The organism is Psychrobacillus sp. NPDC096623 (assembly GCF_044762655.1).
In the GTDB taxonomy this organism is placed as follows: Bacteria; Bacillota; Bacilli; order Bacillales_A; family Planococcaceae; genus Psychrobacillus.
On the sequence record NZ_JBIWER010000006.1, the window covers coordinates 57,672 to 115,342 of the forward strand.

Below are 57,671 nucleotides of genomic sequence, written 5' to 3' on the forward strand. Positions count from 1 at the left end.
GCTTACCAGCATTATGTAAAATACGAGAAAATACAAGTTAATGATAAAAAGTTTAATGTAATAGATACCCTCTATGATTCTCCTTCAGGTCTAGATGCAGTAACCGTTCAAAATTTTGAAACAAAAGAAATTTCCGTTGTATTCGTCGGAAGTCAGCAATTAGACAAAGACTGGCTCGGTACTAATACAAAGCTAATTGGCACAGTTCCACCACAGCAAATTTTAGATGCCAAAGTATATTTTCAACAAATGAATAATAAATATGGAGAAATTTCTACTGTCACAGGAAATTCACTTGCTGGTGCTTTAACAAATGCAGTTGCGATCGATAATCCTCAAGTAAAAGCAGTGACGCTTAATCCTGCTATTCTTCCTCATGGGATGGTTGATCCTACTAAAGAGTATGCTAATATTACAAATTACTATAGTCAGTATGATTTCCTCACAGGGACGGAGGAATCGCTTGGTTTAGGCGCAAGAATTCCTGGAAACAAGTATGGTATAAATAATGGCGTTCCTCTATTTTCGATGCTTGGTTCTAATCACACGGGCTATGTAGAAGCGGATGAGAATGGTGAATTTAAAATTGAAGTAGGGATAAAAGGTCAACCTGGGCATGGATTTATCTATATTGGTGCAGATGATCATATCGTCACGAGCCTTTGGACTGGTTCCCCTTTATATGCTGGTCAAACAGAAAAAATTGTTTTAAACAAAGAAAATTTACTATTGCTATCAAACGGGATTCAAGATCAGGTAAAAGGTAGAATTACGAATGTACAAAACTATCTAAACAACTCCGTAAGTATTGTCTTAGATGAAAGTATGCAGTTTAGAACTCGCGTAACAGTCTTACAGCAAACCTTTCAAATGATGTTTGATGAAACTGCGGGAGATTCTTTATTCCACGGGATATCCAACACTGGTACGCTTATCAAAGGATGTATCGACCACTTAATTGCTCTATTAGATGCCGCTGAAGCTAAATGCAGAATACTAAACTCTATCTTAAACTCAAAGCCTGCAGAAATAATTGAATTTATCGCTTCCATAAATATTGATGTAGAAAGCCTATTTGCTCCTGCAAGAGACTATTTAAACCAGTTAAAAAATGACGTGGATAACTTAGTGAATGGTGCACAAAACATTATCCAAACATACATACCCGAGCTTTTTAAAGGTGGCAAGGACATGTTTGTAGATGCCGTTGTTGGTGAACTAAATGCGCATTACTCCATCGTTCACAAAAACAAAGAAGCAGTTTATAACCAATTAACCAACTATGAAAAACAAGTTAAAGATATAGCTACTTCCATGTTTAACAAGGACCAAAATCTGGGAAGCTCTATTCATTCTGGGACCTCTCTTGCAGACGGTGTAGATGCTATACAAAAGACGGAGATCATGAATATTGAAGATTCCCCATACTTAACAATAGGAATGAAAATAAAAGAACTACAAGTTAATCTAGCTCATCAACAATTCACCTCGTTAGTAACTACAATATTACAGCCAATCGTTGATAGAATTTTCCAGGTCGCTCTGTTTGTTGAAGCAGCATTATCTTCTATTATTATTAGAGTTAAAGCTGCCTTAAATGTAGGGTTATATGGTAATCCAGTTGGTTTATTAATTAGTCTATTTACAGATTACGAGCAAAAAATAAAAGCAACAGTTAATAGTGCTTTAGTCCCTTTAGAGGAGAGTAAAACAATTGCAGAAACTGTACGTATTGGAGCCGGTAGTATGTCAGGCAATATTCCTGAGATGCTTCAAAACTTTAAGCCTTATATAGATACAGCCATTTTCGAGCCTGGTAAGTTTGATGATGTAAGGCTCTATAATATTTCCACTTTAGCTATTTTAGACGAAATGGAATTGCTATTTAATGATATTATCTTTCAGTTATCGGATGAAAAAGCCAATGCTATCGAAGCAACACTAGAAGTATCCAAGAATGTATTAAGCAATCTACAGCTATTAAAGGAACAGGTTAATCGAGGTACACTTTAAGAAAAAAGGTGAGCTCCAATTGATCTCACCTTCCCTATACTAATTATTTTTTCGTTTGTTAGAGGGATTTTTATTAATATGATTCGTTACTTTATTTTTCGATATCTCCACAAACTCTTCTGAAAATTCCTCGTCAGGATTATTCGTAGGATTTTTGTATAGCTCATAACTATTGTGCGTTCGGACATTGATTGTCTTTTTATTGTTTTTACTCATGACTATTCACCTCCTAGAGTCTAATTTGCTCTAGCTAGAAGGTTTTATGCCTACTGTGTAAGTGTAATTCATAATCACTTACTCTCTTTCTATTCATCCGCTCTCTTTTTAATTTCCTTAGCTATTTTTCTTAAAGCTTTTTTGGACCCTCTTTCCATGTCATGGGTGAATTTCCTTTCCTCATAGCTTACAAACAATGTAGATAGATCATATCCTTCTGGGTATAAATCGGCTGCTTTTCCCTCTAACACTATTCTTTTAACATTCTGCTTTATTACTTCATTTTTGAAGAAAACAGACACATTATTCTGTTGATCCTTTTTCTCATACACGATACCAAAATCATCATATTCAAGTAATTTTACTCTGTCTCCTCTTTCGAAGCTGTACGTTTCTATTTGTGATTCCCTATGAGCAGTTGGTTTTTTAATCTTATTTTCTTTCACACGTTCTAAATCATATGTTTTGTTTTCCATATAATTTTGCGCTTTTTGCAGAACTTTCTCTTGAATATTCATTTTTTTAGAAATCCATAATGCATTGCTTTCCCCTGACTTTCCAATGAGAAGCTTATACATCGGCTCTAATGCATCACTATCAAACTGCATCGCTGCATTCATAAAGTCACTATGAATTTCTGAGTAGCGCTTTATCTCCCCATAGTGGGTTGTTGCGACAGTAATACAACCCATTTGATAAAACTCCTCCAGGATGGCAATAGCTAAAGCTGCTCCTTCATTTGGTTCTGTTCCACTTCCAATTTCATCAAAGAGAAGCAAAGTATTATTCGTCGATGCACCCATAATTTCCGAAATATTTTTCATATGGGATGAAAAAGTACTAAGAGAATTTTCGATGCTTTGATTGTCTCCGATATCGACAAATAGATTATCGAACACCGCTATTTCCGTTCCAACATCGGCAGCTATATGAAATCCGGACATAACAGCAAGCGTTAAAATGCCAATCGTCTTCAGCACTACTGTTTTTCCGCCCGCATTTGGTCCAGTAATGATCAAACTGCGATAATCCTTTCCAATTTCAAAATCTAGAGGTACGATATTGCCAGACAAAAGTGGATGCTTGCAATTTTTTAAATAGATATACCCATAATTGTTTAACTTCGGTTCAATACCATCTATGCTTTTACTAAATTTTGCCTTTGCAAAGATCATGTCATATTGAGCAATCAATTCAATATTAATATGAATTTGTCTAATTTCCTCTTGGATCATACCAGAAATAGTAGCTAAAATTTGATACTCTTCGATTGATTCTTCCGATTTAAGAATGGCAAGCTCTCCGTTAAATTTTGTGATTGTTGCTGGTTCGATAAATACCGTAGAACCTTTAGAGGATGCTTCAATAATAGTGCCCTGTACTTGATTTTTGTAAGAAGCTTTAATCGGGATAGTAAATCGATCATCTTTTTTACTAATAAAAAATTCCTGTATATATTCTTTGTTTGCGCTGCTTTTAAGAAATTTATTCAACCGTTCCTCAATCTTTTCTTCCGTTTTACCGATTTGATTTCGTATACGTTTTAACTCTCTGCTCGCTTCAGAATCCACCATATTTCCTCTAATAGAAGCATTAATCGTTTCTTCAATTGTCGTAAACTCCATCATAGAATAAGCATAAGAATGAAGAATAGGAGCAAAAAATTCTTTCCCTAACATGAATTTCTTAATTATCCTGCATCCTCTTAAAAAATCCGATATTGCTACTAACTCAGAGGGACCCAAAATCATCCCTTTTTCAAGTTTTTCCATTAAATGTCCAATATTAGTGATACCCTTTAACGGAAGATGGTTTTCTGCATCTAACAGTTTTCTTGCTTCGGTCGTCTCGTTTAGTCTATTTCCCACTACTTTACTGTTGGGACTTGGGTAAAGATTATCCAATAATTTCTTTCCTAAGCTGCTAACGCAGTAGGATTTTACTATCTCTTTTAGTTCGTCATATTGTAATTTTTCATAAGTCATCGTATTCATTTACTAACCTCCATTAAGAATAATAAAAAAATGCCCGCAAAGAAGTCTCCTACCACTCCATTTTTAAAAATGGATAGAAAGCTCCTGCGGGCATCTGCCATGTATTTTAGACATGGCATACAATCGTTCACAAAAAGAGGCGAAGAAAAAGAGCGTAGCAGGACAAATCCCACCACGCTCTTCGTCTTAACATTCATCATGTTAAACGAACTATGGAAAAGGAAGCAGTCTTCAGGTAGGTATCCACATTGAAAAACAATATGGAACAAGGCGTACGAAATAAGCTGGTTTAAAACCAGATTTTACACACCTTATTAAACTAATGAAAATTAGCTCATACCTACTTCAGACATACTTCACCACACCTTTTATTAGAATATTTACACTATAGCATCATTCATAATGAGAGTCAATTGTGAATTGTGCCAGGAAACTTCTAGATGCATAGAACTCGCATCCAAATATCTATTCACCCCCTTTTCCATATACTTCTTCTGCCGTATGAAACCCGTCCTTCATAACAGTGCTTTCGAGATTATCTATATTTACTGCAATTGGAGGTAACAACACCGAGGGCACTTCCTTTTTACCGTTATTGACATGCTCATTGGCTGTTACGATTTCTCCTTTTGCTAATGCTACTGCGATTTCTGCTACCTTTTGGGTAAGCATGTGTATAGGCTTATAGACCGTCATTGTTTGTGATCCCGCTACAATTCTTTGAACACCCGCAAGATCTGCATCCTGCCCTGCTACGGGTATTTGACTAGCTAAGCCATGATTCTTAAGTGCTTGAATTGCGCCACCTGCTGTAGCATCATTGGCAGCAATTACAGCATCAATCTGTCCATTTGTCGTACGAATAGCCTCGTCCATATTGGCCTGTGCATTTGCTGGAGTCCAATCTTTCGTCCACTGGTCATACACAACATGTATATCCCCACGCTCAATATATGGCTGCAACACCTTAAATACACCCTCCTTCAATAGATGGGCATTGTTGTCGGTGATGGCGCCTCCTATAAAAACATAATTCCCCTTCGGAACAAGAGCTGTAATTGCTTCTGCCTGCAGTTTACCAACCTGCTCATTATCAAAGGAAATATACATATCGAGCTCCGCATTTTTGACAAGTCGATCATAAGCAACAACTTGAATACCTGCAAGATGTGCTTTATGGACAATGGCTGCTGTAGCCGCAGCATTATGAGGAACAATTACCAACAGATCGATACCACTTTGGATGAGCGTTTCTGCTTGCGAAATCTGTAATGCATCATCTCCATTTGCAGCCACAATTTCTACTTCTGCTCCAAGGTCTTCTACAGCTTTTTTAAATAATTCACGGTCTTTTAACCAGCGCTCCTCCTGCAATGTATCCATCGAAAATCCAATCCGCACTGGCTCCTCCTCTTTGACAACAACTGGACTTTCCTCTGGCTTTACAGTTTCAGGTGTAGATGTGTCCGTACAAGCTAAAAGAACAAGGATTACTCCAAGTAGCCAAACGATTATGAGCTTCCTTTTCATCTGACCCCTCCTCTACACTTTTGCTTGTTTGCTCCATAACGTTTTCCGATAATCCTTCGGAGACACTCCACACATTTTCTTAAATACCTTACTAAAGTAATTAGGTTCATGGTACCCAATCTCAAAGGTAATTTCCTTTAAACTTTTCTCTGGGTCATTCAATAGCTTCTTTGCTTTATCAATGCGACATTCGGTTAAATAATCTATATAGTTTACGCCAAGCTTTTCCTTAAACATTTTACTAATATAAATAGGACTTAAGCTCACACGTTGAGCCAACGTATCCAACGAAATATCTTCATGCGAATGTTCTCGAATATACTGTTGAACTTGGTGTATTTTATCGGCTTCTATTTGATCGTAATGGGCATTATAGACAGAATTCATCTGGTCTAGCAATAACAGCGTCTCTGTTCGTAGCTGTCGATAATCATTTGCTTGGAAGGAGAAAAATAGAGTACTTACTTCCATACCCATTTCATCCATCACACGGTTTGCTACCCAAAGTAACTCAAGTATTCGCTGCTGCGTATAGATTAATGAATTTCCGACATTTTCATACTGCTGAATAATATCCAACAAACGTGTACGGATTGCCACCCAGTCTCCGAGCCGAATATGTTCAAAGAAATCCTTCTGTTGTTGCTTAATAAGCAGATTATCCGTTTCTATAGTAAGCGCTGGAACATCCATATAAAATCGGTATTTAACAGCTAAAGATGTATCCATCGTCGCAATAAGTGCTTCCTGATAAGACTGGCGTATGTCATCTAGTGTTTGACACACCTGACCAATCCCCACAAACCATTTAGATTCCTGCCCCTCTTTATTTAAAGATAAAATGGCTGTAGCTAAAGCTATCGCTTGGGAACGAAAGCTCCTCTTCGAATCTCGAAAAATAATAAGTGGTAGCTGTCTCCCGTTTAAAGCACCAACCCAAGCATCTCCAGTTGCCCTGACCCTCTCTTTAATTGGCAAATAATAATTTAGTGCACTTTCTGGCAAAACTACTACCATTACAAACTTTTCAAGTGTCGAACGAATATCTAGCATTTCGACGAGCATATCAATATGAACCTCATGCACATGGTCAAATAATAGCTGCGTGACTATATCAGTTTCTACTAGAGTATGTGCCTGCTCCCATTTTTCGCTTTGCAGCGTTCTAGATTTAGCTGCTTTTCGCTCCTTCTGGCATTCCTCTAGTACTTTACCAACAGTTAAAGCAATTTCACTAGCTTTACTTGGCTTCAATACATAATCCTTCACACCCAACTTGATGGCCTGCCTTGCATAATCAAACATGTCAAAGGCTGTTACCATAACAAATTTGATTGTAGGATGAGTTGCCTGAATTATTTCAATGGCCTCTAAACCAGTCATCCCGGGCATCATGATATCCATTAAAACTAAATCTGGCTGAAAACTATCTGCTAGGTCGATTGCCATCCGTCCATTTTTTGCTTGAGCAATTAAAACATGAGGAAATGCCTTTTGCAAAATGGCCTCCATTCCTTCACGTTCTATTGGTTCATCATCTACGATCAATAGTCTCATCACTTACCTCCTCCCTAGTTTCTGGGATTTGTATGATTACCTTCGTTCCAATACCCTCTTTACTGTCGATGGATATTAAATGATTTATACCAAAAAATAATTGAAGTCTTTTTACTACATTTTGAAAACCAATGCCAGTGGAGTGCCCTTCATTTGAATCAATCTGTCCGTTTAGTAAAAGCTCTATTTTTTCCTGTGCTATCCCTATTCCACTATCCTCTATCTCTACAACAATCCAACAACCATCTCTATAAATTCTAACTGAAATAGTACCTCCATTTTCTTCTGGTTCAATTGCATGAATAACAGCATTTTCGATAATCGGCTGAAGCGTAAGTCCCGGAATATTAACATGTAAGCAAGATTCATCTATGTTTGCTTTAAAATGTAACCGATCTGCAAATCGCGCTTTTTGTATTTCCATATATTGATACAGCACAAGTACTTCCTCATACAAAGTGACGGAACGATCAATTCGCTTTAAGTTATACCGTAGTAATCCAGCAACACTTACTAACAGATCACTTGTTTCCTCTGCACCATCTAAATAAGCCTTCTTGGATAAAGTATTCAATGTATTAAATAAAAAATGGGGATTAATCTGACTCTGTAAGCTCTTTAACTGGCTATCCTTCAACAATAGCTTACTTTGCTGAAGCTCATGTTCAAGCTGAGCTTTTTGTTGAATCTCCAATATTAAATCATTGATATTGATCCGCATTTCATCAAACGTTTGGGCTAGAAATGCAATCTCATCGTTCGATTCCACTTTAATTTTTTCATTGAAACGTCCCTGTGCTAACACATTGGCAGCCTTCGTTAGCTGATGAACTGGTCTTGTAATACTAAGTGAAAACCAATATGTAGCTAACAGCAATATAGCTGTGACTAAAAGGAGTATCCATATACCAAGCTTTTTTAACTCCACTGACTGTTGAATGATTTCTCGATAAAATCGATTATACGTTTTTAATTCTCGGTCGAGAATGGATAATGTCATTTCAGATATGTACATCGATATGCGATTCGCTTCGTTGAATTCAATTGTAGATCCCTCTAACTCCTGCTCCTCGGAAAACAGAATGGAGCGTTGTGTTGTCTCTACTAAACTATCGATTAAATGTATATAGTTCGTAACTGCAAATGCATTTTCTTCATTGCGGAGCTTTGCTACATCCTGTTGAACTTCTTCTATCGTTTGAATACTTTTCTCAATTTGAACTTTATGAGATTCCGTCGGATCCAGTAAATAATTATTTAAGTCGGTAATCATTTTCTGGCTCGCAATAGTTACTTCATTCATCCGTAAATACCGCTGTAAAATGGTATTCGTTTGTTCTTGGGTTTGCTGATTATAATAGGTCAGCATCATCCAAATAAATCCCATGATGAGTAGCACTACAGAAACGAGCAGCCAAATCTTGCGTTGAATGGTCGTCATTGTGCTTCACCATTCGATGTAAGCATATTCGTTTCGGTTAAATAACCATCCGAATTAAGCGGAACCGTCTTTCCCGAAATCCATTCCATGAGCCACTTCACACTTCCCTGACCCATCTCTTCAGGTTTCTGCTCTAATATACCATCGAGCTTTCCTTGCTCTAAGAGGACAGTTGATTCGACTCCATCATCAAAGGTATAAATATGGTACGGCTCCACCTGTGTTCGTCTGCCTATCTCCTGAATCATAGGTCCAGCATAATTTGCATTGACCGCGATAAACGCAGTGGCTCTAGGAGCTTCGTTCATAAGTTGTTGCGTTGTCGAAATTACCTGCTCGTTCGTACCCTCTGTTCCTCTAATAATTATATTAATCTCTGGATATTTATCGAGAACATTTTGTATTCCTGCTATACGCTCTTTTTGATAATATGCCTGCACTTCATCCCTCAAAATGATCACTTCCCCAGCCACACCCATTTCTTTTATGAGCTGATTGGCGACCATCTTTCCAGCAAAGAACTGATCGGAGCCGACATATGTTTTTCGCAGGCTTTCCTCTACTGGAACGTCGTTAGCGACTGTAATGACTGGTATTCCATAAAAAGCTGCTTTAATTTTTGTCAGTTCTTTAAATTCATCGGTATCTAGGCCTTGAACAATAATTCCATCTACTTTGGAATGAATCGCTATTTCCATCTTCTTTAAAAAATCATCCTCGTTATTTCCGTAGCTTCCCCAAACTTCAAGTTCCACATTTTCTATCTTAGCCTGCTGAATGGCACCTTTTCCGACTTTATTCCAAAAAGGGGTATCTAACTCTTGCGTAATTAGTACGATCCGAACAGAATCCTCCATTTCGGAAAGGGAAGCAGGTAATTCACTTGTAAATCGAAATGCCTTTGTTGCAGAAACGATTGTAAAATAACTCAGAACGATGATGAGCACAACTAGTAGTAGTACCAGTTTTCTCCGCATATACCTTCCCCTTTCCATAGCTTTGTTTCTTCCATCTTAACACCCGTATCGAAATTGACAATGCTATCTTTTGGTGCTTTCTATTGGTTAAATTACGGTTAAAATTATCCGTTTCGCAAGTATTTCACTCACGAGAGCAATTGTAAGCGAGTATTGTTAACTGCTCCGCAAGTAAGTAGACGGCAAGTGAGAGTATATGACAGACTTCCGAGAGTCCAAATAGTTTCCATATATAATACATGGCACCCCTATAAACAGGGTGCCACATATCAAAGCTATAGTATTAAGCGCGTTGCTTACGTGTCATTACATCGAAAATTACTGCTCCAGCCAAAACGCCTCCACGAATCATGTATTGGTAGGAAATACCAACCCCAAGCAGATTCATCCCACTCGATAAGGAAGCCATTACAATCGCACCAATAATTGCACCTGTTACTTTACCAACACCACCAGCTGAGGATACCCCTCCTACATAGGCAGCAGCAATTGCGTCAAGCTCAAATAGTGTACCTGCTGTAGTCGTTGCGGATTGGAGCCTAGAAGTAAATAGAATACCAGATAATGCAGCGAGCATTCCCATCGATCCAAATACGATATATGTAATCTTTTGTACGTTGATGCCACTTAAATGAGCAGCTTCGGGATTACTGCCGACCGCGTAAATGTGGCGACCAAGTACCGTTTTTGTCGATAGGAAATGATAGATAACTACTACTATAATCATAATTATTACTGTCCATGATAAACCGTTGTATCCCGCTAAAATCCATGTGATATATCCAATAATTACAGATATTAATACTAGCTTCGCAGTGAATAATCCATTAGACATAACCTCGAACCCATAAGTCATTTTGTTGCGTCGATTAGAGATTTCATTGTAAATAAATAAAAGAATCCCTACTAAGCCTACTAATAATGTTAATAGATGCAAGCCATTTATTTGCATTATAGAGGGGATAAATCCATTCCCGATCGCATTGAATTGGTCATCCTTAATAATAATTGTTCCTGTCTTCTCTGTAACCTGAAGTAATGCACCACGGAAAATGAGCATTCCTGCAAGAGTTGCTACAAAGGCTGGTATTCCAATTTTAGCAATTAATAAACCATTAACTAACCCTATTAATGCTCCAAAAATTAAAATGACTGGAACAGTAATCCAAACCGATACGCCCATTTGTGTTAAGAATATCGCGGCAATGGCACCAAGAAATCCTGCTAAAAACCCAACAGATAAATCTATATGGCGAATGACAATCACGAGCGTCATCCCTACTGCCAATACAGCGATATAACCTGCAGAATCCAATAAATTACTAATGTTTCGTGAAGACATAAATAAACCGTTCGTCATAATCGTAAACGTTAACATAATCACTATTAGCGCAATATACATTCCATAGTCTCGAATGTTGGCTTTGACGAGTGCTTTTGCTTCTCCAAAAAAGTTCATCATTATCCCCCTTTTATTGCGTCGCAAGTTCCATTATCGTTTCTTGTGTCGCTTCTTCCATGGTTAGCTCTCCTTTAACCGAGCCCTCTGCCATGACATAAACTCGATCGCTCATCCCTAGCACTTCGCCTAGTTCAGAGGAAATCATAATAATACTCATTCCTTCATTGATTAATTCATTCATAATAGAATAAATCTCAAACTTTGCTCCTACGTCAATTCCTCTTGTTGGTTCATCCAATATCAAGATCTTAGGTCCAGTAAACAACCATTTGCCAAGTGATACTTTTTGCTGGTTTCCACCGCTGAGTTTGCCAACTATTTGTTCAAGTGAGCTTGCTTTTATATAGAGTGATTCTTTATATTCAGTTCCTATTTTCACTTCTTCGTTTAAATTTAGAATTCCTTTTGTGGATATTCCTTTGAGATGTGCTGCAGATACATTGCTCTTAATATCCTGTAATAAGAACAAGCCATCTCCTTTACGATCCTCCGTCACATAAGCAATACCGGCTTTAATGGCTTCACCTGTATGCTTTAATACCTTCTTTTCTCCAAACATCTGCATGCTGCCCTGAAGCTTATAGTTTTTAGGATTTCCAAATATACTAAGTGCAAGCTCTGTACGACCCGATCCCATAAGTCCTGCAATCCCAATAATCTCGCCTTTTTTTACCTCAAGCTGAACGTTTTTCACAACGTTTCGACCAAGCTGTGGATCATAAGCCGTCCAATCAGATAATGCAAGAATTGTTTCACCAATTTTCTTGTTGGGGCGTTTTGGATAAATATCTTCAATGTCACGACCTACCATATTTTTAATAATGACGTTTTCGGTTACTTCACTTGCATCTAACGTACAAATTGTCTGACCATCTCGCAAGACGGTTACTTTATCTGCAATTGAAATAACCTCCTTCAGCTTATGCGAAATCATAATGCAGCTAATACCTTGGTTTTTCAACTCTTTTAGAAGTACCAATAAATTCTCACTATCATCTTCATTGAGTGCTGCTGTAGGTTCGTCTAATATAAGCAAATTAACATCCTTACTTAAAGCTTTGGCAATTTCGACTAGCTGTTGTTTCCCTACACCTAATTCCTTGATTAATGTTTCTGGAGTCACTTTTAAGTTCACTTTTTTCAATAACTCCGTTGCTTGAACAATCGTATTATTCCAATCGACGAAAGGACCTTTTTTCAGTTCATTTCCTGCAAATATATTTTCATACACCGTCAAATCTGGAAAAAGAGCTAGTTCTTGATAAATAATACCGATGCCCACTTTAACACTTTCCGTAATTTCGTTGAACTGTTGAACATTCCCTTCAAATACGATATCTCCATCGTATGTGCCAAATGGATAAACCCCACTTAATACTTTCATCAGAGTCGATTTTCCAGCACCATTTTCCCCAACTAAACAATGAATCTCTCCTTTTTTCACTTTGAAATTCACGTTTGAGAGAGCCTTGACCCCTGGGAATTCTTTAGAAATATTATTCATCTCTAAAATATACTCACTCATATGATTGCCTCCCTCCTACTTAAACAAATAAAAATGGAGAAATAGTGATAGATGAATCTATCACTATCTTCCTTTTAATAAGTACTTTAAAATAATACTGTTGATTTTCGGTTCAGGTGGACGCTTTGCAGCGGGCGAGGCCGAGCCTCCTTAAAAAGTGCGAAAGTTGAAACCCCAAAAGAGTCGTATACAAAGGAACAAAGGCTAAGTGCACCACTTCATGTGGCAACGCCTTTGTGACCAACATCCTGTTGGCATCCGCTGGAGTCGCCACCTTCCACTTCAATCAATAAAGTGAGTAGTAACTATTCTTTGATTAGAATTGTGGCTATATTTTAAACACGATAAATATGCAATAACCTTACTCTAAACCTGTGAATTCGCTTGCTTCGTAATACTTAGAATCGATAAGCTCTGCTTTTACATTCTCTTTGTCCACTACGATAACATCCGTTTGTTTCGCTTTTACTTCAACCGATCCATTATCATAAGAGCCAGTTGTTTCTGGCGTTTTACCATCTAACACTTCTACTGCCATACCCATAGCATCTTTTACTAATGTACGAACATCTTTGAAAACAGTCATCGATTGTTGTTCATCAATAATGTATTGAATCGATGCTTTTTCTGCATCCTGGCCAGTTACGTAGTAATTCGTAATTGCGCTATCCGATGCAAATACATCTGCGATTGAACGAGCAGTTCCATCATTTGGAGCTAGAATGGAAACGTCTCCTTTTAGGTCGTCACTAGCAGCAGTTAAATGAGTTTGAGCTTTGTTTTTTGCATCATTTGCATCCCAGTTTGTTGTGATCTGGCCAATAATTTTACCAAGTTGATCACGTGAAAGATCTGCTGAATCCTTTAACGCCTCTGCCTCACTTGAGTTAGCAATTTTAAAGGTTCCATCCGCTATTTTCGGTTGAAGCACCTGCCATGCACCCTCAAAGAATAGGAACGCGTTGTTATCAGACGCTGCACCTGCATACAAGTAAAGTGGAACATCCGAGCCAGAAGCATTGTCTACTAAATACTGTGCTTGTGCAGCACCAACTGCTAAGCTATCAAAAGTTACATAGTAATCTACTGCATCCGTATCCGTGATTAAACGGTCATATGCGATAACTGTTACTCCTTCTTTTTTCGCTGCTTCCACCGCTGAGGCAGCAGCCGCTCCATCGTGAGGAGTGATGATTAATACTTTTATCCCTTTATTTAATAATGCTTCTACATTTTCTTTTTCCTTTGCTGAAGATCCTTGGCTGAACAGAATTTCCGTAGAATAATCCGAATCCGCTAAAGCATCTTTAAAACGTTGCTCATCTTGAACCCAACGTGGCTCATCCTTTGTAGGTAATACGATACCTACATCTACCGAATTGTCTCCGCTATTGTTACATCCTACAGCAACCAATGCGAAAACCATCAAAATAACTAAAAAAGTTAACCCCTTGAACTTCTTCATTCTGCTATCCCTCTCCCTTTTTAGAAAATTCATTACTCCTTAATTATAAATTCATAACACGTTTGTGAAAGCGCTATCATCTGTATTCTTTTATCATTACCTATACTTTTTTAACTTTTCTATTTGTTTTCAAAAAAAAGAAACCTTAAGCATCAAATGAATGCCACAGGCTTCTTATAAAATCTAGTTAACTATTTTTCCAATCCTCTTCCCATGATTCTTGGCTGTCACTACCGATATTTTTCTCTTTCTCTTGTACAAACTGTTCAAAGGATTTCATCAAGCGTTGAAGCAAAATATTTTCTTCCTCATAGGTGTCTATTTGCTTCACATCCACCGATGACACATTAGGTGGAACTCCAGTAAGTTTGTGAACACTAACATCTAAGGCTCGTGCAATAGGTTGATTGTATCGTTCATCCGGGATATATTCTTTGCGTTCCCAATTCGAAATAGTACTGACAGTAACCTTAAGCTCTAGGGCTAATTCCTCCTGCGACATGTTCTGCGCTTTTCGTGCTGAACGTAATACATCTCCTTTGATTTGCATGTATATTCTCCTTTCTAAACATCAGAAATTCAAAACCTACTAATATTTACCCCAATCCTTAAATAATATGTAAATTTTCAGATAATTACTAGAATGTACCTATATAAGAGAATAGTTATTTAGACGGACGAAATACCCCAATCTAATTTTAAAATTTCTTTAAATGTTTCGAGCTTTTCCCTACCTATTTGCTCAGCAATCTTCTTCTCTAAACCAGCCTTGAGAGTTTCATATTTTTCATAGCATTCGTTGCCCAATGCAGTTAACTGGATGCATTTTTCTTTTTTATTGTTCTTTACTGAGCTAATTTCTACTAATCCTTTTGCTTCTAAGCTTTTTATAAATTTATGTGTTGCCTGGCGTGAAATATTTACTTGTTTATTAATATAGGAAATGGTTGGATTCTTTTTATATATTCTCGCGATAATAAACCATTCTGAATTGGATAAATAGATATCATTGCTACTATTCCATAATTCTTCTGTTATTTTTCGAATCATAATATGCCTTTCACTAATTAAATCGATTAAGTCTAAATTATTTACAACGTATTCGTAACTCAAGCATTTTCCCCCGTTCACTTTTTCTCTGTTACTAAATATACAATCACTATCACTCATCGTCAACTAAGTTGACTAATTCGAAAATTAAGCTTACAATTAATTTAGTTAACTAAGTTGACAATATTCTTTAGAGGAGTATGTAATATGTTTAAAGTTGGAGAAATGATTATTTATTCTACACACGGTATTTGCCAAATAGATGATATTTGTGAAAAAACGTATAACGGAATTACTAAGAAATATTATGTTTTACATCCATTAGATAACTTGAAATTGTCGATTAGTACTCCCATAGATAATAAGGCAGTAAACATGCTTGAGCTTCTAGATCGAAACGAGGCGAAAATACTATTAAATTCCTTCCATTCTCCAGGTATTGAGTGGATTGTAAATAACAAAGAACGCACAAAAATCTACTCTGATATTATAAATAGCGGCAATAGAAAAGAGCTTTCGAAAGTCGTGAATACATTATTACGAAAAAAATTTGAATTAGAACTAGATAATAAGAAATTACTTGACCAAGATTTGAAGCTATTGATATCTGTTCAAAACATTCTGTATAGAGAACTGGCAAACGCTTTGAATACTTCATTTGAATCAATAATGGAAGAAATTTTAAACAGTGTACACTCAACGGTTGAAGCTTCTGCAACTGTTTAAATAGACAACTATCCTCCGATCATGAGGCTTATCATTCCATTAGCAAACAAAAAAGACGACCTCTCTTCAAGTTCTTCCTTGAAGAGAGGTCGTCTGTTATTTTTTATAGGTCTGAAATCATACCACCATCAACAACGAATTGAGATCCTGTTGAATAGCTTGAATCCTCAGAAGCTAAATAAACTACTAGGTTTGAAACTTCTTCTACTTCTGCACGACGGCGAAGTGGAATATCTTGCTCCAGTTGTTTCAGATATTCTTCTACGTCCGGTTGGGCAGCCATTGGAGTTTTAATAATACCTGGGTGAACAGAGTTTACACGGATATTGAATTGTCCAAGCTCTGCTGCAGCACCTTTAGTCATTCCAGTAACAGCATGTTTAGAAGCACTGTATGCGATCGCAGTTGGTGCACTAACTAAACCGTCGACTGAAGAAATGTTGACGATAGAACCAACGCCAGCTTTTTTCATCGAAGGAACAACGGTTTTCATCCCTAAGAATACACCCAGCTCGTCTACTTCAAAAGTTAAACGGAAATCTGCTTCTGTTAATTCTTCTAACGGTTTGAATATACCAACACCTGCATTATTTACTAATACGTTAACAGGAGCCCCAAAAGCTTCTTCCGTTTTAGCGACAACTTCAGCCCAGTTATCTGCTTTTGTTACATCTAATTTTAAAGCAATTGCACCTTCACCAATTTCATCTGCTAATGCTTGAGCTGCTTCTAGGTTAATATCAGAAATGGTAACTTTTGCGCCTTCTTCTACAAATTTACGTGCGTGCATAGCACCCATACCTTGAGCTGCACCAGTAATAATAGCGATTTTATTTTGAAGTTTCATAATCTAATCCTCTCCCTTATATGTTTTATAATTATCTCGAAATTGAGATATCTATAGTTTTAATATACTCCCTTTTTTGGATAAAACAAATTTAATGCTCATAAGTTTTGAACAATTAACTTTTATTCTTCACGAACTCTTAAGATATATACCTATAAGCTTTTAAGAATTACTCGCTATAAAGAGAATGTATTAAATTATTTTGGGAGGTTACTTATGGATTAAAGGTAGTATCTGGTCTTTTACCCTATGTCACAGTCTATCAAGTAGGGAGTAGATTTTTTTGCAATAAGTGATATTCAGTTGATGAGTTATTAATTATCATAACGTACTTAGCCGTAGTTCATAAAAATACTGCACAATTGGATGCTTTAACTTCATCTTCACGCTCATGTTTAAAATTCGTTTCTTTCCAACCCGTCTGTCCACCAAAGCTAGAATATTCAATAGAATATCGTTGCTCTCTAGACTTTCCTCTATAGGAGTGGATAAAAAATTATTAGCTACAGCGATAAAATTTGATTTACTTAATGATGACTGTGCTGACATAATCTCTTTTGCATATTGTGATAATTTTCTACCCCTTGCAATCACTTGAAGACGATCCTCAGGAACTATCCCCTTATTTTCTTTTCTTACCGCTTCAATTTCTTCATCGTTAATAGGAATTTGAATACTTGAGTCATTCTTAATTTCCTGTTCCGACTCATACCATTTGATTAAAGTAGTAGTATCACTCATATTGAGTACATTCTTTTTATCTACTGCAATATAACAAGTTCCAGCTTTACCAGGTAAATAACGGTAGCTTGTAGCACGGTATTCAACACTTCCATCTAATGCGGGACAGAGAAAACTCTCCAAATTTTGCTTCAATTTGCTCCAGGCCATGTAATTCTCCTTTATTCTTATATTATAAATATTTACTGGGACAGCCGTTCCATTATCCATAATACAATAAGCAACACATCTATCATACATACAAGGATTAAGCTGACTTGAACTACTAATGTATTGATAAATAGTGAATGATTAAAACCGTAAATAAGAGGTGACCCATCAGGGTCACCTCTTATCAGTTTGGTGTGGTAAACATCACCACAATTTGAAACGCTAACGTGATATATATTTTTCAACAAACCTCATGCCAAACTTAACATCAAAGCTTCAAATACTTCTGTATAAACTTCCCTTTTAGTTTTGACAATCCGTTCGATTTGGTGATCGTCATATCTACCAAATCAGTAGGGAATGTTGTAAGTTCTTCATAGCCATCCCTAGTTACACGGATGGTATCGGAGTGTCGATATCCCCCTACCCCCTCAATGTAAATCCCTGGCTCAATCGTAATCACCATATTTTCCTCTAATATTTCTTTGCTACCTTCCGCAATATACGGACCTTCGTGATTTCGCAAGCCGACTCCATGCCCGGTACGATGTAATAAACGATTAAGTAGCCCGTGTTGATCAAAATAAGCTCGTGCCTCAGCATCAATATCTGCTGCCCTTACACCCGGTCGCACCATACTCAACGCCCGATTTCGAGCGTTTTGCATATGTTGGAACATTTCTACATCGTCATTGGTAGGTTGTCCAAGAAAAAAAGTCCGTTCACACTCTGCTGAATATCCGTTAATTCGATAATAGGCCATCGCGACGTTCGGTCCATCCCCAAATCGGTCTCCTAACTCAGGAATACTATGTGGCATCGCACTTGTCGGTGCATTCCAAACTGCTGTGAGCAATGAAGTTGTGATTGGGTCAAATTGCTTTGTTTTTATAAGGTTGGTTTGTACTTTTTTTGACAAGGTAAATGGTTCTAACACACTAGCACCGCGATAAATCGTATTAAAAATATCCTCCATTGCTTCATCGCACACTTTTGCACTCATGCAAATTTTTTCAAGTTCATAGACGCTTTTCACTTTCCGTTGTGCTTCGACTAATTGCGCTAAAACTAGTTCCTTTGCTTGCATGAGATGATATACGTCTGCACGTACATTACTCTCGATCCCTACTCGTGAATAACCTTGGATCAACTGGTTTAGTTGATCATACCAATTGCTGCCCTCTGAAGATGGAAACTCCCAATAAGAAACAATATCATAATTGATAATACTTTTATGTACGTGGGATTCTTCAAGCTTTGGTACAAGTAATGTAGGTGTTTGTTCGGGGGCAACGATGATGAAAAAGGGGCGTTCCTCTGGTTTGTAAGTAATGTTTGTGTAATACCAAATGTCTTCTTCGGCAGTAATAATATAAGCATCGTAATTGTTTGTTATTAACCTCTTTTGCAATTGCTTCATCCGGTTGGTTAGTTCTTGCTTGAGCAAAACTATCACCTCAACATTTTTTTAAAACTTTCATAGTATTCCTATTGTATGTAGCAATTTAGTGAAAAATTCTTTTAGCTAAATGAATGCAGTTTCTTAAGTATTGTTTTATTAATTATCTATCATTTAACAATATTTGCAATACTTTTTTAGCTCCATGTGGATGAAGATGTAATAAAAGAGTTATACATCACAAAGAAAAAAAGAACTTCATTAATATACGTTTAAATCTACCGTCTAAATCTATACAAGTAATTCATTTTCTTATTATGTGTATACATTAATGGATTTTGCAGAAAATAAGATAGAATGTACGGCTTCTGCCCTCATGTTTAAAATGCTCTTATAATCAATCTATAAGAATAGATTTCAAAGTCAAAGTATTATATAAAGGGGAAAAGTAGATGAAGATTCGGTTCGGCTATGTAGCAACTGCACTAGGCTTATGGGATGCAAGTCCATCAAAAACTATTACTTTTACACGGTACTCAAAACTTCCTAAAAACGAGAGAATAGAAAAGTTGAAATCTATAACAGCTCAAAATTTACAGCACACAAAAAGAATTTTGTATTACAATATAGCGCATGAGATAAAATTATACCGGTTCTCAAGCTCACTTGTCCCTTTAGCAACCCATCCGGAAGTGTTATGGGATTTCTTAACTCCATTCAAAAACGAATGGGAAGAATTAGGGAATATTATCCGACATTTTAAGCTTAGAGTAAGCTTTCACCCAAATCAATTTACACTTTTCACAAGCCCTAGAGAAGAAGTAACAATAAATGCAGTAAAAGATATGGAATATCATTTTAGAATGCTCCAAGCAATGAATGCTCTCGATTCGGGATTAATTAATATTCATATTGGCGGAGCCTATGGGGATAAAAGTAATTCCATAAACCGTTTCCATCACAATCTGAAAAAATTACCAAAGGAAATTAAGAAGCATATGACGCTAGAAAATGATGATAAAACGTATGATGTTAAGGAAACGCTTATTATTTGTGAAAAGGAAAACATTCCAATGGTCCTCGATTATCATCACTATATGGCAAATACTGGGGAGAGTGATCTCCATCCTTATCTACACCGTATATATAACACTTGGAATAACGTTTATAATGTACCGAAAGTCCACATCTCTTCCCCAAAATCTGAGCAAGCGTATCGTTCACACGCTGACTTTGTTTCTTTAGACTTTGTCCTCCCCTTCTTAAAGATGGCAAAGGAGCTTGATCAAGACTTTGACATAATGATAGAAGCAAAACAAAAGAACCTTGCTATGCATAAACTTATAGAGGAAATAGCTGCAATTCGGGGGGTCAAACGAATTTCCGGTTCAGCTGTGGAATGGTAACAGTGGAGAACAAATAAATAAAAAGCTATTTCAATCAATAGATGGAAGGAAATAAAGGAAAGAAGTTAAAATTTTTGAGGCTCTTCTGTCTCCTTAAAGTAAATGAACAGAAGGGCCAAATTAGAAAACATTCATATATGTGGAGTGATTAGTTTGATATATCATCCATTCGCTAATGTAAGTACAAGCTCTAATTTCGCTACGATAAACAATATGAGGTACTTTAAAAATAGTAATGGCGGCACAAAGAACACTTATGAGAGATCATTAAATGTTTCATTTATATTTCAAAGGCAGTAAAACTACCCTCATCATCAAGATCTTTAATCCTAATAACTTTATCGGCAAACTGTTCAACCGCATCTATGCTGTTTCTTCCTATTACAAGGGATAGCACCTTAAAACTCTTTTCCTTTTTCTTTCTATTAAACTCTTCAAGAAATGACGCCGATAATCTATCTTCTCCATCTGTTACAAACACAATATCCGCTTGTTTAAAACGGCTTTCGTTTATTACATTTACTGCTCCTTCAAGAGGAAGTGAAAAATTCGTACCTCCACCTAAGAAAGTTTGGGCTAAATGGATTATATCTGAAGTTTTTATTTTTCCTTTTTCAAATGTTAAAATTTGCGTCGAGGAAGAGAACAAAATTAAACAAAAATCCCTTCCTTGTTTTCTTGCAATGGACATAAGAGCTAGCGAAAAACCTTTGGATTGGGTCTCTAGTATTTGCATACTTCCCGATTGATCCAGACAAAGTATGATTGGTCCCTTCCCTAATATCTTTCGACCTTTTTGCTCATATTGCATCGTCTGCCCTTCTACAAGGCGCCGAAGAAAGTCGTTCTTTGTTATTAGGTGTGTATATAGGCTTAATTCTATTGGCAGTAATCTCTCTACATCGTTGCCTAACGTAATCCCACTTCTTTCTATTGAATCACTTTTCTTACGCTTTTGCTTATTTCCTGCTATCTGTTTCAATCTTCCAGCCCAATCCGCAATTTCTTTCATCTTATTATTAGCTGCAATTTTTTCAGCTAATAAAATTTGATCACGCAAAGGAATCTTTTTCAGTTCTGCATCCCCACTCCCCGCACTGTAGCCTCCAAGCAATGACTTTAGACTATCTTTTACTTGTTCTGTTTCTTCCATGGCATGAGTTAATAATTCGGAAAAGCTGTCACTGTTATTTTGAAGCATCCATTGCAATTTCTCGTTAAACTTAGTTATCGCTTCTGTAAAAATTTCCTCTGACTCCAGAATTCCATTTTCTGTATTTACTTCCCGTTCTTGCATTTGAGATTTCCTTTTGAACGTGTGAAGTTCTTGCATCTGTTTCTGAAATTTTTCATCTTCCTTTTTTTGGTCAGCTAGCCACTGATTCACCCTATCTCCGAATTTCACAGTAGCAATAGCTGACGAAAAATCATCTAATCTGGTGAAGTTCCGGTATTCACCGAAGTATTTATCCTTCATAATTCTTTCCATGAGTGATTTATTGACCATCAGAATGTTATCTACATCTCTTTCCGTAATTTCAGGTTTCATCTTATATAAGGAAGCCCAAATGTCAGCTAGTAATGGTTCGAACATTGGTAACTCACCTTCAGCTCTGATTTTTTGAAGACCGAGTGACATCTCAAAAACTTCTTTGAAACGTCTTTTATCGAATGAGTCCGTGTTCAATACGGAAAGGTTGTCGATGTAACTTTTAGGATACTTCACAGAGGACACCTCTTTTCACATTTTAAAAAAGATACTCGAAGACCAACTTTGTTCATTTAGGTTATCCAAATGACAAGGTTCTAAAATCCTATCTAAAATCTCCTGTTGCATCGAGGTTACTTTATTTAGTAAAACATCGATATCAGCCTGCCGACTTTGATTGTGAATTTTAAGCTTATTTAACTCAGCCATTAGGGCCTTCATTTTTTGAGTTGCTTCCATTCCAGCCTCTGGTGACTGATCGTGGAGAGTGGAATAGAAAATTTCATTTGCTTCATTTTTTAGGGAATATAGGGTTTGCGTAATGACGTCATGTGCATGGTTCCGAATAATGTAGGATACGATATCTTTTTGGTCTACCTTTTCCCAAAGGACATTTTCAAGAATCATCATATCATCCATCTGGACGACTTGCCTTTGACTAATCACTGCTTTAGCTTGCAGAACGCTCAATGACTGCTTGAACCTCCTATCTGATGGACGAATTCCTTCATCCCTCAAACCCACACGAATCTTCGATAGGGCTTTATATACCTCATCCGGAATGATTACGTTATCGGTCAAAAACTGGAGATGCACTAATTCTTCCAATGTCATGAAAGGCATTTGCATAGTTTGTCCAGCAGCTTTTAACATCGAGACAAAATTCGTTTCATCTGCAATAGGGTTAATCTCATATCGCAAAAGGAAACGGTCAAATAATGCATCAAGCCCTTCTTCTTCGTCTGGGTATTCATTCGAAGCACTTATTACAGACATCAAGGGAACTTGAACTGGTGTCCCGTAATTATAGAATAGTCTTTCGTTAATAAGTGTCAGCATGCTATTCAAAATAGCAGAATTTGCTTTAAAGATTTCATCCAAGAAAACTAAATTTGCTTCTGGCATCTTATTTGTAGTAATCCTTTGGTATACACCCTGCTCCAAACCTTTTAACGATAATGGACCAAATACTTCCTCGGGTGTACTGAACTTTGTCAGCAACCATTGAAAATATGTGCACCCCTCTATAATTGTGGATAATTCACTAGACAATGCCGATTTAGCAGTTCCTGCAGGACCGATCATGAGCATAGATTGTCTTGAAAGTAATGCAACTAGAATTCCCTCAACCTCTTTCTCTCGTTCCAAAAACTTTGAATTGAGCGCCTGTCTGATTTGAACTAACTTATTGTAATCAGTGACTATCATGTTTTATTACTCCTTGTTTTGTAATATATACGGAAAATGTAGTGTCTCCATCCCATTTCTTGCGGAAAATATATTCTAGAAATAGTTTTAATTACAGTTTGATTCAAAATTAGCCATTTACTCTTTCCTTTATGATATTAACCAAAAGATACTTTTTTCAGCTTTCATAACAGTAAAAATTGAGCAAATTTAATGAGATGTACTGATATTTCATTTAGTATACCGTGAAAAAAAACCAACTGGAACAGTTCATGATGCTAGGAACATAGTAAAGCTAGGTACGACTGGACTTATCTTTGCTCCATAACCTCCTTGGATTCTAATTAGGTACTATTAGAACAGTTCTAATCATATTCTTAAAAGGATAAAAGGAAGAGGAGTGTAAAGTTAGTTGGAAAAAGTTAAGGTTAGTTTACGTCCTATTTTAAATAAGGTAAATTTACCTACTGTTTTGAAAACAACTATACTTCCAGGTGACTCGATGGAAAGATTATTTGTTGCAACCCAGGTAGGCGAGATCTTTTACATAAGAGATGGTGCTATAAGAACCTTTTTAGATATTCGCTCACGAATTATTAAACTAGGTGGATCTAGTGGTGGATATGATGAACGTGGATTGTTAGGTCTAGCGTTTCATCCCGATTTTTATTTTAACGGTCTGTTTTACCTTCATTATTCAGTAGCCGAATCACAAGGTCCAGGTGCACTTCCTGAAACTTTTGAGCCTAACCCATGTGATCCTAGAACCTTAAACCTAAAGTGGTTGAACAGAGAAACTCAATATGACCATATTGATACAGTTGAAGAATGGATTTTACAACCCAATGGTCAACCTCAAAAACGACGGACATTACTTAACTTAAGAAGACCATTTTTAAACCACAATGGTGTCAATAGCTTAAACTTCTCACCTGAAACAAGAAAACTTATTTTAACTACAGGAGATGGTGGATCTGGCTATGATCCATTTAACTTAAGTCAAAACGATATGGAGATAGCTGGAAAAATAATTGAAATCGATGTAGTTAACTATACATTTGTATATAATCCACCCGTAGTTACACGATTCGATGAGCTTCCATTGCCAATTCAGGAAACACTTTCGGTAATGGCTAAAGGAGTTAGAAATATACCGGGCATTTCATTTCAAAGATTTTATAATCAGTATGTTAAATATGTGGGAAATGTCGGACAAGATTTGGTAGAGTCGATATTTTCATTCGCTCAATATAAAACAATACCTGTTACTCAGCTTACCCAAAATTCTTTAATGACATCTGAACCTGACCAAGACGGTTTTATTAACTTTGGCTGGCGAGGGTGGGAAGGTGCTTTTCCTACTTCTATTATTAGGGCTTGCTCTGCTGATCCGACTTTGGATGAGAAGACAATCGCTTATTACAATGAAGCAGTACAAAATTCAATGAAGCGTCTTCAGCCTTTAACTAGTTATTTTCATAAAGATCCACGACCCGATAAGTTTGAGGGAACTGCACTTACAGGAGTGCAAGCATATATGGGGAATGGAATTCCCGATTTAACAGGATGCGTTGTGTTTACTGATCTTGACAAGGACGAAGAATCTCCACCTCCTGGAAGAGGTGTTTTAGCTTATACTAGGGTAAGATCAGATGGCAAACCAAATGATTTTAGTGTTATTGAAACCGATTATAATTTTGGATCCGGATCAGCTTATTATGTAAGTTTAGGAACGAATATGGATCAAACCAGACTTTACTTAGGGGTCTATGGCTCAACGAAAGTGACCGACTTTAACCAGGGTACAGTTTTTGAAATTGTTCCATGATTTATAACTATATAATTCTATAGATTAAATGAAACGAACAGAAACAAACAAGGGAGTAATTAGGCTCCCTTGTTTGTTTGTTTTTTTGACATTTAAAAGTCAAACACCTTGATTTCATGACCGGAAAACAGAATAAGATTTTTATTACCGCCTTCGCAATATTCAAGCCGCCACGTACAAAAATCAATTCAAATACTCATATTGGAGAGTTACTAAGTTATAAAGGTCTTCAATTTTTGAAAGAAGAATAAAGCCACCTCAACCCATAGCCAGTTATAAAGGAAAGAAAATATAAAAATACCTCCTACTGTAAGGAATGAAAGGGAATCGGATACGGTTGGACCCAGTACTGGAAAGTGGAAAACATATAGTAGACTCATAATACCTATCGTTAAGAGAATGGCACCAATAAAAATAATGCTAAATCTCTTCTTGAAAAAGGAAAAAGCTGCTCCTATACCAATCCCTAAGAACCCTGTTGTAAATGAAAATATGACTAGTTCACTTGGATACAAAATGAATAGTAACAGGGTTGTAAGAAAATAAGACATCATTCCCATCTGAAGGGAAAACATAGCACCAATCAAAATCGGTAAAGTGGCAAATGGACTTACAAAATATCCGATCCCTGGTAAAAGTCCACCAGCTGCCTGAAATACGGCAGCGATACAGGCAAGTAAAGATCCTAAAGTAAGCCTCTTCGCTTTAGAATTTTTACGAAATTCTACTTGAGCAACTCGAATATCATCGGAAATCATTTTTAAAAAATATATCATTCCACCTCATTCAAAAGCCTTTAGAGAGAACCTCTTATAAAATAGTATTCCTAACATTATTACCATATACTACTCCAGCTGAGCTTCACTAATGTAATTGTTTATTGACTTAAATAGACAGAAGGGAATATAGAACCCAAAAAGAAGGGAAATGAATATTATTCATTCCCCTACCTCTTTTTAATTCAGTTCAAAGCCATTACATATTGGTTTGGATAGTGAGTTCCTATTTTAGAAAGCTCATAAAGCTAGAGAATGAAGCTACCAGGTCTTGATAGTATCCCACCAGTTTATCCTTTAAAGAGATTTTGTCGGATTCCGTTTGTTCTGTTTCAGGAGACAAACTTACTTCTTCATTTTCTGATTGTACTGGTTCTGTTACTGTATCTTCCACTGATTCTACAGTTTCTTGCGCTGATTCCTCAAGGTCTGTTACTGTATCTTCCACTGATTCTACAGTGTCTTGCGCTGGTTCCTCAAGGTCTGTTACTGTATCTTCCACTGATTCTACAGTGTCTTGCGCTGGATCTTCAAGGTCTGTTACTGTATTTTCCACTGATTCTACAGTGTCTTGCACTGGTTCCTCAAGGTCTGTTACTGTATCTTCCACTGATTCTACAGTGTCTTGCGCTGGTTCCTCAAGGTCTGTTACTGTATCTTCCACTGATTCTAAAGTGTCTTGCACTGGTTCCTCAAGGTCTGTTACTGTATCTTCCACTGATTCTACAGTGTCTTGCACTGGTTCCTCAAGGTCTGTTACTGTATCTTCCACTGATTCTACAGTGTCTTGCACTGGTTCCTCAAGGTCTGTTACTGTATCTTCCACTGATTCTACAGTGTCCTGCGCTGGTGTTTCTACATCAGCAGGTAGATCGGATACTACATCAATTGCTTCCACGTTTTCAGATTCTTGACTTGTTTGAGCCAATTTTTGCTCAATAAGGGTTTGATAGTATCCAATCACACTTTGATAGCCATCAACAATAAATTTATAAGTTTCATTTATCCATGAGTCGTCTTCAGCTGTTGGCGCTTCTGCGTCTTCAGTTGCTGCGTCTTCTTCAACTGCTTCTGTATCATCTTCTACTTGACCTTCCTCAGTTGCTGGTGCTTCTTCAGCCGCTCCGTCTTCTTCAACTGCTTCCGCATCATCTTCTACTTGACCTTCTTCAGCTGTTGGTGTTGCTGGTGCTTCTGCTGCTGCGTCTTCTTCAACTGCTTCTGCATCTTCTTCTACTTGACCTTCTTCAGTTGCAGGTGCTTCTGCTTCTTCAGCTGCTTCGTCTTCTTCAACCGCTTCTGTGTCATCTTCTACTTGACCTTCTTCAGCTGTTGGTGCTTTTGGTGCTTCAGCTGCTGCATCTTCCTCAACTGCTTCTGCATCATCTTCTACTTGACTTTCTTCAGTTGCTGGTGCTTCTGGTGCTTCAGCTGCTGCGTCTTCTTCAACTGCTTCTGCATCATCTTCTACTTGACCTTCTTCAGCTGCTGGTGCTTCTGGTGCTTCAGCTGTTGCATCTTCCTCAACTGCTTCTGCATCATCTTCTACTTGACCTTCTTCAGTTGCTGGTGCTTCTGGTGCTTCAGCTGTTGCATCTTCCTCAACTGCTTCTGCATCATCTTCTACTTGACCTTCTTCAGTTGCTGGCGCTTCTGGTGCTTCAGCTGCTGCGTCTTCTTCAACTGCTTCTGCATCATCTTCTACTTGACCTTCTTCAGCTGTTGGTGCTTCTGGCGCTTCTGCTTCTTCAGCTGGTTCTTCACCATTTGTTTCATCTATATTATCATCATTATCTGATTCATCATTATTTTTGTCGGAATTAGATTGAGCTAGTTGGCTAACTAGTTTACCTTTTTCAGGAGAACCTGGTAGACTTTTTGCTAATGCAGATACTTCCTGACCATGATTTTTTACTTGCTCAATAACTTCCGGGTTTGTACCATTTTTGTCAAGCTCTGCTGCAGAAATAGGTGCACCAGCTGCTAAAAACGTTGCTGCCACCATTGAAGTTGACATTACTAGCGGTGCAAATTTTTTCGACAAATTTTTATTTGCTTTCTTAGAGTTCATTTGTTTTTTATTCATTACTTGATCTCTCCTAATTCGTATTTTTTCTACTGATAGGATGGATTTTTCATAAATTCCTGATTTATCGTTTCACCTCTTATTCTCCTGAGTAAGATTTATTACTCAAATATTTTTCGGCAGCACCATCTTCTGCCTGCCTTGAATATAACAAAGCATTGTTACCATTTAGTGTTACTCTGATTAAAAAAGATGAAGCTTTCATTACGTATTATTAGAATTTTGCAATATGTGAAATAATATAATTAGCCCAAAAAACTCGATTCTAAAAAAATGATTACGCTTTCATATTTGTTCTCCCTGTCATTTAATATGTACTCCCATCCATTTTATTAAGAAAAACTATCGATTTTAATTTTACAAATAAGACTATAAAGTAAAAATTACCAAAATAACATAACGGTTGTTTGATAATTCTTTATTTTCAATCATTTGCTAGTATCTCTGTAGATGTAAAAATACATTTAATTGAGCAAATAAAAATGGTTCAACTAAGAATGGCAGGACTACTTGCTCTTGCAAACTTATATCTCTTTTTAACCCATGTATAGTCTTGGCCATTCCGAAGATCAAAGTATCAAGAATGTGTACCTCCAGCGTGACAAAAGAAGCCTCCCAAAAGTTCAATGAACTAATGAGAAGCCTCGATTATAATACTCTATATTAGCATTTCACTTTCACCTTTCATACAAACCCTTATATATATTTTGGAATTAACGGTTTTTAGTTTCCAATTAATAGAGTTCATTGTACTTACTTTTTGTTTTGATATAAAAAGACGTGATTGAGCAGATCAATGTACTACGGTGTCTTTTAAGCCAGATAATTAATGTTTCTCCAGAATTCTCGATGCCTCTCCAATTAATCTTTTTCTTTCTCTTTTTTCTTTTCTTTCTTCTCTTTCTTCTCTTTCTTCTCTTTATCTTTTTCCTTCTCTTTACCTTTCTTCTCTTTATCTTTTTCCTTCTCTTTATCTTTCTTCTCTTTATCTTTCTTCCCTTTTTCCTTTTCTTTCTTTTCCTCTTCCTTTTTCATCTGTTGTTCCGCTTTCTCCCTCTGTTCTTTTAGTTGTTTGCCTAGTAATGATAAGTCAAATTCTTTTTGGGAAAATTCCGTTATAGACTCAGAGAAAATTTCTTTAAAAATCTTTGGGGCAGTAGATCCACTAGTTCCCAACAAATAATGATTTTCATCCGTTTTATCGTATCCCATCCAAACTGCCCCAACAATTTGTGGAGTATATCCAACAAACCAATGATCCTTTGCTCCTCCTACAGTAGCAAAAGGTAGCTCTGTTGTACCCGTTTTACCAGCTACTTCCCATCCCTCTACTTGGGCATTCATTCCTGAGCCTTCTTCAACAACACCTTTGAGCATATAGGTAATATTCTGGGCGACTAAAGGATTCGTGACGCTTGTAGCATTATTATGCCATTTAGCAATGATCTCGCCATCTGCGTCTTCAATTCTTTGGATAGAGTGTGCTTCTACCATTACGCCATCATTAGAGAATGAGGAGAATGCTTGAGCCATTAATAAAGGAGATACCCCTTCATTCATACCACCAAGTGCTAAACCTAAATTATGATCCTTTTTCTTTAGTTTAATACCGAAACGCTCCACTGCATTTACCCCGTACTTCAAGCCCATTCTCTGCAATAACCATACCGCCGGAACGTTATATGAGTTTACCAAAGCATCGTATATCGTAACTTCTCCACGGAATTGTTTGTCATAGTTCATTGGTTGATATCCGTTAATATTAATAGGTGAATCTTGTAACATATCATCCATTTCGTACCCTTGCTCCAAAGCAGGAGTATATACTGCTAATGGTTTCATTGTAGAAGCGGGTTGTCGTTTTAGTTGGGTAGCTCGATTAAATCCTCTAAAGGTATGTTCTCCTCTTCCTCCAACAAGTGCGTTGATTCCGCCGGTTGAAGGATTGATGAAGATTGCTCCACTTTGTACTAACTGATCAGTTTGACCTTCCGGAAACATCTTTTCATCCTTATATACCTGTTCAACCGAATTTTGTATTGTAGGATTTAATTCAGTATAAATATGAAGTCCACCCGCAAGAACCTCATTTTCTGTGAGACCATATTTATTTATAGCTTCCTCAATAATATGGTCTACATAATATGGATATTTACCTTTATAATCATCAAATTTTTCGCCATCTAATACTATAGACTGTTCTTTTGCCTTTTCCGCATCATTTTGACTAATGTAGCCTTCCTTTACCATTAATGATAGAACAAGATTTCTCCGTTCAACTGATTTATTCATATCTTTAAATGGTGACAATTTAGAAGGTGCTTTAATCAACCCAGCAAGCATAGCTGACTCACCTAGCGTTAATTCACTAACATCCTTGCCAAAGTACGTCTGTGAAGCACGTTGTATGCCCCAGGCTCCTTCACCGAAATAGATCTGGTTTAAGTACCGTTCCATAATTTCATCTTTGGGGTATGTTTGTTCAATTTTTTTCGTTAAAATAAGTTCTTTAAATTTTCTCGTATATGTACGTTCTTGTGTTAAAAAGACATTTTTAGCCAACTGCTGTGTGATTGTGCTTCCTCCTGCCACAATTTCTCCACTCACCATATTTTGAGAAAATGCTCGAACAATTGCTATATAGTTAATTCCCTTGTGCTTGTAGAACCTCTGATCTTCTGTTGCAATTACAGCATGAATAAGATTTTCTGGAACATGTTCTATACTAACTCCTTCAATATTCGAAGTTTCAATCTTACTAGCTACCTCTCCATTTTGGTCATAAATAATAGTTGGCTGTGGAGTAGGCTCTTCTAGTTTACTGACATCACTTGACCAAATGAAAATATTTAATAGAAGCAAACTACATAAAAACAATATTGAACCCGCTGCTAAAATCTTCACTTTTATTTTTTTACCTTTAAACTTACTCCTTATCCGCTCATTTAATTTTTGTTGCTGTCTTCTTTCCATTCTTCTCACTTTTTGTTCCACCTTCTAGTCCGACGATTTAGCTTCTGCATAAAGATTATTGTTAGATATGAAATATACATAGTCAATAGGGATTTTGTAATATACTACTTTGTCCTCCCTCAGGTAAACCATTGCATTCATAACCTACCATTTTATGATTTTACGGAAAACAATAGAATTGAAGCTAATCAAACAGTTGAGCCATGCTTATAATGATTAGCACTTTATCTTTACCAAAACAGAACTATCCCTTTGTTAAAAGAAATGAAAAAAGAAGCTTCCCAAAAGTTTTCACAACTAATGAGAAGCCTCTATTATAATCCTTTATTTTAGATATTTACTTTTACCTTAGATACAAAAGTAAAGGTCCCATTGGTTCAACTAACCATCAGTGGGGATGAAGAACCCCCCCACATGATGGTAGTTTTACTTTATCTATCTCTTTCCTTTGTCATAAATTTCACCTAATGCTCTCGGAGCGCGATTTGATTTAGAGAAAAAGACTAATAACAATAACGTTAATACATACGGTAAAATCATGAATAAATCGGTGAAGCTACTTGGCAATGCCAATTCCTGAGCAATAAACGTTCCCCCCGATTTTGCAAAACCAAAGATAAGACAAGCTGCTAAAGTAGGGAGAATCCTCCAGTTACCAAAGATTAATGCAGCAATAGCCAAGAATCCATATCCCATATAAATATTGGAAGAAAAGTTAGCTGAAATGGAATAGGCAAAGCACATACCAGCTAAACCTGATAAAAGACCTGATATTAGAACCGCAGAAAATCGTATTTTCGATACATTTACACCTGCTGCATCAACCGAATGAGGATTTTCCCCACTCGCTCTTAAGCGCATACCGAATCTTGTTTTATATAAAAGATACCAAGCAAAAATGGCAATCACAACGATAATCACTTCGAACGGATACACATTCGTAAAGACCGCACCAATCACTGGTATATTGGCTAAACCTTCAATCGTAAACCGCTCCGATACACCTAATCGAAACTTGTCCGAAGCCGCTCCAAATACAAGTGCATTTATTTGTGTTGTTAAGAAAGTCGTTAGTGCTAACGCCAAAATATTAATCACAACACCGCTGATTACTTGATTTGCCTTAAATTTAATACTTAATACAGCATGAATAACGGAAAAACCCATCCCGCCAATCATCGCAAACAGAAACGACACGTAAAATAGATTTTGAACATCTATTCCAGAAGCGTTTGCGATTAACACAGCTGACAGGGCTCCGATGAATGCACCGAAACCTTGAAAGCCTTCAAGTGCTAAATTGGTGATACCACTTTTTTCACTATATATACCACCTATTGCCATGATAAAAAGAGGCAGAGCAAAGGATAATCCATCAATAATAATCGTATCCATTTATGATTCACTGTCCTTTCGATCCACTTCTTTTTCCTTCAAGCGGCTGACTTTATGCTTCACATACGCACCACATGCACTAAACAATAGGATTAACCCGATGATCACAGAAGCAATTTCTTGCCTGATCCCAGCCTGCGAACTCATATACGTGCTTCCCTGGTCAATAATTGATACTAAGAAAGATGAAAAAATAATCCCGATTGGATGAGAGTTTCCTAATAGTGCCACCGCAATGGAGTCAAAACCGATACTTGATAATACTTTGGGTTGTATGGAAGAGAAATAACCTAAATAATACGTTACACCTGCAAGACCAGCCAAACCTCCTGAAATAATCATGGCTAAGACTGTATTTCTTCCGACATTTATTCCTGTATATTTTGCTGCATTTCGATTGGAACCAACAGCTTTAATTTCAAAACCAACCACTGTTTTGTCCATAAGAAACTTGATTAAAATGGCGATAATGATAGCCAAAATAAAGCCCAATGGAATATCCATTTTCAAGTTTGCTATCTCAACATTTACTAACGTCAACCTTGCTTCTTCTGAAATATATTTGGATTGCCTTGAAACAGGATCAACATAATACATTTGAATAAAGAAGCTTATGACATATTGGGCAATATAATTTAACATAATAGTAGATACTACTTCATGTATGTTGAATCTATATTTTAACCATCCTACTAATCCACCCATTAAGCCTCCAGCAACAATTCCAACCAACAAAACAAGTGGCTTTGCAATGATGGCATCTAACCCACTATAACCTACAATTACCGTCGCTAAAAAACCAGAGAAGAGCATTTGACCGGAAACACCGATATTAAATAGGCCAGCTCTAAGAGCAACAGCCACTGCCAAGCTGGCAAACACAAGTGGCGTCATGGCGTTTAGCAAACTCAAAAAATCAGTCAGTATACTCTTGTAGCCAGCATAAGAAGACTTTGGCAAGATCCCTGCCCCTTGGAACAAGTTGTAAAACGCTTGTAACGGATTTTTGCCCAGTAAAAGTATCACTATTGCCGCAGCAATAAAACTTATTAGTATAGAAGCTACCGGGATTGTAATCGGTTGCCATTTCTCATTCCGTATTGGCCAAAACAGACGATAACTTAAGCTTTTTTTCTTTTTATCCTTACTCATGCTTAGCCCCCATCATATATTCACCCACTTCATTGGTCGTTAATGATTCACTGCTTGCAACTTTTTGAAGTTGGCCATTATATATAACACCTATCGTATCCGCTACATTCATAATCTCTTCTAACTCCAACGAAACCAGTAATATCGCTTTTCCTTGATCACGTTGTTGAATCATCATGTTATGAATATTTTCAATCGCACCAATATCTACTCCTCGTGTTGGTTGAACGAAAATCATAAGCGGGGATTGTAATTCGATCTCACGGGCAATAATTGCTTTTTGCTGGTTACCACCACTCATCGAACGAACTTGCGTCTTAATACCTTGTCCACTTCGAATATCAAATTGATCAATTAGCTTGCTGCCAAATTCCTCAAATACCTCTTTATTTAAGATTCCTTTACTAGAAAAGGGCTCCTTATAGTACTGCTTTAATGCCAAATTGGTTGATAAATCGAAATCCAAAAATAGCCCATAGCTTTGTCGATCTTCAGGTATATAAGAAATTCCAGTTTCTGTTCTGTTTCTAATACTTTCATTTGTAATGTCCTTACCTTCGAGGAATATCTTACCTCCGCTGACCTTTGTCAATCCGGCAATGGCATCCGCTATATCAACTTGACCATTATCTGCAACACCAGCAATCGCAAATATTTCACCACTGCGGATCGTAAAGGAAACGTCCTTAACTACTTCAAATCCATCTTCATTTTTCACAGTTAGATGTTCTACCTTCAATACTTCTTCTTTAAACTGAGCAGGTACTTTTTCAGATTCAAAACTTACCTCTCTACCCACCATTAATTGAGCCATAAGGTTGACCGATGTTGTCTTTACATCCAACACATCCACTAATTTACCTTTGTTCAATACTGCACATCGATCGGCCACTTTCTTAATTTCTTCTAGCTTATGGGTGATTAAAATGATGGTTTTTCCACTGTTTCGCAGACCTTCGATAATACCAAGTAAGAAATCGATTTCTTGTGGAGTTAGGACGGCAGTTGGTTCATCAAAAATAAGGATTTCTGCTTCACGATAAAGCACCTTTAAAATTTCCACACGTTGCTGCATGGAAACCGTAAGATCGGCAATTTTTTTTGTAGGATCCACTTCCAAGCCAAAGTCTTTGGATAGTTCTTCAATTTTACGATTGGCATTTCGAATATCTACGTATGGAAAGAGTCCTGCAAACCTTTTAATTGGCTCAATTCCTAAAGTAATATTCTCTGTAATCGTATAATCTTCGACTAACTTAAAATGCTGATGGACCATTCCGATGTTAAGGTTTGCTGCATGGTTCGGCGAACTGATTTGAACCTTCTCTCCCCGAATATAAATTTCTCCTTCATCGGGTTCGTACATCCCACTCAGCATACTCATCAATGTGGATTTGCCAGCACCATTTTCACCAAGCAAGGCAAAAATTTCTCCTTTTTTAATGCCAATGGATACGTCATCATTCGCTACTATTCCAGGGAAACTTTTGGTTATATGTTTCATTTCTACGATATAATTAGACATCGTTGGTTCTCCTTCCTCACCATAATAGGAAAAATAATAGAAGCTCACCATTCCCTAATTATTCAAATATTAGGGATATGATAAACTTCTACTGTAATAGTGTTTCTAATTAACCTTATAAACCTGGAAACTGTTCAGGAGAATGTTCATTAAAATTAGATGCAGGTACGATTGTGCCAGCTTTAACTAACTCGTAAGCCTCATTCAATTTACTTAGCGTATCCTCTGATAATTGATGATGGCCTTCTTCTTTTATAAAGCCAGTTGAATCTGTATCCGCATAAAGAACTACATTTCCGCCTTTGAATGTTCCATCTTCAACAGAATTCAATGCCTTTTCAATGTTCATAGCCATGAATTTTACAGCAGACGTTAAAACAATATTTTCAGAACCATTTACACCGTCATCATATTGGTCAACATCCACACCAATTACTTTTACGTCGTCTTTAGCTTCCTTCACTGCTGTGAATACACCATTACCAGTACCACCTGCAGCAACAAAGATAAGATCTACACCTTGTTTGATCAATGAATTTCCGATTACTTTACCAGTTGCTTCATCTGCAAAGGATCCTGCATAGTTACCACCAACATCAGCCCCCGTTACATCAGTCCCTGCATAGCCTGATAGTTCAACAAGTTCCACATTTTTTTCAAAAACTTTATTAGCATAGTTTACGCCTGATTCAAAGCCAAATTGATAATTGACATTGGAAGGATAAGCGATACCATTTACAACCGCTACTTTGTTTGTCTTTGTTTCTAGTGCTGCAGCCATTCCTGCAAAGAAACCACTCTCTTGTTCAGCAAAATTCATCGCATAGATGTTTTCGAAATCAGTTTGGCCATCTACAGGAGCTGGCTCAGAGTCATTCAAAATAAAGATTTTATCTGGATTTTCTACAGCAATGCTAGAAATCCCAGCAAATTGGAACCCAGGTGTTACAATAACATCATAATCTGCCACAATATCAGCAACAGCTTGTACAGCCGCAGCAGGATCACCAGTTTCTTCTTTAACAGACTTTACTGTTGCTGTTGGATTATTTTCAATAAAGCTCAAAATACCGTTATAGTTATCTTCATTAAAGTTACCATCATCAACGCCAGAAGGACTTGTTACAATGGCAATTTTTAATCCTTCTTCTCCTGTACCAGACTTAGCTTCAGTTTCTTTAGCTGAGTCACTTCCACATGCTGCCATTACAGTAGTCATTAAAGCTATGATTAAGACCATTACTATTTTCTTAGTGCTTTTTTTCATTAAAATTTCCTCCTATGTTCATCATGTTGTATTGTTTGTAAAAAAATAAAAAGCACCGAGTTTGCACCGGTGCTTGACTTCAGGAAGGTAGATAATGGAGAAAATAATAGATTTATCCCATGTTTATGTACGCAACCTCGTAGTCAAGCTATTTACGGTAGCTTGGTAGAAACTTTCGGGCCAGATCCCCAATATTATACGAGAAATAATATTTAATTTTTACAAAACTCATACTAACATCAGAAATTTTAACTGTCAATAAAAAAACAAACATTTGTTTAAATAAAAAACAATTGTTTGTTAATTGAATGATTATTTAAAGTAAAAAAAATATTATGAATAAATCGAGGAATTACCTTCCTTAAATTGACCGGTCGCTTTTTGCAAAGGTTGGTGTAGCACTTGATTAGGGATAAACTTTGTCATTCAAATGATCAAATCACAAAGAATGTCTATCTCCACTTTACAAGCAGAAATAAAAAGAAGCTCCTCAAAAGTTCGCACAACTAATGAGAAGCCTCGATAATAATCCTCTATGTTAGCATTTCGCTTTCGCCTTACATACAAACCCATACATATCAGGAGGTTACTTATATCGACGTACCACCATCAATGACAATATTACTTCCATTCATAAATGCTGCTTCGTCACAGCTTGCAAACAATATACTATGGGCAATTTCCTCTGGTTTTGCGAGACGATTCATGGGCTGTCTTGCGAAATACATCGATTTCAATGCTTCTGGATCTGAAGAAGCTTCAATACGATTATGTACGCCATCCGTATAGGTTGTTCCCGGGCTGACGCAATTAACACGGATATTGGCATCCATTAATTCCAGCGCCATTGATTTCGTAAGAGCTAAGACAGCCCCTTTTGATGCACTATAAATGCTACGGTCTTGATGTCCTTTTATAGAAGCAACAGAACCAACATGAACGATGACTCCGCCACCTTGCTCTCTCATTTGTTTTGCGACATATTGAGATGTAAGGTAAGTCCCTTTAATATTAACGGCCAATGTACGATCGATATCCTCTTCCGTTGTATTCTCAATGGTCCCAGCAGCAACTACAGCAGCATTGTTAACTAAAATATCAATCCGTCCGTATGCCTGTAACGTCTTATTCACCATGTTTTCCACATCGGACTTTTTCGATATATCACCCTGTATAAAGATGGCTTCTCCGCCTTTTTCTTTGATTAACTCGGCTGTTTGTTTACCACGTTCTTTCCCTATTGCATTTACAACCACTTTCGCACCATTTGCTGCATATTGAAGTGCGGTTTCGCGACCTATCCCAGCACCTGCACCAGTAATTAACACCACTTTATTCGTAAAATCCATGTCTAATTCCCCCATTAAAATACGTCTTGTCCTTCACCAATCTTAAATGTTTTTCCTTTTAATGTTGGTTAATCAGTTTCAAAAACATTCAAATAGTCTTAATGCTTCTTTCCAATGAGTCGCAACTTCAACCGGATTAGAATCTTGGAAAACAGCTTCTTTCACAGCTATATCGCCTGCTGAGTGTTCGGTAATTGCTCCATCTTCAAGTAAAGACGATGCTTGTTCCGTATCCACTTATACTCCATAAATTGACATTATATATTGACAGGGTTCTCATGACTACCAATATGGAAGAAAAGGCCTCCCAACAGTTTAGCAAACTGATGAAAGACCTCCTCTAAAATTAGTCATATGCATTTTTTTAATACACAGAAGTGGTAAAGTAATGTAAATTGAACTGGAAACACCTTATTTATAAAGGGTTTCTGGCTTTTTTTACATCATGCCGCCCATTCCGCCCATGTCAGGCATGCCCATGCCGCCGCCTGCTGGTTCTGGAATGTCTGCAACTACTGCTTCTGTAGTTAAGAATAATGCTGCTACAGATGCAGCATTTTGAAGTGCTGAACGAGTTACTTTAGTTGGATCTACGATACCTGCTTCGATCATGTTCACCCATTCGCCTGTTGCAGCGTTGAAACCGATACCGATTTCTTCGCGTTTTAGACGATCTACAACGATAGATCCTTCAAGACCTGCGTTGTTAGCGATTTGACGAACTGGTTCTTCTAATGCACGAAGTACAATTTTCAGACCAGTTGCTACGTCGCCTTCTTTTGTTTCTGCTAATTCTGCAACTTTGTTATATACGTTTACTAGTGCAGTACCACCACCAGCTACGATACCTTCTTCAACTGCTGCGCGGGTAGCATTAAGAGCATCTTCAATACGAAGCTTGCGTTCTTTTAGTTCTGTTTCTGTTGCTGCTCCGACTTTCACTACAGCTACACCACCAGCTAATTTAGCAAGACGTTCTTGTAGTTTTTCTTTGTCGAATTCAGAAGTTGTATCTTCTAATTGAGCACGGATTTGTGTTACACGACCAGCGATGCGATCAGACTCTCCGTTACCCTCTACGATTGTCGTATTGTCTTTAGATACAACAACTTTTGAAGCGCGACCTAATTGTGTAATGTTAGCAGATTTCAAGTCTAAGCCTAAATCCTCTGTAATTACTTCAGCGCCAGTTAGAACTGCGATATCTTCTAGCATTGCTTTACGACGATCCCCAAAACCTGGAGCTTTAACAGCTACAGCATTGAACGTTCCACGTAATTTGTTTAATACAAGAGTAGCTAAAGCTTCCCCTTCTACGTCCTCAGAGATTAGTAAAAGTGGTTTACCTTGTTGTACTACTTGCTCCAGCACAGGAAGAATTTCTTGAATGCTTGTGATTTTTTTATCTGTAATTAAAATATATGGATTGTCTAAAATAGCTTCCATTTTATCTGAATCTGTCACCATATATGGAGATGCATATCCACGATCGAACTGCATACCTTCTACTACATCAAGTTCTGTAGTGAAGCCTTTAGATTCTTCAATTGTAATAACACCGTCGTTACCAACACGTTCCATTGCCTCCGCGATTAAATCACCAACTTCAGAATCTCCTGAAGAAATAGCTGCAACCTGTGCAATTGACTCTTTGCCTTCGATTTGTTTAGAAATTGCTTTTAACTCTGTAACTGCTGCTGCAACTGCTAGGTCAATTCCTTTACGGATTCCTACTGGGTTAGCTCCTGCTGTTACGTTTTTCAATCCTTCACGAATCATCGATTGTGCTAAAACAGTAGCAGTAGTTGTACCATCACCAGCGATATCGTTTGTTTTAGAAGCAACCTCTGCAACTAACTTAGCACCCATATTTTCAAATGCATCTTCCAATTCGATATCTTTTGCGATTGTTACACCATCATTAGTAATAAGTGGTGAACCAAATTTTTTCTCCAGAACTACGTTACGTCCTTTTGGTCCAAGTGTTACTTTAACAGCATCTGCAAGTTTATCTACTCCACGTAGCATTGCGCTACGAGCGTCTTCACTGAATTTAATTTCTTTAGCCATGTGTTAGTTACCTCCTGAATATATTTTTGAAAGTTTTATTAGCCAATAATAGCTAGTACATCGCTTTCGCGTAAGATTAAATAGTCATTATTTTCATATTTCACTTCTGTACCAGAATATTTAGAGAAGATGATACGGTCTCCCTCTTTAACGTCTAGTTCAACGCGAGTGCCGTTTTCAAGTACTCGTCCAGTACCTATAGCAACAACATTTCCTTCTTGCGGTTTTTCTTTAGCAGAGTCTGGAAGTACGATGCCAGATGCTGTTTTTTCCTCAGCTTCGATTAATTCGATTACGATACGATCACCTAATGGTCTTAACAAGTGAAACTACCTCCCTAAAATAGTAAAATTTAATATTATTAGCACTCTTACTCTTTGAGTGCTAACACACTTATAATAATAATTAATCACAGAACATTTTGCAAGTGAGAAGGTATCTTTTTCTTTTATTTCCTATTTCCGATACAATGAAAGAAGAAGCTACAAAGAGAGAGGACTTAAACTGTTCATGAAACAACAAAAAACCGGTATCTACATTTTAATCGTTTACTGCATTATGCAGTTATCTGGAGCTGTGCTGGTGCCAATCTTGCCGTTCCTTTATAATTTTTTTGAAACAAAAGGTGTGGAAGATCCCGCACTTAATATTTCTGGTTGGTGGGTATTTCTTAGCATGGCAATTGCCACGGTAATCACCCTGCTAATCATCCGAAAAGACAATACTTACTTGAAGCCGTTAAAAGGTAACTCAACCCCCACTCTACAAACGATTGGTTGGGGAATTGTCGGATTTTTTCTAGTACTTTTTGGTCAGGGGTTTGCGGCAAGTATTGAGCTTAAATTTGGTGTGGATCCGGGCTCAGAAAATACAACCCAGTTTATAGAAATCGCCCAAGCAGTACCATTTGCTATATTTTCTATTGTCCTATTTGCTCCTATACTAGAGGAACTCATTTTTCGTCGTATCATTTTCGGAACACTACTTCCAAAAACGAATTTCTTTGTAGCTGCTTCTGTCAGTGCGATTGTATTCGCCATTATACACTTTGACTTTACGCACATCCTACTATATGCAGTATCTGGATTTATATTCTCCTTTATTTATTACAAGACGAAGCGAATCATTGCATCTATTATCTCTCATATGCTATTAAATGGATTTGTTGTACTTGTTCAATTTTATGGGGAAGATATTCAGAAATTTTTTGAACAATATTCAAATATGCAGATAATATTTTTTCCTTAATAAAAGCCTTTGACCATCTAGCAATGTGGTCAAAGGCTTTTTACATTATTCAGCATGTTCGTTTCTTATTAAATAGATAAGGGTTTGTAGTTCAACAGAAAGATCGATTGTATGCACGCGGATAGCGTCTTTTGTTTGAATACGAATTGGCGTAAAGTTTAATATCCCTTTAATAGATGAGGACTCTAGCTGATCGGCTACTTGCTGTGCAGATCGACTTGGCAAAGTGAAAATAACTAGTTCAATTCCAAATTCCTCTAGCTTTTCAAGCATCACACTCGAATGATACACCGGTATATCACTTATAGTAGTACCTTCAACAGGAGCCTTAGTATCAAATGCAACGACAATTTTTGTGTTGTGGTTTTTTTGGAAATTATACTTTAGAAAAGCATTTCCCAAACTACCAACACCAATAAGAGCCACATTTGCAGCCTCATCCTGATCGAGTGTTTTACGGAAAAACTCAAGTAGAGTTGGAACGTCATAACCGTACCCCTTTTTCCCAAGCGCACCAAAATGAGAGAAATCTCTTCTAATAGTTGCGGAATCAATTTTCATCGCTTCACTCAGTTCCTGTGAGGAAACTCGTTTATGTCCAGCATTATGAAAGCTTTGTAAAAATCTATAATATAATGGAAGTCTTTTTGTAGTAGCTTGAGGAATTCTCGGTATTTCAGGTTTCATAAAAATCCTCCTAGTTTAGTCAAACAAATCGTTTTTATCTTACTAGACATTTCTATCATTGTAAAGCTATGGCGTTGCAACAACAAGCCCTATCTATTACACTTAGGATAGAATTGAGGTGCGAATAATTGTGATTGTTTTACAAGTCAATCAAATAACAAAATCCTTTAACGGTGAAGATATATTAACTAATGTAAAGCTAGAGGTTCAGGACCGAGACCGGGTAGCCCTTGTTGGTAGAAATGGCGCCGGAAAATCCACTTTACTTAAAATAATAGCAGGTGAAATGTCGTACGATTCAGGCGAAATCATTATGCCCAAAAATATTCGTCTTGGTTATTTAGAACAGCATGCAGGACTCGAATCCAAGCTGACTATCTGGGAGGAAATGAAGACGATTTTTAGTCATCTCATTAACTCTGAAAAAGAGCTCCGTGCCTTGGAATCACAGATGGCAGACCCTGTTATATATGAAGATTCCGAAGCTTATGCACGAGTGGCTGCAACTTATGATGAATTACAGTTAGCCTTTAAGGAAGCTGGTGGTTATCGCTTCGAATCAGATATCCGCTCTATCTTACACGGGATGCAGTTTTTCCCAGATGATTACGACAAGCCTGTCCAAGCATTATCGGGAGGACAAAAAACGAGATTAGCACTTGCAAAAATGCTATTAAGTAAGCCAGACTTACTGATTCTCGATGAGCCTACCAACCATTTGGACATTCAAACGTTAAGCTTTTTGGAAAACTATTTAAAAAATTATAACGGCGCAGTGCTTATCGTCTCGCATGACCGATACTTTTTAGATCAGGTAGTCAACTTTGTGTACGAAGTATCTCGTCATAATGTAGCAAGATACGTGGGCAACTACAGCTCCTACTTAACGCAAAAAGCAAAAAACTACGAGTTAGATAGAAAGAAATATGAAAAACAGCAAGAGGAAAAAGCGAAGCTAGAGGATTTTGTTAGTAAAAATCTTGCTCGTGCCTCTACTACTAAAATGGCTCAATCTAGACGTAAGGTTATCGAAAAAACGGATTGGATGGAGTCCCCAGACGGCGATGAGAAATCCGCCTCATTCGGATTTACGATTGATCGACCTAGTGGCAATGACGTGTTGCGCCTTGAGGAAATCGCAGTCGGTTATCCAAACAAGACCGTCTCATCTAATATATCGTTCTCCGTATACAAGCAGGATCGAATCGCACTTGTTGGACCAAACGGGGTCGGAAAATCTACTTTACTAAAGACCATTATGAAACAGTTGGATGCTGCTGGAGGTAAAATTCAGTACGGAACGAATGTCCAGTTTGGATACTATGACCAGGAACAAGCTGCTTTAACTGGAAACAAAACTGCCCTTCAAGAACTATGGGACGAGTGGCCATTGATGAATGAAAGAGATGTCCGTACTGTATTAGGTCGTTTCTTGTTTACAGGAGACGATGTACAAAAAACGGTATCAACATTATCTGGTGGTGAAAAAGCAAGACTCGCACTTGCAAAGCTAATGCTTTTAAAAGCGAATACTCTTGTACTCGATGAGCCTACTAACCATCTAGACTTAGATAGTAAAGAGGTTCTCGAAAATGCCTTGCTCGATTTTCCAGGAACAATTATATTCGTCTCCCATGACCGATACTTCATTAACCGAATTGCAACCAAGGTAATTGAATTAGCAAGCGATGATGCAACACTATTCCTTGGAGATTACGACTATTATTTAGAGAAAAAGGAAGAAATGGAAGAGCTCGCTTTAGAAAATACCGTCGTTGAAAATACGATAGTGACGAAAGTGAACACATCTACTATTGATAAAGAAGCCAAGAAAAAAGAACGCCAGCTTCGACGCCAGCTAGAGGAATTAGAAAGTAAGATTCCAACGATTGATGCAGAAATTGCAACGATTGAAGAAAAGCTATGTGACCCTGCAATTTTCCAAGATCACGAAGCTGTTCAACAGCTGCAACGTGAATTGGATGAATGGAAAGAAAAGCAAGATGACCTGTCAAATGAATGGTTAGAATTACAGGAACAGCTTGAAGAAATAACACCTTAAAGAAAATAGGTAGTGAAACCAATTCGTTTTTTGGTTTCACTACCTTTTCTTTATCCTTTTTAAAGTCAGAGTCTACTTACTCTTTGCAGAATCTGCAAGGCCTCGACCAATTACATTAGCAGATACCGGTTTCTCTCCTAATTCCCTCGCCCAAATAGATAATTGTCCGATATGGTGTATTTCATGTGCAATTACATGTCGAATAACCTCACCCCAGGAATCCTGTTCAATTCTTCCATCTGGTAATGTATCGTAAAGTATGCGACTTCCCATGCTATCATTCCAGTCGTTCACAAAGGCTTCGACCTCTAATCTAAATTCAGCGTCTAATTGTCGTACTTTCTCCAGAGTACTATAATTTTCAAAACTCTCCTGAAAATCAGGCTTATCCTGTAAAATGCGAATCCAACTCCATTCAACATCAACTATATGAAATAAGGTTTCAAGAATACTTCCTACTCCCCCTGTGCGCTTACATAACAGATCTTCTTCACTTAATCTCTCACACCACTGATACCATTCTTCCCTAACCAACCAATTATACTGAAATAACATTTTCACTAAGTTTCCTCCCTAATAATTGAAAAGTAATCTTCTACCTTATTTTTATTTTCTTTAATCAAATCCTAGCAAATTTGATTGGCGATTCTGATACTTTCTTACTTATTACTTAGAATTCTACAAATTCAGCATTAATCCTTCTTGCGTTTTCATCTTTTATTTACTGTTATGTCGAATCGTATACATATATGTTGGTCAAGTACTTTTTCACCGATATTTTTCTCCACATATTTATTCACATAAAAAAATGAGTTATATCAATCTATCAACAGGTTTATCCACATTGTCCACAATTTATAAAACTAGTTATACACAATGGTGTGTATAAAAATGATACTATATATAGTCTATCGTTAAGTTACACACATGTTATCCACAAATTGTGCATAAGTACGAATGTTCTCTATTGACAACTTCTAAATTACATGATAAAAAATCCTCTTTTCTTGTCGAAGAAAAGAGGATCTCATTTTTAGAAAGTATATACTATTAACTCCATATTTATTTGTCTAGACTTCGGGGCCAAGACCGCCTGAGCAGTCGTTGCGAAATGTTTATTATTTTGCGACGAGCTTTGCTTAGGAGCACGACGATGTCGCGCGCTGAGATTGGCTTCCAAACCATAGGCGCTTCCGCTTTGCTTAGTTCCAACTATCTAATTCTAAACCTGGTCTACCATTCATCGACATATTACTTCTATGTCCTGCTGTAAATTTCGAATTTCCCGCGGCTGCAATCATGGCAGCATTGTCTGTACATAACTTGATTGGCGGCACATTAAAAGGAATATTCTCTTTAATAAAAGCTTCCTCTAGTGAACTACGAAGCCCTTTGTTGGCAGCAACTCCTCCTGCAGCAATGACTTGCTTGACGTTAAATTCACGTGCTGCACGAACAGTTTTTGCTGTTAAAACTTCTACTACACTTTGTTGGAATCCTGCAGCTAGATGGTTAGGATTAATTTTTTCTCCTCGCTGCTCGGCATTATGCTGATAATTGATTACTGCTGATTTTAATCCGCTGAAGCTAAAATCGTAGGACCCTTCTTCCAACCATGCTCTAGGAAATTGCAATGCTTCATCACTTTCGTTAGCAAGTTTATCGATATGTGGTCCACCTGGGTAAGGAAGATTCAACACACGTGCTACTTTATCATACGCTTCACCCGCAGCATCATCTCTAGTCTCTCCGATTAACTCGAATATACCGTCTTCTTTCATCAATACAAGCTCTGTATGTCCGCCAGACACGACTAACGCTAGCAGTGGAAATTCCATCTTCTGCACTAATCCATTTGCATAAATATGTCCTGCGATATGATGTACGCCAACTAGCGGAAGTCCATGTGCAAAAGCGAATGCTTTGGCTGCATTTATCCCTATTAAAAGGGCTCCTACTAATCCTGGACCTTCTGTTACTGCAACTGCATCAATATCCTGCGGTGTCATTCCTGCTTGTTTTAATGCCTCTTCGATGACAATCGTAATTTGCTCCACATGATGTCTCGACGCAATTTCAGGCACTACTCCACCAAATCGTTTATGACTTTCGATTTGAGAGGCAACCACATTGGAGATAATCTCTTGTCCATTTTTCACGATCGATGCCGCTGTTTCATCACAGCTAGTTTCTATTCCTAATATATATTGATCTTTTATCATTTAAATTCCACCCACATCACAAGTGCATCCTCTCCGGTGTCTGAATAATAGTTTTTCCGTATGCCTCCATCTTGGAAGTTAAGTTTATGATATAAGTTCTTTGCTACATCATTTGATACTCTAACTTCTAGTGTCATGAGTACAACACCCTGTTCTGTTACAACACGGATAGCTTCACGCATCAGGCCCTCACCAATTTTGTATCCGCGCATTCGTTCAGCTACTGCCACATTAGTAATATGACTTTCATCCATCACTACCCACATACCACAGTAACCAATTATTTCTTTAGCCTCTGTTTCTGCCACCAGATAATGCGAATATAAATTTGTCGTCATTTCATGCTCAAAGGCTTCCCTCGTCCACGGTGTGTCGAAAGCCTCCTGTTCGATCAATAGTACTTGATCGATATCTGCTATCGTCATTTTTCGGTAAGTTATATTAGTTTCCATTTTTCTTCTGCTCTTTCATCCAGTTTGCCTCTGCTTCGGTAATTCTTAAATACTCTGGTACTACTGTATGCACTTCAGAAGGCTCCATTTTTTTCGCCATTTCTATTAAGACAGCAGCACTTGGTAAATCGAAAGCCGCATTAACTCGTTGAACTTTATCTCCAAGTACTTCTTTTATTTGCTCCCAGTGAATCGAAACGTCCAACCCGACAAATAAAACAGGCTGCTCCAAATTATCCAAAGTTGTCAGTAAATCTACTAAGGACATATGCGCCTCTTTTACTACTTCACCGTTACTATAAATTCCTGCAAATACATTGCCACGTCGTGCATCCATAATAGAACACACAACTCCTTGGAAATATGGTGCATTCTCTGCAAGTGAATGTAAACTCGATACTGAATATATCGGTACATTTAATGTCCAAGCGAGCGTTTTTCCTATCGTTACTCCAATTCGGACTCCTGTATAAGAACCGGGTCCTTTCGCAACAGCAATTGCATCTATTTCATTCGGTTTGATATTTGCTTTTTCCATTAATTCTTCAATCGCTGGCATCGTACCAATCGAGTGGGTAATTTTCATCGATGATTGAAACGAGGCAAGTACCTGCTCATCCTTTACAATAGCTACCGCAAGCGGTGTATGTGATGTATCTATTCCTAACCAAATCATTCAAAAAGCTCCTCACATAATTGTTCATATCGTTTGCCAAAAGGCATAAACGTAAATTTTCGAGCATCCCCTTCTAGACGAAGAATTTGAATCGCCAATCGTTCCGTTGGCAGATCTTCTTCTATTAAATGGGCCCATTCAATAATGCTGACCGCATCCCCGTAGAATAGCTCGTCCCAGCCCAGATCTTCATCACTATCTGCTAGTCGGTAGACATCTAAATGATTTAACGGTAGCCTGCCCTCATATTGCTTTAATATAGTAAACGTTGGACTGTTCACGTTTCGTGTAATTCCCAATCCCTTCGCCACACTTTTGGTGAATGTCGTTTTACCCGCTCCTAAATCACCTTCTAGCGTCAGTACATCACCGCCATATAGTAAAGCTGCTAATTGCTCAGCCAGAGCCTTTGTTTCTTGCTCCGAATTAATCAATCGTTCATATTTCATCGGTCGCTTTCCTTTCCAGTTACATCTCTAATGCTTCTATTATAATGAAATACTGCAAATATTGTAAGTGTGGGGTCTTTAGAGAGCTTATCGCACTAAGAAAAACTAGGCATACAGATGAAAGGCCCTTTAAGTTCAAGACCTGTTTCTATCGTTTTCAAAAGGCTTTGGACAGACATTTTGCTATATTATTACCGAGTGAATTTTTAAGGATGCTGGATGGTTGTGCTCTATCTAATAGTTGAGTACTACTCACTTAATTAATTGATTGAAGTGAAAGGTGGCGACTCTGCAGGAACGTAGTCACGAAGAGATTGAAGCCTGCTCGCGGAAAGCACCCGCCTGAAACGGAAATCAGTAGTTTCATTGTATAGATCTTCCAATTGGAAACTGGAAAATTTGAGTTCGGAGTACAAGAATTAATTCACTCATTAAAAAAACCATTTCGCAGTTTGTGCAAAATGGTCTTTCATTTATTGGACTAATCGTACGATTTTCTCAACAGCTTTCTCTCCAGCCGCAGTCCATTTATTTTGGTTTGCAATATGACCATCCTTATCAACTGGATCTTGGAATTGATTGAAGCCTGTGGATGTGAGAAGCGAATGCTCATCATCGTCTAAGCCAATATTCACAACATGCTTGATGACATAGGGCGTTTGAAACTTAATTTGCGCATCATAATTATCTAGCTCCCCCTGCACTACTTCGAATGGAAGTCGCAAGTAGATTGTTTCACCTTCATTTCGCCATAATACATTATCAAAACTGCCTTTATGGTAATCCCAATTTCCACCTATTGTATAGCCAAGGCTATCAATTCGACTTCTTAAATCTCCAAAACCGATTTCCTTTCCTTCCAGTTCCGTTTGCAGCTGTAGCAAATGAATTCACTCCTTGTTCGTATCTTCCTTCTATCTTTTCCAAGAATCGTTTGAAAAATACTAGCCTCTCATCAATCGGTCCACTAGTTTTTTGAAGAACCCATCCTCAATTTCCATTTCCTCTACTTTTTGCACGATTAAATCCGAAAGCATTTCATAAGCAGGCTCACCAAAATGCAACCCATCATTCTTCTCACCGACCAAAAGCTCCTTATAGTTTGGTAGTGAATATAACATATGAAAGAAATCGATAAAATGACTCCCAGTTTCTTTCGCAACCTCTTGAACAGCGAGTGCATATTGCTCCATACGTTCATTCGTTCTATTCGGTTGAAGAGCCTCATCTACAGGTGCAGGACTGATTAATATCGTTTTTTCTGGACCGATTTGCTTTGCAAATAATGAAATATTACGCTTAAACGTTTCTAAATCTACAAATTTATGGGTTGCCGAATCATTTGCGCCAAATAATACAGTCACCGCATCGGGGCGCTTCGATAATACGTCTCTATTAAAACGGAACATCGCCTGCTCCGTAGTGTTACCAGAGACTCCTGCATTGATAAATTTATAATTAGGCATTTTTGAACCTAATTTATGCGTTAAAATTGGTGTCGAGTAGCCTTCTTTTCTAGCGGTGATACTATCCCCGAAACAAATTACTTCCAACATTTAACAAAACTCCTTTTAATAATATGTAATATAATTGAAACACACTATAAGTTTATATTTACCCAAAAACGGATAAACAAACATAGATATTATGTTTTGGAGGAAGTTTTATGGCTAACAAACGATTAACATGGGTTGACGTGACAAAAGGATTCTTAATGATTTTAGTAGTAATCGGACATTATCCAGGTGAATTGAATTTCCCTTTCATCACTTATATATACTGGTTTCATATGCCAGCTTTTTTCTTATTAAGCGGACTATTTTTCAAAGAATTAAAAGAAGAGCAAGACACAAAGGCCTCTATTAAAAAAAGGTTCTTACAGCTAATGGTACCGTACTTGTTTTTCCTAATAGCTATAACAACTGTTCGTTATGGAATGGAGCTTGCGGGAGGAAACTTGGACTTATCCTGGTACTTACAGGATTTATGGAAATTAGTGATTGCAGGTCGTTTCGCACGTGGTGCGTATGGAGTTTTCTGGTTCGTTACGACATTATTCTTTACATATTTATTATTCATGATGATGACAAAATATTTAAGTAGAATAAAGCAAATCGGATTGCTTATCGTCTTCTATATAGTTGCTCATTTAGAAAGTATTTTCGCTATGCAATATATTAGCGGTGCTCCAGACGAAGCGTCTCAAACAATTCCTATGCTCTGGAATCTTGATGTCGTTCTAATGGCAATCGTCTATTTCGCTCTTGGCTATTATGCTAAATCAGTTTGGATGAACATAACGAGTCCATGGCTGATAGGAGCTCTTATCGTTGCAGTTACTGCAATAATAACAGATAAACTTGGATTTATTGATTATCATCTAAGTATGAAGTTTCTGCGATACGATCATTTACTGCTCGACTTAGTCATTCCGATTGCATTTATAATCGTTATTCTTGGTCTGTTCCAAAGAATTACTGCTATTCTATCGCTAGACTGGTTGGCAAAAATTGAAAAACACTCGATCGCCATCATGTATTTGCATATTTTCACCGATATTATCCTAAACGATTATTTCCAATACGGCATTATTGGCTTTACGACTCTTGGGTTAATTTTACCAATTATAGCATCTATCGCCATTCAAAAGATGATACCATATGGAAAATTCTTTTTAGGAGATATACGTGCGAAGAAACCGATTCAAATCTAATAAAAGCCCTAACCGAGAAACGATTGTGCTCGGCTAGGGCTTTTCCTATTCAAAAAATTTGCAGTCATGAAATCTTATATTAGCTATTTTAGCTATCTTGAATCACAATAACAAATAAAATAGAACATTAGTTCTTATTATGTTATAATAAATTGGCAATTACATAGCAGGGTGGGCGGTTGGTCACTTTTCCTTAAGGAGGTGTTGCCATGACAACATACCAGATGATGAGTTTGTTGATCCAGCTTAGCGCTGTAATGATAGCCACCTTTTCCATAGTAGTGACCATTATCATTTTCTTTGTAAAAAAGAAATAACCGTCCCCTGAGCTAAAGGTTTGACGGTTATTCTGACCTTGGACCAACCGCTCTTTCTGCGGTCTGTAATTGCTGACTGGATATTCGCGTATCCAGTCTTTATAGTCTATGTTTCTATGTTCATTATATACAGATTGACTAGCGCATTCAACCAATATGAGCATTCCAACTTTTGACTTAGTGAAACACAATCGTCTTGTTCCCTTCAACGATAATACGATTTTCTAAATGCCACTTCACTGCCTTTGCTAATACTCGACGCTCAATGGTGCGACCAATTTTCTTTAACTCCCCAACGTTATCTCGATGGTCCACCCGCTCCACATCTTGTTCGATAATAGGACCTTCATCTAAATTATTCGTTACATAATGGGAAGTAGCCCCAATTAGCTTTACTCCTCGCTCGTATGCGCGCTCGTATGGACCGGCTCCGATGAACGCTGGTAGGAATGAATGGTGGATATTGATAATGCGATTTTCAAAATGGTCCACAAACTCGGATGTTAGTATTTGCATGTAGCGAGCAAGAATTAGTAAATCTACATTGTATTCCTCCATTAGCCGAATTTGTTCAGCTTCCACTTGTTTCCGAATATCTTTGTTTGTTGGGATAAAATAATATGGAATACCTAATGCTTCAACAAATGGTCGCGCGTATTCATGATTACTGATGACTACGACAATATCAGTATCCAAATCCCCATTTTGCCACTCCCATAAAAGCTCCATTAAGCAGTGAGGTTCCTTTGAAACAAATATGGCTGAACGTGTACTCTCCTTCGGATAATGAAAGCTAAATTCCATATTATGTACTGCAGCAATTTGTTCAAAATCCTTTTCCATTTGAATAGCTTTTTCATTTAATCCCTCACAGTGATAAGCAATTCGGATAAAAAATGTTCCATTCTCTGGATTACTAGAATATTGGCTAGACTCAATAATATTGGAATGATGTGTATGCAAAAAGGTTGATAGTATAGAAACAATTCCTGGTTTATCAGGACATTTTACTAGAAGACGACCGCGGTTTTCTAAATAAGCATCTTGCTGTTGATTACCTTTTAATTGCGCATTTATAGACATATAAACAGCTCCCACAATATAAATATTAATTTCCTTATTATGCAACATTCGCCACCTCTTCTCAACCCTTTAGTAAATTAAATGAGTAAAGGGTTAAAATACAAAAAAAATCCAGATCAACATATATGCTGATCTGGATTTTTTGTTTAGTTAATCACTCGAATTTTGACTTCTTTGACTCCCCAAGCAATTGCATTGTCATAGGAAGGCATAAAAACATCAATCTTATTTCCTTTAATAGCCCCTCCTGTGTCACCAGCTATCGCTTCACCATAGCCTTCTACCCACACTTTTGTGCCTAATGGAATCACTCGTGGATCTACAGCAATTACTTTTTGATTGGGGTTGGCTCGCAAGTCAATTCCGTATGCGGTCGTTCCCGAGCACCCCGTACAATAAGCTGTATATGCCGTAGCGGTAACAATCATTTCTTTGCCGTAGCTTGTCGGCTCTTTAATAGATGACGATACGGTTATTTTGGGTGCTTCAGATGCTTCCGTAGGTGGAGAGCTTCTAGCTACAGTAGATGCAGCTGCTACCTTATTAACAGTTTCAGGGATTCCCTCCCCACTAACATTAAGTACATCACCTGGGAAGATTAGTTCCCCATGAATATTATTCCACTTCATCAGCGATTCCAATGAAATATTATGCTCTAAAGCAATACGAAAGAGATTATCACCTTTTTCTACAGTGTATGTCGTTGGCTCCTCTAAAAAATCATAAGCTACTTCTAAATCTAAAGCATCATCAAAAAGAATAGAATCTGTCTCGCTGTTTGACTCACTCGTGGCGACTAAAAAAGCGTCTGCTGCATACGTTACCGAACTCATGGAAAGAGTTACGATTAATGTTAATAACAATGTTTTTGCTTTCAATACTAAATCCTCCTTACAAGCAATCTTTCAATCACTTTTAAATTTGACTCAGTATTGCCCAAAAACTTTCAAAACCAAACATTCGAATAAAATAAAAAGAAACCATCCTCCCAAACAAGTAATATCTGTTTGGAAAAATGGTGTTCATATCACATTATTTACCACTGAAAATTACTCTAAAATTTTCAGTGTTATCTCTTGTCTGCCCCATTCAATAGCCCCGTCATAAGTTGGGATGAATACATCAATTCGATTTCCTTTTATAGCACCACCTGTGTCTCCAGCAACGGCTTCACCATAGCCTTCTACCCATACTTTCGTACCGAGAGGAATAACTGCTGGATCCACTGCAATCACTTTTTCTTCGGGATTAGATCTCAAGTCGATTCCATAAGCTGTTATTCCAATACAGCCATAACAATAAGCAGTATAGGCAGTTGCTTCGACGATCATTTCTTTACCTGGTCCCTCCGGAGGTATAGAATCTGGATGCTTAACTAACTCTGTTTCACTATTCAATACTAATCGGTCTTTTGGATAGATTACGTGATCGGTCAATCCATTCCACTCCATGAGCAAATCAACTGAAATATTATTAGCAGCCGCAATGTCGTGTAAGTTGTCCCCTTCTTTAACCGTATGTATAGTTTGTTCAGGAAGAATTGGTGAATCTTCCTTTCCGACAAGCATATCTTTTAGATTTTCATCCGGTAAACTCAATGGATCCACTAACGGTTCCTCTGCACTTGCTGCAGAAAAAGTCATACTTAAAAGTAATAATGTTAATATCGTCATTTTAATTTTCAATGTTCTACCTCCAAAATACATTTTCCATAACCCCTTTTATGTAATGCCCTAAAAATGAATAATACAAACCTTTTTGTATTTAACGTGAGTATGTGCACTGTTTTAAAGTGCTTCTAAACCCATTTTTTATACGAGTATTTATATGGAAAGTATTTGTATCATTTTCATAGGAGTAGAAAAAGGATGTTTTTTCAGAAGAACGTTGAAGTAGAATATTCATGAGAACGACTTATAATTTTTTAGGTGATGATGTGGATTAGAATACTATTTTATTGTTAAGGTATTGTTAATTTCATATATGGTGATAATTAACTAAGTGACGACACCATTATAGTCCTAGTTAGAAGAACTCTCATCCCATTTCATTCTTAACATAAGTTTCAAATAGTGAAACGCAAAGCAAATATTTTGAATTACTTTTAGTAACCTTCTATACTAACTAGGGACCGAGGTGAAGACATGACACAATATGAAGTATCGACATTGAAAAAAGGATTACTCGTTTTGGAACTTGTAAAGAAGAGTCAGGGTATTACACTGAAGAAAATTACAGATGAACTCTCTCTTAATAAATCAACTGCCTTTCGTTTACTCGCAACATTAGAGGAAATGGGCTATATTTATAAATTGCAAAATCAGTTTTATATTAATCATAAAATGTTTTGTGAAAGCTTTGAGCGGCGTTCTACAATGGACTGGACCTCTTTGCAAAGCATTCATCAAATTGCAAAACAGTTACAAATGAGTACCTATGTGGGAAAAATGGATGGAACTGATCTTGTCATGGCTCAAGTGCTGCATGAACCATTTTTAGAATCTGCGGATGAAGAGATTGGCAACCGCTCCAAATTACATCAATCTGCTTTAGGTAAAGTGATTTTAGCAAATTTACAAGAAGAAGAATTAGAGTCGTTACTTGAAAAATTGTCCCTTGAACGTGTAACTAAAAACACATTTGAGGATTCACAGCTGTTTCGATATCATTTAAAAGCTATCCGAGAGGATGGATATGCATTTGATGATGAAGAACGTATTGTTGGTGTTCGCTGCATTGCACTACCTGTTTTTCGAGACGGGAAAGTCATTGCTGCTTTAGCAATAGCTGCACCTGCTGCTCAAGTTACTCGCAACAATACGAAGCGTATCGTGTCATCGTTAACAACCGGCAGTCACACACTTACAATGGAAATTGGAAAAAATTCCATTAAATAAACATTTGGAGGAATCACATCATGAAAGTAGTAGCAATAGTAGGAAGTATCCGTAAAGAATCATACAATTTACAATTAGCAAAACACGTACAAGCACGTTATGCGGACAAGTTTGAACTAGAAATTTTAGACTTAGCACCACTTCCGATGTATAACCAAGATATCGAATTAGATGCACCACAGGAAGTATTAGACTTCAAAGCAAAAGTGAAAGCAGCAGACGCTGTTCTTTGGGTAACACCAGAATATAATTCTACAATCTCAGGTGTATTAGGAAACGCTATTGACTGGATGAGTCGCGTAGACAAAGTCATGAACGGAAAACCTTCTATGATTATGGGAGCTTCTATGGGGGCTTTAGGTACTGCAAAAGCACAAATGCACTTACGAGATATTTTATTTGCTAGTGGTTTAAATTCACCATTATTGCCAATGAATGAAGTATACGTTGGGTCAGCGCATACAAAATTCAATGGTAACGGCGAAATGACAGATCAAGGAACAATTGAATTTTTAGATACAGTAATTGCTAACTTCCAAGAGTGGATGAAAAATTACCTATAATACATGCAAAACGCCTCTTCCTTGTCGAAGAGGTTTTTTTAAAAGGAGATAACTATGAAGAATAGTCTGTTTAAGGAATTTACATTTAATAGTGGAGTAACAGTACGAAATCGAATTATGATGGCACCAATGACAACCTTCTCGTCTGATTCACGGGATTACGTATCTGAAGAAGAATATGCTTATTATAAAGAACGTTCATATGGTGTAGGCGCGATTATTACGGCTTGCACGTATGTGACGAAGAATGGAAAAGGCTTCGAAGGTCAAATGGGCATCGATCATGATGATACAATCCCTGGACTAACAAAGCTAGCGGATACTATCCATGCCGGTGGAGCTAAAGGAATCGTACAGTTATATCACGGTGGCCGTTTAGCTGTTCCACATTTAATCCCTAATGGTGAAACAGTTAGCGCAAGCAATATAGCACCACTAGAGGACAGAGGTTTTTATAGTATCCAACAATCTCCTCGCGAGCTTACATTTGAAGAAGTAGAAGCAATCATTCAAGACTTTGGCGAAGCAACACGCCGCGCAATAGTAGCCGGTTTTGACGGAATAGAATTACACGGTGCAAGTGGCTATTTAATTCAACAATTTGTGTCCCCTCACTCCAATCATCGTTCGGATAAATGGGTAGCTCCTCTAGCATTCCCATTAGCGATAATTACAGAAGTGAAAAAAGTCATCGCTGCACATGCAACAAAGCCATTTTTAATCGGCTACCGTTTCTCACCAGAAGATCCTGAGACCCCAGGAATCACTATGAAGGAAACATTCGATTTGCTAGGAGCATTAATAGAAGCGGATATTGATTATGTACATATCGCTACTACAGATGCTTGGGCAAAACCACGTCGTGGAATGGTCAGTAATAAATCACGCACAGAAGAAATTGCTGCTTTCATTAATGGACGTGTACCTCTTATTGGTGTGGGGTCTATTCACACTGCAGAGGATGCAGCCCTTGTCCTTAAAAAAGGGCAAACAGATTTTGTCGCAATCGGCCGTGCACTAGTCGTAGATCCCCACTGGGTTGAAAAAGTGCAAAATGGTCAGGAAGAACAAATTGTACATCAGCTGCAATTAGACCAGCAGAAACAAGCAGTAATTCCAACACCACTATGGAAATTGATAGTAGAAATAGAAGGTTGGTTTAACGTAGCTCGTTGATTGACTCTATGTGAAGCAAATAAGGAATGGAACACTAATATTAAATACGAGGGTTTCTATACGCTAAATAGGCTGGATAGAAGTTTAAATTTATATGCTTGTAGCGGTCTTCACATACAGATTTGGATGCTTTTTAAATTGATTTTCGTAACAGGGCGACGCCTGAGACTACAGGCTCAGGCCGTGCCCCCGGAAAGCGTCCCTGGAACGGAAATCAATTTTACCGAAAACACCCTTTTTCTTATTGAGAAAAAGGGTGTTTTCGGGGTATATATAAATAAGCGAATATATTTATAATATCTCCCCTTATTTTCTTGCGTAATGCTTCACCTTTTCACGATCTATTTCCATACCAAAACCATGTCCTGTGGGAATTACTACTTCAAAATTTTCATACTTCATTTCATTTACCGTAATATCATCCTTGAACAACAATGGACCGAAAATCTCTGTGCCAAATTTCATCTCCGGAATAGTTGCATATAGCTGTGCACAAATGGCTGTTCCTAAACTAGATTCGATCATCGTACCACCATACAAACCTAATCCTGCAGCTTCTGCAATGCCCGCTACTTTCTTCGTTTGCGTTAATCCACCTGCTTTACATGGCTTTAATGCAATACAATTTCCTGCGCGGTGCTTCGCAATTTGAAAAACATCCTGAACACTATTTGCTGCTTCATCTGCCATAATTGGCACTTTGAACCTACTAGTTAGTCTAGACATTCCTTCGTAATTCCAAGTAGGTAGTGGCTGTTCAACCATCGACACGCCACCATCCTCGAGCGCGGCGATACAATAGTTAGCCGTATCCTCGTCCCAAGCCTGGTTAACATCTACAGTAATTCGTGCTTGGTCACCAACCGCAGCTTTAATCTTCCGAACATGCTCCACATTTTTAAATGGATCGCCCTTCCCTATTTTCAATTTGAAAATATTATGGCGCTTTTGCTTCAAAAAATCCTGTGCTTCTTCAATATCTGTCTCTGTTTTCCCACTTGCGAGCGTCCAAGCAATTGGCAAGGAAGTATGGATTTGTCCGCCAAATAATTCGAATGCTGGAACCCCTTTACTTCTTGCAGCCAAATCGATAATTGCTGCTTCTACTACCGTTTTAGCAAAATTATTCCCTCGAACTAGCTTCGATACTTCATACATAATTCGGTCGAAGTGAACTGGATCCTTCCCTATGATTAAAGGTGTAATATATGTATCAATATTCGCTTTAATCGCTTCGGGTGTCGATTCCCCATAAGAGGCCCCACCAATCGTCGCTACCTCTGACCAACCTTCTCGTCCCTCTTCATCTG

The 57,671-nt window shown here is 37.5% G+C and carries 49 protein-coding genes and 1 riboswitch (2 of these 50 cut by a window edge); of the genes, 10 read left to right on the plus strand and 39 right to left on the minus strand.

All coding sequences use genetic code 11. The annotated features are described in order from the left end of the window. A protein-coding gene (locus ACIQX2_RS15450) for an SA1320 family protein (RefSeq protein ID WP_402852294.1) crosses the window boundary here: on the plus strand, positions 1–2,013 show its 3' portion. Its footprint begins 69 nt before the window's first position; only the last 2,013 of its 2,082 coding nucleotides appear in the window; its start codon lies off the left edge, out of view; the stop codon is at positions 2,011–2,013. Positions 2,014–2,052: 39 nt separating this feature from the next. Here the strand turns inward: ACIQX2_RS15450 and ACIQX2_RS15455 are convergent, their stop codons facing one another. From ACIQX2_RS15455 to ACIQX2_RS15505, 11 genes are all read right to left on the minus strand, one after another. Beyond that, positions 2,053–2,229 (minus strand): hypothetical protein, encoded by a 177-nt coding sequence (locus tag ACIQX2_RS15455; protein WP_175454073.1) that lies wholly within the window; start codon positions 2,227–2,229, stop codon positions 2,053–2,055. Positions 2,230–2,318: 89 nt separating this feature from the next. Next, the gene (locus tag ACIQX2_RS15460) at positions 2,319–4,223 is read right to left on the minus strand and encodes an endonuclease MutS2 (protein ID WP_402852297.1); all 1,905 of its coding nucleotides are present in this window, start codon (positions 4,221–4,223) and stop codon (positions 2,319–2,321) included. Between the two features lie 465 nt (positions 4,224–4,688). Next, entirely contained in the window at positions 4,689–5,753 is a 1,065-nt protein-coding gene (xylF, locus tag ACIQX2_RS15465; protein WP_402852300.1) for a D-xylose ABC transporter substrate-binding protein, read from the minus strand. 12 nt (positions 5,754–5,765) lie between these two features. Then, positions 5,766–7,313: a response regulator gene (locus tag ACIQX2_RS15470; protein WP_402852302.1), complete on the minus strand. Its 1,548-nt coding sequence runs from the start codon at positions 7,311–7,313 to the stop codon at positions 5,766–5,768. Continuing rightward, complete coding sequence (locus ACIQX2_RS15475; protein ID WP_402852305.1) at positions 7,288–8,751, minus strand: sensor histidine kinase; 1,464 nt, start codon at positions 8,749–8,751, stop codon at positions 7,288–7,290. The genes ACIQX2_RS15470 and ACIQX2_RS15475 overlap by 26 nt, the downstream gene beginning before the upstream one ends. Further along, on the minus strand, positions 8,748–9,728 hold the full coding sequence (locus ACIQX2_RS15480) for a substrate-binding domain-containing protein (RefSeq protein WP_402852308.1): 981 nt from the start codon (positions 9,726–9,728) through the stop codon (positions 8,748–8,750). Before ACIQX2_RS15480 ends, ACIQX2_RS15475 begins: the two co-directional genes overlap by 4 nt. A 283-nt stretch (positions 9,729–10,011) precedes the next feature. Beyond that, on the minus strand, positions 10,012–11,187 hold the full coding sequence (locus tag ACIQX2_RS15485) for a sugar ABC transporter permease (RefSeq protein ID WP_402852311.1): 1,176 nt from the start codon (positions 11,185–11,187) through the stop codon (positions 10,012–10,014). 13 nt (positions 11,188–11,200) lie between these two features. Further along, a complete protein-coding gene (locus tag ACIQX2_RS15490) occupies positions 11,201–12,715 on the minus strand; it encodes an ATP-binding cassette domain-containing protein (protein WP_402852313.1) in 1,515 nt (504 codons plus the stop codon). A 361-nt stretch (positions 12,716–13,076) separates the two neighbouring features. Next, complete coding sequence (locus ACIQX2_RS15495; protein ID WP_402852316.1) at positions 13,077–14,180, minus strand: sugar ABC transporter substrate-binding protein; 1,104 nt, start codon at positions 14,178–14,180, stop codon at positions 13,077–13,079. 187 nt (positions 14,181–14,367) lie between these two features. Continuing rightward, positions 14,368–14,730, minus strand: a complete 363-nt coding sequence (locus tag ACIQX2_RS15500; protein ID WP_402852319.1) for a helix-turn-helix domain-containing protein — start codon at positions 14,728–14,730, stop codon at positions 14,368–14,370. Between the two features lie 119 nt (positions 14,731–14,849). Then, positions 14,850–15,293, minus strand: coding sequence for a MarR family winged helix-turn-helix transcriptional regulator (locus tag ACIQX2_RS15505; RefSeq protein WP_402852321.1), 444 nt, complete (start codon positions 15,291–15,293; stop codon positions 14,850–14,852). 144 nt (positions 15,294–15,437) lie between these two features. Here ACIQX2_RS15505 and ACIQX2_RS15510 point away from each other — a divergent pair, with 144 nt between their 5' ends. Next, positions 15,438–15,956: a CarD family transcriptional regulator gene (locus tag ACIQX2_RS15510; RefSeq protein ID WP_402852324.1), complete on the plus strand. Its 519-nt coding sequence runs from the start codon at positions 15,438–15,440 to the stop codon at positions 15,954–15,956. A 103-nt stretch (positions 15,957–16,059) separates the two neighbouring features. Here ACIQX2_RS15510 and ACIQX2_RS15515 read toward each other — a convergent pair whose 3' ends face one another. The 3 genes from ACIQX2_RS15515 to ACIQX2_RS15525 all read right to left on the minus strand — a co-directional run bounded on the left by ACIQX2_RS15515 (position 16,060) and on the right by ACIQX2_RS15525 (position 19,141). Further along, positions 16,060–16,806 carry an SDR family NAD(P)-dependent oxidoreductase gene (locus ACIQX2_RS15515; RefSeq protein ID WP_402852755.1) on the minus strand — a complete coding sequence of 249 codons (747 nt, stop codon included), beginning with the start codon at positions 16,804–16,806 and terminating at the stop codon, positions 16,060–16,062. Positions 16,807–17,124: 318 nt separating this feature from the next. Continuing rightward, entirely contained in the window at positions 17,125–17,694 is a 570-nt protein-coding gene (locus tag ACIQX2_RS15520; RefSeq protein WP_402852327.1) for an SF0329 family protein, read from the minus strand. Between the two features lie 268 nt (positions 17,695–17,962). Further along, entirely contained in the window at positions 17,963–19,141 is a 1,179-nt protein-coding gene (locus ACIQX2_RS15525; protein ID WP_402852330.1) for a M24 family metallopeptidase, read from the minus strand. 404 nt (positions 19,142–19,545) lie between these two features. Between ACIQX2_RS15525 and uvsE the strand changes: the two genes are divergently transcribed. Beyond that, a complete protein-coding gene (gene uvsE, locus ACIQX2_RS15530; RefSeq protein ID WP_402852333.1) occupies positions 19,546–20,499 on the plus strand; it encodes a UV DNA damage repair endonuclease UvsE in 954 nt (317 codons plus the stop codon). A gap of 280 nt (positions 20,500–20,779) precedes the next feature. Here uvsE and ACIQX2_RS15535 read toward each other — a convergent pair whose 3' ends face one another. Both ACIQX2_RS15535 and ACIQX2_RS15540 read right to left on the minus strand, forming a co-directional pair. After that, on the minus strand, positions 20,780–22,225 hold the full coding sequence (locus ACIQX2_RS15535) for a VWA domain-containing protein (RefSeq protein ID WP_402852336.1): 1,446 nt from the start codon (positions 22,223–22,225) through the stop codon (positions 20,780–20,782). Between the two features lie 15 nt (positions 22,226–22,240). Next, complete coding sequence (locus ACIQX2_RS15540; protein ID WP_402852339.1) at positions 22,241–23,416, minus strand: AAA family ATPase; 1,176 nt, start codon at positions 23,414–23,416, stop codon at positions 22,241–22,243. A 391-nt stretch (positions 23,417–23,807) separates the two neighbouring features. On the opposite strand from ACIQX2_RS15540, the gene ACIQX2_RS15545 reads away from it, so the two are divergent. Next, on the plus strand, positions 23,808–25,223 hold the full coding sequence (locus tag ACIQX2_RS15545) for a PQQ-dependent sugar dehydrogenase (protein ID WP_402852341.1): 1,416 nt from the start codon (positions 23,808–23,810) through the stop codon (positions 25,221–25,223). A gap of 212 nt (positions 25,224–25,435) precedes the next feature. On the opposite strand, the gene ACIQX2_RS15550 is transcribed toward ACIQX2_RS15545, so the two are convergent. The 11 genes from ACIQX2_RS15550 to groES form a co-directional block, all read right to left on the minus strand. Then, positions 25,436–25,999, minus strand: coding sequence for a hypothetical protein (locus ACIQX2_RS15550; RefSeq protein ID WP_402852344.1), 564 nt, complete (start codon positions 25,997–25,999; stop codon positions 25,436–25,438). 226 nt (positions 26,000–26,225) lie between these two features. Continuing rightward, positions 26,226–28,085 (minus strand): hypothetical protein, encoded by a 1,860-nt coding sequence (locus ACIQX2_RS15555; protein WP_402852347.1) that lies wholly within the window; start codon positions 28,083–28,085, stop codon positions 26,226–26,228. 861 nt (positions 28,086–28,946) lie between these two features. Next, on the minus strand, positions 28,947–31,058 hold the full coding sequence (locus tag ACIQX2_RS15560; protein WP_402852758.1) for a transglycosylase domain-containing protein: 2,112 nt from the start codon (positions 31,056–31,058) through the stop codon (positions 28,947–28,949). A 435-nt stretch (positions 31,059–31,493) separates the two neighbouring features. After that, positions 31,494–32,453, minus strand: coding sequence for an ABC transporter permease (locus ACIQX2_RS15565; protein ID WP_402852350.1), 960 nt, complete (start codon positions 32,451–32,453; stop codon positions 31,494–31,496). Continuing rightward, positions 32,454–33,605: an ABC transporter permease gene (locus tag ACIQX2_RS15570; RefSeq protein WP_402852353.1), complete on the minus strand. Its 1,152-nt coding sequence runs from the start codon at positions 33,603–33,605 to the stop codon at positions 32,454–32,456. After that, on the minus strand, positions 33,598–35,130 hold the full coding sequence (locus tag ACIQX2_RS15575) for an ABC transporter ATP-binding protein (protein ID WP_402852356.1): 1,533 nt from the start codon (positions 35,128–35,130) through the stop codon (positions 33,598–33,600). The genes ACIQX2_RS15570 and ACIQX2_RS15575 overlap by 8 nt, the downstream gene beginning before the upstream one ends. Before the next feature lie 115 nt (positions 35,131–35,245). Next, positions 35,246–36,397: a BMP family lipoprotein gene (locus tag ACIQX2_RS15580; protein WP_402852359.1), complete on the minus strand. Its 1,152-nt coding sequence runs from the start codon at positions 36,395–36,397 to the stop codon at positions 35,246–35,248. A gap of 120 nt (positions 36,398–36,517) precedes the next feature. Further along, positions 36,518–36,619: riboswitch (purine riboswitch) on the minus strand. Positions 36,620–36,987: 368 nt separating this feature from the next. After that, positions 36,988–37,746, minus strand: coding sequence for an SDR family NAD(P)-dependent oxidoreductase (locus ACIQX2_RS15585; RefSeq protein WP_402852362.1), 759 nt, complete (start codon positions 37,744–37,746; stop codon positions 36,988–36,990). Positions 37,747–37,824: 78 nt separating this feature from the next. After that, positions 37,825–37,983: a hypothetical protein gene (locus tag ACIQX2_RS15590; protein ID WP_402852365.1), complete on the minus strand. Its 159-nt coding sequence runs from the start codon at positions 37,981–37,983 to the stop codon at positions 37,825–37,827. Between the two features lie 201 nt (positions 37,984–38,184). After that, the gene (groL, locus tag ACIQX2_RS15595; RefSeq protein WP_093062145.1) at positions 38,185–39,816 is read right to left on the minus strand and encodes a chaperonin GroEL; all 1,632 of its coding nucleotides are present in this window, start codon (positions 39,814–39,816) and stop codon (positions 38,185–38,187) included. 38 nt (positions 39,817–39,854) lie between these two features. After that, positions 39,855–40,139, minus strand: a complete 285-nt coding sequence (groES, locus tag ACIQX2_RS15600; protein WP_402852369.1) for a co-chaperone GroES — start codon at positions 40,137–40,139, stop codon at positions 39,855–39,857. A 187-nt stretch (positions 40,140–40,326) separates the two neighbouring features. On the opposite strand from groES, the gene ACIQX2_RS15605 reads away from it, so the two are divergent. Further along, positions 40,327–41,064 (plus strand): CPBP family intramembrane glutamic endopeptidase, encoded by a 738-nt coding sequence (locus ACIQX2_RS15605; RefSeq protein WP_402852372.1) that lies wholly within the window; start codon positions 40,327–40,329, stop codon positions 41,062–41,064. Between the two features lie 45 nt (positions 41,065–41,109). Here ACIQX2_RS15605 and ACIQX2_RS15610 read toward each other — a convergent pair whose 3' ends face one another. Continuing rightward, positions 41,110–41,751: a redox-sensing transcriptional repressor Rex gene (locus ACIQX2_RS15610; protein ID WP_402852375.1), complete on the minus strand. Its 642-nt coding sequence runs from the start codon at positions 41,749–41,751 to the stop codon at positions 41,110–41,112. A gap of 130 nt (positions 41,752–41,881) precedes the next feature. Here ACIQX2_RS15610 and ACIQX2_RS15615 point away from each other — a divergent pair, with 130 nt between their 5' ends. Next, positions 41,882–43,813: an ABC-F family ATP-binding cassette domain-containing protein gene (locus ACIQX2_RS15615; RefSeq protein ID WP_402852378.1), complete on the plus strand. Its 1,932-nt coding sequence runs from the start codon at positions 41,882–41,884 to the stop codon at positions 43,811–43,813. A 72-nt stretch (positions 43,814–43,885) separates the two neighbouring features. Here the strand turns inward: ACIQX2_RS15615 and ACIQX2_RS15620 are convergent, their stop codons facing one another. The 7 genes from ACIQX2_RS15620 to ACIQX2_RS15650 form a co-directional block, all read right to left on the minus strand. After that, positions 43,886–44,374, minus strand: a complete 489-nt coding sequence (locus tag ACIQX2_RS15620; protein WP_402852381.1) for a DinB family protein — start codon at positions 44,372–44,374, stop codon at positions 43,886–43,888. A gap of 641 nt (positions 44,375–45,015) precedes the next feature. Beyond that, positions 45,016–46,035, minus strand: coding sequence for a tRNA (adenosine(37)-N6)-threonylcarbamoyltransferase complex transferase subunit TsaD (gene tsaD / locus ACIQX2_RS15625; RefSeq protein ID WP_402852384.1), 1,020 nt, complete (start codon positions 46,033–46,035; stop codon positions 45,016–45,018). Next, positions 46,032–46,487, minus strand: a complete 456-nt coding sequence (gene rimI / locus ACIQX2_RS15630; protein ID WP_402852387.1) for a ribosomal protein S18-alanine N-acetyltransferase — start codon at positions 46,485–46,487, stop codon at positions 46,032–46,034. Before rimI ends, tsaD begins: the two co-directional genes overlap by 4 nt. Then, positions 46,477–47,163 carry a tRNA (adenosine(37)-N6)-threonylcarbamoyltransferase complex dimerization subunit type 1 TsaB gene (gene tsaB, locus ACIQX2_RS15635; RefSeq protein WP_402852390.1) on the minus strand — a complete coding sequence of 229 codons (687 nt, stop codon included), beginning with the start codon at positions 47,161–47,163 and terminating at the stop codon, positions 46,477–46,479. The genes rimI and tsaB overlap by 11 nt, the downstream gene beginning before the upstream one ends. Beyond that, complete coding sequence (tsaE, locus tag ACIQX2_RS15640) at positions 47,160–47,612, minus strand: tRNA (adenosine(37)-N6)-threonylcarbamoyltransferase complex ATPase subunit type 1 TsaE (RefSeq protein WP_402852393.1); 453 nt, start codon at positions 47,610–47,612, stop codon at positions 47,160–47,162. Before tsaE ends, tsaB begins: the two co-directional genes overlap by 4 nt. A 473-nt stretch (positions 47,613–48,085) precedes the next feature. Further along, positions 48,086–48,496, minus strand: coding sequence for a YugN family protein (locus ACIQX2_RS15645; RefSeq protein WP_402852396.1), 411 nt, complete (start codon positions 48,494–48,496; stop codon positions 48,086–48,088). A gap of 60 nt (positions 48,497–48,556) precedes the next feature. After that, positions 48,557–49,168, minus strand: coding sequence for a GDSL-type esterase/lipase family protein (locus ACIQX2_RS15650; RefSeq protein ID WP_402852399.1), 612 nt, complete (start codon positions 49,166–49,168; stop codon positions 48,557–48,559). 110 nt (positions 49,169–49,278) lie between these two features. Here ACIQX2_RS15650 and ACIQX2_RS15655 point away from each other — a divergent pair, with 110 nt between their 5' ends. Beyond that, positions 49,279–50,325 carry an acyltransferase family protein gene (locus ACIQX2_RS15655; protein WP_402852402.1) on the plus strand — a complete coding sequence of 349 codons (1,047 nt, stop codon included), beginning with the start codon at positions 49,279–49,281 and terminating at the stop codon, positions 50,323–50,325. A 494-nt stretch (positions 50,326–50,819) separates the two neighbouring features. Here ACIQX2_RS15655 and purU read toward each other — a convergent pair whose 3' ends face one another. From purU to ACIQX2_RS15670, 3 genes are all read right to left on the minus strand, one after another. Then, entirely contained in the window at positions 50,820–51,725 is a 906-nt protein-coding gene (gene purU, locus ACIQX2_RS15660) for a formyltetrahydrofolate deformylase (RefSeq protein WP_402852761.1), read from the minus strand. Positions 51,726–51,871: 146 nt separating this feature from the next. Then, on the minus strand, positions 51,872–52,603 hold the full coding sequence (locus ACIQX2_RS15665; protein WP_402852405.1) for a 3D domain-containing protein: 732 nt from the start codon (positions 52,601–52,603) through the stop codon (positions 51,872–51,874). Positions 52,604–52,774: 171 nt separating this feature from the next. Then, positions 52,775–53,410, minus strand: a complete 636-nt coding sequence (locus tag ACIQX2_RS15670; protein WP_402852408.1) for a 3D domain-containing protein — start codon at positions 53,408–53,410, stop codon at positions 52,775–52,777. Between the two features lie 459 nt (positions 53,411–53,869). Here ACIQX2_RS15670 and ACIQX2_RS15675 point away from each other — a divergent pair, with 459 nt between their 5' ends. The 3 genes from ACIQX2_RS15675 to ACIQX2_RS15685 are packed head-to-tail and all read left to right on the plus strand — an operon-like array spanning position 53,870 to position 56,361. Then, positions 53,870–54,622 (plus strand): IclR family transcriptional regulator, encoded by a 753-nt coding sequence (locus tag ACIQX2_RS15675; RefSeq protein WP_402852410.1) that lies wholly within the window; start codon positions 53,870–53,872, stop codon positions 54,620–54,622. 20 nt (positions 54,623–54,642) lie between these two features. Next, positions 54,643–55,185 (plus strand): NADPH-dependent FMN reductase, encoded by a 543-nt coding sequence (locus tag ACIQX2_RS15680; protein WP_402852412.1) that lies wholly within the window; start codon positions 54,643–54,645, stop codon positions 55,183–55,185. A 54-nt stretch (positions 55,186–55,239) separates the two neighbouring features. Next, positions 55,240–56,361 (plus strand): NADH-dependent flavin oxidoreductase, encoded by a 1,122-nt coding sequence (locus tag ACIQX2_RS15685; RefSeq protein WP_402852415.1) that lies wholly within the window; start codon positions 55,240–55,242, stop codon positions 56,359–56,361. 306 nt (positions 56,362–56,667) lie between these two features. On the opposite strand, the gene ACIQX2_RS15690 is transcribed toward ACIQX2_RS15685, so the two are convergent. Further along, on the minus strand, positions 56,668–57,671 hold the 3' portion of the coding sequence (locus ACIQX2_RS15690) for a muconate cycloisomerase family protein (RefSeq protein ID WP_402852417.1). The gene runs 109 nt beyond the window's last position; the window shows 1,004 of its 1,113 coding nt (coding positions 110–1,113); the start codon falls outside the window, past its right edge — the gene reads right to left on this strand; its stop codon occupies positions 56,668–56,670.

Bases quoted from the DNA above. Each gene is read 5' to 3' on its own strand.
- ACIQX2_RS15455 (WP_175454073.1), bottom strand. From the start codon at position 2,229: ATGAGTAAAAACAATAAAAAGACAATCAATGTCCGAACGCACAATAGT.
- ACIQX2_RS15460 (WP_402852297.1), bottom strand. From the start codon at position 4,223: ATGAATACGATGACTTATGAAAAATTACAATATGACGAACTAAAAGAG.
- xylF (WP_402852300.1), bottom strand. From the start codon at position 5,753: ATGAAAAGGAAGCTCATAATCGTTTGGCTACTTGGAGTAATCCTTGTT.
- ACIQX2_RS15475 (WP_402852305.1), bottom strand. From the start codon at position 8,751: ATGACGACCATTCAACGCAAGATTTGGCTGCTCGTTTCTGTAGTGCTA.
- ACIQX2_RS15480 (WP_402852308.1), bottom strand. From the start codon at position 9,728: ATGCGGAGAAAACTGGTACTACTACTAGTTGTGCTCATCATCGTTCTG.
- ACIQX2_RS15485 (WP_402852311.1), bottom strand. From the start codon at position 11,187: ATGAACTTTTTTGGAGAAGCAAAAGCACTCGTCAAAGCCAACATTCGA.
- ACIQX2_RS15490 (WP_402852313.1), bottom strand. From the start codon at position 12,715: ATGAGTGAGTATATTTTAGAGATGAATAATATTTCTAAAGAATTCCCA.
- ACIQX2_RS15495 (WP_402852316.1), bottom strand. From the start codon at position 14,180: ATGAAGAAGTTCAAGGGGTTAACTTTTTTAGTTATTTTGATGGTTTTC.
- ACIQX2_RS15500 (WP_402852319.1), bottom strand. From the start codon at position 14,730: ATGCAAATCAAAGGAGATGTATTACGTTCAGCACGAAAAGCGCAGAAC.
- ACIQX2_RS15510 (WP_402852324.1), top strand. From the start codon at position 15,438: ATGTTTAAAGTTGGAGAAATGATTATTTATTCTACACACGGTATTTGC.
- ACIQX2_RS15520 (WP_402852327.1), bottom strand. From the start codon at position 17,694: ATGGCCTGGAGCAAATTGAAGCAAAATTTGGAGAGTTTTCTCTGTCCC.
- uvsE (WP_402852333.1), top strand. From the start codon at position 19,546: ATGAAGATTCGGTTCGGCTATGTAGCAACTGCACTAGGCTTATGGGAT.
- ACIQX2_RS15540 (WP_402852339.1), bottom strand. From the start codon at position 23,416: ATGATAGTCACTGATTACAATAAGTTAGTTCAAATCAGACAGGCGCTC.
- ACIQX2_RS15550 (WP_402852344.1), bottom strand. From the start codon at position 25,999: ATGATATATTTTTTAAAAATGATTTCCGATGATATTCGAGTTGCTCAA.
- ACIQX2_RS15555 (WP_402852347.1), bottom strand. From the start codon at position 28,085: ATGAATAAAAAACAAATGAACTCTAAGAAAGCAAATAAAAATTTGTCG.
- ACIQX2_RS15560 (WP_402852758.1), bottom strand. From the start codon at position 31,058: ATGGAAAGAAGACAGCAACAAAAATTAAATGAGCGGATAAGGAGTAAG.
- ACIQX2_RS15565 (WP_402852350.1), bottom strand. From the start codon at position 32,453: ATGGATACGATTATTATTGATGGATTATCCTTTGCTCTGCCTCTTTTT.
- ACIQX2_RS15570 (WP_402852353.1), bottom strand. From the start codon at position 33,605: ATGAGTAAGGATAAAAAGAAAAAAAGCTTAAGTTATCGTCTGTTTTGG.
- ACIQX2_RS15575 (WP_402852356.1), bottom strand. From the start codon at position 35,130: ATGTCTAATTATATCGTAGAAATGAAACATATAACCAAAAGTTTCCCT.
- ACIQX2_RS15580 (WP_402852359.1), bottom strand. From the start codon at position 36,397: ATGAAAAAAAGCACTAAGAAAATAGTAATGGTCTTAATCATAGCTTTA.
- ACIQX2_RS15585 (WP_402852362.1), bottom strand. From the start codon at position 37,746: ATGGATTTTACGAATAAAGTGGTGTTAATTACTGGTGCAGGTGCTGGG.
- groL (WP_093062145.1), bottom strand. From the start codon at position 39,816: ATGGCTAAAGAAATTAAATTCAGTGAAGACGCTCGTAGCGCAATGCTA.
- ACIQX2_RS15605 (WP_402852372.1), top strand. From the start codon at position 40,327: ATGAAACAACAAAAAACCGGTATCTACATTTTAATCGTTTACTGCATT.
- ACIQX2_RS15610 (WP_402852375.1), bottom strand. From the start codon at position 41,751: ATGAAACCTGAAATACCGAGAATTCCTCAAGCTACTACAAAAAGACTT.
- tsaD (WP_402852384.1), bottom strand. From the start codon at position 46,035: ATGATAAAAGATCAATATATATTAGGAATAGAAACTAGCTGTGATGAA.
- rimI (WP_402852387.1), bottom strand. From the start codon at position 46,487: ATGGAAACTAATATAACTTACCGAAAAATGACGATAGCAGATATCGAT.
- tsaB (WP_402852390.1), bottom strand. From the start codon at position 47,163: ATGATTTGGTTAGGAATAGATACATCACATACACCGCTTGCGGTAGCT.
- tsaE (WP_402852393.1), bottom strand. From the start codon at position 47,612: ATGAAATATGAACGATTGATTAATTCGGAGCAAGAAACAAAGGCTCTG.
- ACIQX2_RS15650 (WP_402852399.1), bottom strand. From the start codon at position 49,168: ATGTTGGAAGTAATTTGTTTCGGGGATAGTATCACCGCTAGAAAAGAA.
- ACIQX2_RS15655 (WP_402852402.1), top strand. From the start codon at position 49,279: ATGGCTAACAAACGATTAACATGGGTTGACGTGACAAAAGGATTCTTA.
- purU (WP_402852761.1), bottom strand. From the start codon at position 51,725: ATGTCTATAAATGCGCAATTAAAAGGTAATCAACAGCAAGATGCTTAT.
- ACIQX2_RS15675 (WP_402852410.1), top strand. From the start codon at position 53,870: ATGACACAATATGAAGTATCGACATTGAAAAAAGGATTACTCGTTTTG.
- ACIQX2_RS15680 (WP_402852412.1), top strand. From the start codon at position 54,643: ATGAAAGTAGTAGCAATAGTAGGAAGTATCCGTAAAGAATCATACAAT.
- ACIQX2_RS15685 (WP_402852415.1), top strand. From the start codon at position 55,240: ATGAAGAATAGTCTGTTTAAGGAATTTACATTTAATAGTGGAGTAACA.